The 57671-nt window shown below is 28.4% G+C and carries 43 protein-coding genes, 3 tRNA genes and 1 pseudogene (2 of these 47 cut by a window edge); 33 read left to right on the forward strand and 14 right to left on the reverse strand.

Going from position 1 to position 57671, the window contains the following annotated elements; genetic code table 11:
• The 6 genes from Bsayi582_RS02190 to Bsayi582_RS02215 form a co-directional block, all read left to right on the forward strand.
• On the forward strand, positions 1-496 hold the 3' portion of the coding sequence (locus Bsayi582_RS02190) for an aminodeoxychorismate/anthranilate synthase component II (protein WP_500815600.1). 104 nt of this gene lie to the left of the window's left edge; 496 of the gene's 600 nt are visible here — the last part of the coding sequence; its start codon lies off the left edge, out of view; the stop codon is at positions 494-496.
• Between the two features lies 1 nt (position 497).
• Positions 498-1505 carry an anthranilate phosphoribosyltransferase gene (gene trpD, locus Bsayi582_RS02195; protein WP_500815601.1) on the forward strand — a complete coding sequence of 336 codons (1008 nt, stop codon included), beginning with the start codon at positions 498-500 and terminating at the stop codon, positions 1503-1505.
• Positions 1505-2878, forward strand: coding sequence for a bifunctional indole-3-glycerol-phosphate synthase TrpC/phosphoribosylanthranilate isomerase TrpF (gene trpCF / locus Bsayi582_RS02200; protein WP_500815602.1), 1374 nt, complete (start codon positions 1505-1507; stop codon positions 2876-2878). The genes trpD and trpCF overlap by 1 nt, the downstream gene beginning before the upstream one ends.
• 47 nt (positions 2879-2925) lie before the next feature.
• Positions 2926-4116 carry a tryptophan synthase subunit beta gene (trpB, locus tag Bsayi582_RS02205; protein WP_500815603.1) on the forward strand — a complete coding sequence of 397 codons (1191 nt, stop codon included), beginning with the start codon at positions 2926-2928 and terminating at the stop codon, positions 4114-4116.
• A 1-nt stretch (position 4117) separates the two neighbouring features.
• On the forward strand, positions 4118-4948 hold the full coding sequence (gene trpA / locus Bsayi582_RS02210; RefSeq protein WP_500815604.1) for a tryptophan synthase subunit alpha: 831 nt from the start codon (positions 4118-4120) through the stop codon (positions 4946-4948).
• A 304-nt stretch (positions 4949-5252) separates the two neighbouring features.
• The gene (locus tag Bsayi582_RS02215; protein WP_500815605.1) at positions 5253-5999 is read left to right on the forward strand and encodes a YciC family protein; all 747 of its coding nucleotides are present in this window, start codon (positions 5253-5255) and stop codon (positions 5997-5999) included.
• Between the two features lie 214 nt (positions 6000-6213).
• On the opposite strand, the gene Bsayi582_RS02220 is transcribed toward Bsayi582_RS02215, so the two are convergent.
• Entirely contained in the window at positions 6214-6813 is a 600-nt protein-coding gene (locus Bsayi582_RS02220) for a TonB family protein (protein ID WP_500815606.1), read from the reverse strand.
• 833 nt (positions 6814-7646) lie between these two features.
• On the opposite strand from Bsayi582_RS02220, the gene cls reads away from it, so the two are divergent.
• Positions 7647-9113: a cardiolipin synthase gene (gene cls / locus Bsayi582_RS02225; protein ID WP_500815607.1), complete on the forward strand. Its 1467-nt coding sequence runs from the start codon at positions 7647-7649 to the stop codon at positions 9111-9113.
• 445 nt (positions 9114-9558) lie between these two features.
• Here cls and Bsayi582_RS02230 read toward each other — a convergent pair whose 3' ends face one another.
• Positions 9559-10176 carry a thymidine kinase gene (locus Bsayi582_RS02230; RefSeq protein ID WP_500815608.1) on the reverse strand — a complete coding sequence of 206 codons (618 nt, stop codon included), beginning with the start codon at positions 10174-10176 and terminating at the stop codon, positions 9559-9561.
• 602 nt (positions 10177-10778) lie between these two features.
• On the opposite strand from Bsayi582_RS02230, the gene hns reads away from it, so the two are divergent.
• From hns to minE, 8 genes are all read left to right on the forward strand, one after another.
• Positions 10779-11198, forward strand: coding sequence for a histone-like nucleoid-structuring protein H-NS (gene hns / locus Bsayi582_RS02235; protein WP_500815609.1), 420 nt, complete (start codon positions 10779-10781; stop codon positions 11196-11198).
• A gap of 1915 nt (positions 11199-13113) precedes the next feature.
• Entirely contained in the window at positions 13114-13920 is an 807-nt protein-coding gene (gene xthA, locus Bsayi582_RS02240; protein ID WP_500816099.1) for an exodeoxyribonuclease III, read from the forward strand.
• 231 nt (positions 13921-14151) lie between these two features.
• Positions 14152-15996: a signal peptide peptidase SppA gene (sppA, locus tag Bsayi582_RS02245; protein WP_500816100.1), complete on the forward strand. Its 1845-nt coding sequence runs from the start codon at positions 14152-14154 to the stop codon at positions 15994-15996.
• Between the two features lie 224 nt (positions 15997-16220).
• Positions 16221-17216, forward strand: coding sequence for a type I glyceraldehyde-3-phosphate dehydrogenase (gene gap, locus Bsayi582_RS02250; RefSeq protein ID WP_500815610.1), 996 nt, complete (start codon positions 16221-16223; stop codon positions 17214-17216).
• Positions 17217-17782: 566 nt separating this feature from the next.
• Entirely contained in the window at positions 17783-18298 is a 516-nt protein-coding gene (gene dsbB / locus Bsayi582_RS02255) for a disulfide bond formation protein DsbB (protein WP_500815611.1), read from the forward strand.
• Between the two features lie 701 nt (positions 18299-18999).
• On the forward strand, positions 19000-19692 hold the full coding sequence (gene minC, locus Bsayi582_RS02260; protein WP_500815612.1) for a septum site-determining protein MinC: 693 nt from the start codon (positions 19000-19002) through the stop codon (positions 19690-19692).
• A 27-nt stretch (positions 19693-19719) separates the two neighbouring features.
• Positions 19720-20532, forward strand: coding sequence for a septum site-determining protein MinD (gene minD / locus Bsayi582_RS02265; RefSeq protein WP_500815613.1), 813 nt, complete (start codon positions 19720-19722; stop codon positions 20530-20532).
• Positions 20533-20538: 6 nt separating this feature from the next.
• Positions 20539-20802, forward strand: coding sequence for a cell division topological specificity factor MinE (minE, locus tag Bsayi582_RS02270; protein ID WP_500815614.1), 264 nt, complete (start codon positions 20539-20541; stop codon positions 20800-20802).
• A 425-nt stretch (positions 20803-21227) separates the two neighbouring features.
• Here the strand turns inward: minE and tsaB are convergent, their stop codons facing one another.
• Positions 21228-21926, reverse strand: coding sequence for a tRNA (adenosine(37)-N6)-threonylcarbamoyltransferase complex dimerization subunit type 1 TsaB (gene tsaB, locus Bsayi582_RS02275; RefSeq protein WP_500815615.1), 699 nt, complete (start codon positions 21924-21926; stop codon positions 21228-21230).
• Positions 21927-22379: 453 nt separating this feature from the next.
• On the opposite strand from tsaB, the gene pabB reads away from it, so the two are divergent.
• Positions 22380-23765 (forward strand): aminodeoxychorismate synthase component I, encoded by a 1386-nt coding sequence (gene pabB / locus Bsayi582_RS02280; RefSeq protein ID WP_500815616.1) that lies wholly within the window; start codon positions 22380-22382, stop codon positions 23763-23765.
• A gap of 58 nt (positions 23766-23823) precedes the next feature.
• Here pabB and Bsayi582_RS02285 read toward each other — a convergent pair whose 3' ends face one another.
• The gene (locus Bsayi582_RS02285) at positions 23824-25410 is read right to left on the reverse strand and encodes a TerC family protein (RefSeq protein WP_500815617.1); all 1587 of its coding nucleotides are present in this window, start codon (positions 25408-25410) and stop codon (positions 23824-23826) included.
• A gap of 531 nt (positions 25411-25941) precedes the next feature.
• On the opposite strand from Bsayi582_RS02285, the gene manX reads away from it, so the two are divergent.
• The 3 genes from manX (at position 25942) to Bsayi582_RS02300 (ending at position 28720) form a co-directional block, all read left to right on the forward strand.
• The gene (manX, locus tag Bsayi582_RS02290) at positions 25942-26916 is read left to right on the forward strand and encodes a PTS mannose transporter subunit IIAB (RefSeq protein ID WP_500815618.1); all 975 of its coding nucleotides are present in this window, start codon (positions 25942-25944) and stop codon (positions 26914-26916) included.
• A 94-nt stretch (positions 26917-27010) separates the two neighbouring features.
• Positions 27011-27832 (forward strand): PTS mannose/fructose/sorbose transporter subunit IIC, encoded by an 822-nt coding sequence (locus Bsayi582_RS02295; RefSeq protein ID WP_500815619.1) that lies wholly within the window; start codon positions 27011-27013, stop codon positions 27830-27832.
• A 21-nt stretch (positions 27833-27853) separates the two neighbouring features.
• On the forward strand, positions 27854-28720 hold the full coding sequence (locus Bsayi582_RS02300; RefSeq protein WP_500815620.1) for a PTS mannose transporter subunit IID: 867 nt from the start codon (positions 27854-27856) through the stop codon (positions 28718-28720).
• A 420-nt stretch (positions 28721-29140) separates the two neighbouring features.
• Here the strand turns inward: Bsayi582_RS02300 and cspE are convergent, their stop codons facing one another.
• The 3 genes from cspE to zwf form a co-directional block, all read right to left on the reverse strand.
• A complete protein-coding gene (gene cspE / locus Bsayi582_RS02305; protein ID WP_500815621.1) occupies positions 29141-29350 on the reverse strand; it encodes a transcription antiterminator/RNA stability regulator CspE in 210 nt (69 codons plus the stop codon).
• Positions 29351-30069: 719 nt separating this feature from the next.
• Positions 30070-31011 carry a protease HtpX gene (htpX, locus tag Bsayi582_RS02310; protein WP_500815622.1) on the reverse strand — a complete coding sequence of 314 codons (942 nt, stop codon included), beginning with the start codon at positions 31009-31011 and terminating at the stop codon, positions 30070-30072.
• A 248-nt stretch (positions 31012-31259) separates the two neighbouring features.
• Positions 31260-32744, reverse strand: a complete 1485-nt coding sequence (zwf, locus tag Bsayi582_RS02315; RefSeq protein ID WP_500815623.1) for a glucose-6-phosphate dehydrogenase — start codon at positions 32742-32744, stop codon at positions 31260-31262.
• A gap of 630 nt (positions 32745-33374) precedes the next feature.
• On the opposite strand from zwf, the gene pyk reads away from it, so the two are divergent.
• A complete protein-coding gene (gene pyk, locus Bsayi582_RS02320; RefSeq protein ID WP_500815624.1) occupies positions 33375-34820 on the forward strand; it encodes a pyruvate kinase in 1446 nt (481 codons plus the stop codon).
• A gap of 181 nt (positions 34821-35001) precedes the next feature.
• Here the strand turns inward: pyk and mepM are convergent, their stop codons facing one another.
• On the reverse strand, positions 35002-36351 hold the full coding sequence (mepM, locus tag Bsayi582_RS02325; protein WP_500815625.1) for a murein DD-endopeptidase MepM: 1350 nt from the start codon (positions 36349-36351) through the stop codon (positions 35002-35004).
• A gap of 291 nt (positions 36352-36642) precedes the next feature.
• The gene (gene aspS, locus Bsayi582_RS02330) at positions 36643-38364 is read right to left on the reverse strand and encodes an aspartate--tRNA ligase (RefSeq protein WP_500815626.1); all 1722 of its coding nucleotides are present in this window, start codon (positions 38362-38364) and stop codon (positions 36643-36645) included.
• 685 nt (positions 38365-39049) lie between these two features.
• On the opposite strand from aspS, the gene argS reads away from it, so the two are divergent.
• Positions 39050-40795, forward strand: coding sequence for an arginine--tRNA ligase (gene argS / locus Bsayi582_RS02335; RefSeq protein WP_500815627.1), 1746 nt, complete (start codon positions 39050-39052; stop codon positions 40793-40795).
• Between the two features lie 32 nt (positions 40796-40827).
• Here the strand turns inward: argS and murJ are convergent, their stop codons facing one another.
• A complete protein-coding gene (gene murJ / locus Bsayi582_RS02340; protein WP_500816101.1) occupies positions 40828-42378 on the reverse strand; it encodes a murein biosynthesis integral membrane protein MurJ in 1551 nt (516 codons plus the stop codon).
• Between the two features lie 611 nt (positions 42379-42989).
• Between murJ and mdtH the strand changes: the two genes are divergently transcribed.
• Together mdtH and Bsayi582_RS02350 are read left to right on the forward strand one after the other, a co-directional pair.
• On the forward strand, positions 42990-44207 hold the full coding sequence (gene mdtH / locus Bsayi582_RS02345) for a multidrug efflux MFS transporter MdtH (RefSeq protein WP_500815628.1): 1218 nt from the start codon (positions 42990-42992) through the stop codon (positions 44205-44207).
• A gap of 227 nt (positions 44208-44434) precedes the next feature.
• Positions 44435-44527 (forward strand) — tRNA-Ser (locus Bsayi582_RS02350).
• A 673-nt stretch (positions 44528-45200) separates the two neighbouring features.
• Here the strand turns inward: Bsayi582_RS02350 and Bsayi582_RS02355 are convergent.
• Positions 45201-45289 (reverse strand) — tRNA-Ser (locus Bsayi582_RS02355).
• Positions 45290-45488: 199 nt separating this feature from the next.
• On the opposite strand from Bsayi582_RS02355, the gene Bsayi582_RS02360 reads away from it, so the two are divergent.
• Positions 45489-45564 (forward strand) — tRNA-Asn (locus tag Bsayi582_RS02360).
• A gap of 96 nt (positions 45565-45660) precedes the next feature.
• On the opposite strand, the gene gutQ is transcribed toward Bsayi582_RS02360, so the two are convergent.
• Both gutQ and tmaR read right to left on the reverse strand, forming a co-directional pair.
• Positions 45661-46632 carry an arabinose-5-phosphate isomerase GutQ gene (gutQ, locus tag Bsayi582_RS02365; RefSeq protein ID WP_500815629.1) on the reverse strand — a complete coding sequence of 324 codons (972 nt, stop codon included), beginning with the start codon at positions 46630-46632 and terminating at the stop codon, positions 45661-45663.
• Between the two features lie 551 nt (positions 46633-47183).
• Positions 47184-47504, reverse strand: a complete 321-nt coding sequence (tmaR, locus tag Bsayi582_RS02370) for a PTS system regulator TmaR (RefSeq protein ID WP_500815630.1) — start codon at positions 47502-47504, stop codon at positions 47184-47186.
• Between the two features lie 344 nt (positions 47505-47848).
• Here tmaR and sbcB point away from each other — a divergent pair, with 344 nt between their 5' ends.
• The 9 genes and pseudogenes from sbcB (at position 47849) to hisIE (ending at position 57024) form a co-directional block, all read left to right on the forward strand.
• Positions 47849-49333 carry an exodeoxyribonuclease I gene (gene sbcB / locus Bsayi582_RS02375; protein WP_500815631.1) on the forward strand — a complete coding sequence of 495 codons (1485 nt, stop codon included), beginning with the start codon at positions 47849-47851 and terminating at the stop codon, positions 49331-49333.
• A 540-nt stretch (positions 49334-49873) separates the two neighbouring features.
• Positions 49874-50773, forward strand: coding sequence for an ATP phosphoribosyltransferase (hisG, locus tag Bsayi582_RS02380; RefSeq protein WP_500815632.1), 900 nt, complete (start codon positions 49874-49876; stop codon positions 50771-50773).
• Positions 50774-50777: 4 nt separating this feature from the next.
• The gene (gene hisD, locus Bsayi582_RS02385; protein ID WP_500815633.1) at positions 50778-52115 is read left to right on the forward strand and encodes a histidinol dehydrogenase; all 1338 of its coding nucleotides are present in this window, start codon (positions 50778-50780) and stop codon (positions 52113-52115) included.
• Positions 52087-53148, forward strand: coding sequence for a histidinol-phosphate transaminase (gene hisC, locus Bsayi582_RS02390; protein ID WP_500815634.1), 1062 nt, complete (start codon positions 52087-52089; stop codon positions 53146-53148). The genes hisD and hisC overlap by 29 nt, the downstream gene beginning before the upstream one ends.
• 33 nt (positions 53149-53181) lie before the next feature.
• On the forward strand, positions 53182-54258 hold the full coding sequence (hisB, locus tag Bsayi582_RS02395) for a bifunctional histidinol-phosphatase/imidazoleglycerol-phosphate dehydratase HisB (protein WP_500815635.1): 1077 nt from the start codon (positions 53182-53184) through the stop codon (positions 54256-54258).
• Positions 54255-54844, forward strand: a pseudogene (gene hisH, locus Bsayi582_RS02400) (imidazole glycerol phosphate synthase subunit HisH). The gene hisB and the pseudogene hisH overlap by 4 nt, the downstream one beginning before the upstream one ends.
• A gap of 4 nt (positions 54845-54848) precedes the next feature.
• Positions 54849-55589: a 1-(5-phosphoribosyl)-5-[(5-phosphoribosylamino)methylideneamino]imidazole-4-carboxamide isomerase gene (gene hisA / locus Bsayi582_RS02405; protein ID WP_500815636.1), complete on the forward strand. Its 741-nt coding sequence runs from the start codon at positions 54849-54851 to the stop codon at positions 55587-55589.
• Entirely contained in the window at positions 55571-56347 is a 777-nt protein-coding gene (hisF, locus tag Bsayi582_RS02410; RefSeq protein ID WP_500815637.1) for an imidazole glycerol phosphate synthase subunit HisF, read from the forward strand. Before hisA ends, hisF begins: the two co-directional genes overlap by 19 nt.
• Complete coding sequence (hisIE, locus tag Bsayi582_RS02415; protein WP_500815638.1) at positions 56341-57024, forward strand: bifunctional phosphoribosyl-AMP cyclohydrolase/phosphoribosyl-ATP diphosphatase HisIE; 684 nt, start codon at positions 56341-56343, stop codon at positions 57022-57024. Before hisF ends, hisIE begins: the two co-directional genes overlap by 7 nt.
• 306 nt (positions 57025-57330) lie before the next feature.
• Here the strand turns inward: hisIE and gnd are convergent, their stop codons facing one another.
• Positions 57331-57671 carry the end of an NADP-dependent phosphogluconate dehydrogenase gene (gene gnd, locus Bsayi582_RS02420; RefSeq protein WP_500815639.1) on the reverse strand. Its footprint extends 1069 nt past the window's final position, so the window shows 341 of its 1410 coding nt (coding positions 1070-1410); its start codon lies beyond the right edge, outside the window; it ends in the stop codon at positions 57331-57333.

Below are 57671 nucleotides of genomic sequence, written 5' to 3' on the forward strand. Positions count from 1 at the left end.
ACCAACATCAATAATCATAAATACATTGTCCAAAATGAAAAATCCAATTTTAATGTTATCACCAGGCCCTGGATCCCCCAATCAAGCCGGGTGTATGACACAACTAATAAAACAACTCAACAGACAAATTCCAATTATTGGAATTTGTCTAGGGTATCAAGCCATAATAGAATTCTACGGAGGGAGTATATCACAATCAGAAGAAATTTTTCATGGAAAATCTTCTTTAATACATCACGACAATTTAGCTATGTTTTCTAATATACCAAATCCTCTATTAGCAGGACGATATCATTCATTAATAAGTAATTACATACCAAATAATTTGAAAATTAATGCTTATTATAATAAACACATTGCAATGGCAGTACGCAATGATTCTGATCGAATTTGCGGATTTCAATTTCATCCTGAATCCATCTTAACCGCTCATGGAACACAACTGATTAGACAAACCATCACGTGGGCAATGCAATTACATAAAGGAAAAAAATAACATGCAAGACATTTTCAAAATTTTATATCAAGGTAAATCTCTTGACCAAAAACAAAGCGAAACACTACTATACAATATTATAAAAAAAAAATTATCTAAAACACAAATCACATCTGCGCTAATCAGTATGAAAATGCGCGGAGAAACTTTTGAAGAGATAGTAGGAGCCGCAAATGTTTTATTAGCTCATTCCAAATCTTTTCCACGTCCAAACGTTTTATTTTCAGATATAACAGGAACTGGGGGCGATAATAGCCGTACTATCAACATTTCTACAGCAAGTGCCATTGTTGCTTCTACTTGTGGCGCAAAAATCATTAAACATGGTAATCTTAGTATCTCTAGTATGATAGGATCAATGGATTTATTAAAGCAATATAATCTATATATAGAAAACGATGCATATCAAGCACGTAAAATTTTTGACAAACTAGGCATATGTTTTTTATATGCTCCTCAATACCACGAAGTATTAAAAAATGTAATGACTATACGCAAACAACTAAAAACTTCCACATTATTTAATATAGTAGGTCCATTAATTAATCCATCAAAACCTTCATTAATACTTATTGGTGTATATAAAAAAGAATTATTATTACCTATAATCCAAACGTTACAACTATTCAAATATCATCACGCAATAGTAGTACATTGTGGAGGTATAGATGAAGTAGGATTACATGCTCCTACTCAAGTATCAGAATTATACAATAATATCATAAATCATTACACTTTAACATCATCAGATTTTGGGCTAAACTCTTATCCAATAGAAACTCTATGTTGTTATTCCAAAAAACAGGCTTACAAATACACGATCGATCTATTAAAAGGAAAAGGAAAACCTGCACATTCAGCTGTAATAGCAGCCAACGTAGCTCTATTATTAAAATTATTTGGATACAATAACCTGCGCGCCAATACACAATTAGCTTTAGATAAAATATATAATGGAACGCCATACACTCGTTTGCTATCTTTGTCAAAAATAGGGATTCAAAAATAATGCAACACACAACAATACTTGACGAAATTTTATTACACAAAAAAAACTGGATCATTAAACAAAAAAAACAAAATCCATTGCATATGTTAAAAACTATGATACAACCAAGCAAACGAAATTTTTATCATGCTGTATCCAACAAAAAACACCAAACAATATTCATATTAGAATGCAAAAAAGCATCTCCTTCCAAAGGCATTATCTGTAATAATTTTGATCCTATAAAAATAGCCCAAACCTATAAACATTATTCTTCTGTTATTTCAGTATTAACTGATGATAAGTACTTTCATGGGAATTTTGATATTTTATGCCAAGTAAGTAATACCGTAAAACAACCAATACTATGTAAAGATTTTTTTATTTCAGAATGGCAAATTTATTTCGCGCGACTACATCAAGCCGATGCCATTTTACTAATGTTATCAATTTTAGATGATATAACTTATCAAAAATTAGTTAACACAGCCCATGCATTAGGTATGGGAATATTAACAGAAATAATAAATGAAAATGAATTAAAACGCGCTAAATACCTAGGAGCTAAAGTTATTGGTATAAATAATCGTAATTTACATGATCTTTCAGTTGATTTAAACCGAACCATTTCACTAAGTAAACATATACCAAACTCAATTACTATAATTAGCGAATCGGGCATTACTAATTATTGTCATATAAGAAAACTTAGACATTATGTTAATGGATTTTTGATTGGAACAGCATTAATGTCTCAACCACAACTTAATACAGCAATAAAAAAATTAATTTTAGGAGAAAATAAAATATGCGGACTAACTAGAGCCAAAGATGCATATATCGCTTACACATTAGGAGCAATATATGGAGGTTTAATTTTTGTCCCTAATTCACCCCGATGCATAAACATCATAACTGCACAACACATTATTTCTTGTGTAAAACATTTATATTATGTTGGTGTATTCTTCAATGCAGCCATTTCTTATATTGTCAATATAGCCAACACATTGAATCTATCAGCGATACAACTTCACGGCACAGAAGATCAAGACTACATTAATACTTTACGAACACAATTGCCGATTACATGCTGTATATGGAAAAGTATTAATATGAATCATAAACCATTACCAAAATATAATATTCCAAATATAAACCGCTATTTAGTAGATAACGGAGGAGGCAGTGGAAAAACTTTTGATTGGTCGCTTCTTTCGAATATGCAATTAGATAAAATAATTTTAGCAGGAGGATTAACAACAAGTAATTGCGCGAAAGCAGCACGTATAGGTTGTTTGGGATTAGATTTTAACTCTGGAGTTGAAATTACACCAGGTATTAAAAACCATCAAAAACTTATTAAGATATTTCAAATACTAAGGTCTTATTAGTAGAATAATAATATACTTAAAATAATTAAAGGAATAAAATAATTAATATGATAAAACTACGATCTTATTTTGGAGAATTTGGAGGGATGTACGTACCACAAATTCTAATACCAGTACTAAATCAATTAGAAGAAACATTCATATCAGCACAAAATGATCCTATTTTTAAAAAAGAACTCAAATATCTTTTGAATAATTATGCTGGCCGTCCTACTCCATTAACATTATGCAAAAATTTAACAAAAGGAACTCGTACTAAACTATATTTAAAACGTGAAGATCTGTTGCATGGAGGATCTCATAAAACCAATCAAGTATTGGGACAAGCTCTACTAGCAAAGCGTATGTCCAAAAAAGAAATAATCGCTGAAACTGGCGCTGGTCAACATGGAGTTGCTGTATCTATTGCAGCATCCCTTTTAGGATTAAAATGTCGTATCTATATGGGATCTAAAGACATCAAACGTCAAGAAACTAACGTTTTGAGAATGCAACTAATGGGAGCAAAAATCATTCCTGTCAATCACGGATCCAAAACCTTAAAAGACGCTTGTAACGAAGCTATACGAGAATGGTCTAAAACCTATGAATATACTCATTATATGATTGGTACAGCTGCTGGACCTCATCCATTTCCTACAATTGTTAAAGAATTTCAACGAATCATTGGAAAAGAAACATACGAACAAATACAAATACACGAACAACGCTTACCAGATGCAATTATTGCTTGCGTAGGAGGAGGATCTAACTCTATTGGCATATTTTCTGAATTTCTTGATATACCATCAGTACAATTATTGGGAGTAGAAGCGGCTGGATTAGGCGTAAATACTGAATATCACGGGGCTGCTCTACAACATGGTAATATAGGTATTTATTTTGGTATGAAAACTTCAATACTACAATCTGAAGATGGACAAATAAAGAATTCTTATTCTGTATCCGCTGGTCTCGATTTTCCATCTGTAGGACCAGAACATGTTTACCTTAAAAATACTGGTAGAGTGCAATATGTCTCTATTAATGATACAGAAGCAATCAGAGCATTTAAGCAATTATCTATTCATGAAGGAATCATTCCGGCTCTAGAATCTTCCCATGCTTTAGCGTATGCACTTAAAATCATTCAAGAAAAACCAAATAAAACGCAAATTTTAATAGTCAATTTATCTGGACGCGGAGATAAAGATATTCTTACAGTCCATCATGTATCACAAAAACAAAGAGATACGTAAAATGAATCGTTATAAAAAATTATTTACACATTTAACTCGAAATAAATTAGGAGCATTTGTACCTTTTATTACTTTAGGAGATCCAAATCCCACCTCTTTTATGAATATTATAGATACATTAGTTTCGTCGGGTTCTGATGCGTTAGAGCTAGGAATGCCATTTTCTGATCCTGTATCAGATGGTCCTGCAATACAAAAAAGCATGGAACGCGCCTTAAAATCAGGTGTAAATTTTTCACATTGCTTAACAATGTTACGTGACATTCGTAATAAATATCCAGATTTACCTATTGGATTATTAATATATGCAAATTTAATCTTCAAAAACGGAGTCAACAATTTCTATTCATATTGCTCAAAAATAGATATAGACTCCGTGTTAATTCCCGATCTTCCTATTGAAGAAAGCCAATCATTTTATAACGCTTCAACGCGCTATAAAATAGCACACATCTTCATTTGCCCGCCTAACGCTACAAAAGAATTAATCAACAAAATTACCACTCAAGGCACCGGATATATCTATTTACTATCTCGCCCCGGAGTCACTGGTATCGATATCAATAAAATCACAATTAATACTTCTGTATTAAATAACTTAATTCAATGCATCCAAGAACAACAAAAAACACTACCTATACTGCAAGGTTTTGGCATACATACACCACTACAAGCCCATGAGTCATTGTTATTAGGAACTACTGGGGTCGTTGTCGGTTCTATAATTGCAAATATTATTGAAGAAAACATTTGCAATATAGAAGTAACGTTAAAGAAATTAAAAACACTAACACATTTAATGAAAAAATCTATGCATTTTGATATAAATTAAACCATATAATATATATACTATATCAACAATAACACATAATCTCAATAAAATTTAATCAAGTTATCTATTTATATATCATATCTCTATACACATAAGATATCTAAATTTATTGTAAATAATATTTTTATAAAAATATCAAATATAAATGTAATTACATAATAAAAACCGATAAAAATTAACTATTATTACAAATCACGAACATTTTGTTAAAATTAAATACAATAATTATATATTATCAATAATACTTTAAATCATTAATTTTTTTGCTGTAAAAATATTTTTTGGAAAAATTATGAAAACTATAATGACAAAATTGTATCAAGATATATTATATTTTGTTAAGAATTATCGCTCTGATATCATAATATTAATATTGATTACAACATTAATGCAAATCGGCTTAGATTATATTTTAATACCAAAAAAATCAAATCTTACGTTTATAAACAATTTTTCTGACATGAATTTGCAAAACACAATTAAAGAATTATCAATAGATCAACAGTATATTTTGTTCAAATTATCTATTGCTAATGGTGTCTCTAAACTATTAAGTAACACCTTTTTATTTGGAAGTATTTTAACTATGTTACATCTATTCCCTATTTCCACTCAAAATAGCCGATATTTTAATGTAAAAAAAATTATTCAACTAACAACACCAAAATTTCCAAAATTATTATTATTAATTTTTTATATGACATTATTTACACAACTGGGACTCATGATGGCGATCATCCCAGGCATTCTATTGGCCATCATAACAAGTCTGGCCCCAATTATAATGATTATTGATAACCCATCGATTATAGAATCGATATGCATTAGTATAAAAATAAGTTACCGCAACATGCATTTAGTTACACTACCGATATTATTATGGTTCCTAATCAAAACTATATTAATGTTAATATTAATTCAGAACCTTCACTCTTGGGTATTTATTACTAAAATTTTAATAAATAGTCTTAATAACATGTTGTCTGTAGTAATTTTAATATATTTATATTATATATATATCATTATTAAAACAACATTAAAAAATTATTAATTTTTTTTGAAATCATCTTTATCTATTTTTTTCAAAAAAAAATCATATAAAAATACTTTACATTACATTGATAAAATCATAATTACTTAATTTTATTAAAATTTTAATCTCTACACTAATCTTCTAAAAATATTTTTTATTACTTCATTTGACTTAAATAAATTTATTATAATATACACACAAATCAGTTTCACAAAAAAAAATTACAATAATTTTAATTAATAAATGCTTTATCACTATTCAAACAAAATTTAAAAGTAACAACTAAATTTCTTTCTGGCTTATTGCTTGAATATCTCCAGCGACACATAGCTGATTTAACACTTTCTTCAAATACACCAACAGGATTAGCCGATAGTACACGTATTGTATCAATTTTTCCTTTAGTATTAACATTATATTGAACAATAATTTTTCCTTCTATACCTAATATTTTAGCCTTATTAGGATATTCAGGATATATACGATTAATTATACAAGAATGTACACAAGGATTCTCACCCCGTATTACAGAAGAAGAATCAGAGGATATTGTAGATTCCGAAATATCAATATCATTTTGTTTAACTACAGAAAAATCTTTATCTACATCCAACACATTTTTAGAACGATCTAACACCTTCTTTTTAGAACACACTAAAGACTTTGGATTGTGTTGTTTCTGAGATGTTTTCAATGTTTTTGACGATTGTTTTTTCTCCAATATTTCATATCCAATTCGATTAGACTGTAACAACGACAATTCAATTACTGTAGGTTTTGCTGTACGAACAGGCTTATTAATAAAATGACGAAAATAATACAACAATACCATTGTTACAAATATATGAATAATACACGATAAAAAAAAACAAAAATAGACTGACACATATAATTCACGACAAATACTCTGGTAATTATTTATAATTCAGTCTCCTTTTAAACATATTATATTTCATCATAATCTTTCATATTTATGATCTTTGTTTAAAACACTTACTTTTCATATAAACATTATTTAATAAACACATATATACATTATATTTTATGCGTACAACATAAAATATATGTTATATGCTTTTTAATTAAAAATCTAAACAATATAACTTTCAAACACAACATATTCATATATTATTTAATATACATTAAGAATATTAAAAATATATACTTATATAATAATAAAACACTTAAAAACCTTTTAAAATTAAATAAATAGATAAATAAATTTTATTTTTTAAAAAATACCAACAATATAATACGATCAAAAATTGAATTGAATCATATATATCAATGTTTCAATTTTTACTAAACTTTAACCTAATATTAAAAAAAAATAAAAGAAATGCATATTATTTATACACATAATGAATACTAATTCTTCAAAAATACATAAAATTTATTCACTTAATATATACAACATTTCACACTAATATCATAATGCCATTTATGATTTATAAATGTATAATATAATTAAATTGTTTATTAAATAAATATTAATATTAGCTATACGTTTTCCCAATCAGTATTCGATCGCTTATAAATATCTATTTATGCCTTTATGCGCTTATAAAATTTGTCATACAATGTAAATATTCAATAATAATAATCCATATAGTCTTTTATTTGAAAAATGTCACCTCAACGTTATAAATAGGATTTATTGTAATTATGATTACAGTTTGTACAATATTTAATTGTATTTTGTTGTGCAGCTATTGGCTATTAATCGTACTAGTTACATTTCGTATTTTAATAAAACGCCGAACAGTACCATCCTCCATGGCATGGTTGTTAGTAATTTATGTTTTACCTTTAATAGGTATAATTACATATCTGTTATTTGGTGAGTCTAATCTCGGTAAACAACGATCTACCAGAAGTAAAATAGCATGGTCATCTACCATGCGCTGTATAAAAATACTAAAATCTTACAAACATATATTTTCAACTGAACACAGCGCGATTGCTTCTTCATTATTTAAGCTATGCGAACATCGCCAAGGAATAGGCGCTCTAAAAGGTAATAAAATACAATTATTAAAAAAAACTCACGATACCATAATATCCTTAATTAAAGATATTGAATTAGCTCAACACAGTATTGACATGATATTTTACATTTGGGAATCTGGAGGATTAGTAGATCACGTTACAAAAAAATTAATCATAGCAGCAGAAAGAGGTGTTCGTTGCCGAATTATATTAGACTCAGCTGGATGTTCTAGTTTTTTTAATAGTGCATATCCTGATATAATGCGACAAGCTGGAGTTAATATTGTAGAAGCACTACATGTAAATATATTACGTATTTTCTTACGTCGTATGGATTTGCGACAACACCGCAAAATGATACTAATTGATAATAATATCGCTTATACTGGTAGTATGAATATGGTAGATCCACAATTATTTAAAAAAAACATGGGAGTTGGACAATGGATTGATATCATGGTACGCATAGAAGGACCAGCAACTTCTGCCATGAGTATGATTTTTTCTTCTGATTGGGAAATTGAAACAGGAGAACATGCATTATTTCCATTATTGTTGGATACTCACACCATTACAACCCGCGAACTCATGTCAGGACATACCATTCAAATTATTCCTTCTGGACCAGGATGCCCAGAAGGAATAATTCATCAAGTATTACTAATGTCATTATACGAAGCACGTAAAAAACTCATCATTACTACTCCGTATTTAGTGCCCAGTGATGACTTACTATACGCTATTTGTACAGCAGCACAACGTGGAGTAGAAGTTCATATAATTATCCCACAGAATAACGATTCTATATTAGTAAACTGGGCCAGCAGAGCATTCTTTAGTGAACTATTAAAAGCTGGAGTACTAATACATCAATTTCAACATGGACTATTACACGCAAAAAGCGTGCTAATAGACCAACAATTAAGTCTAATAGGAACCGTAAATTTAGATATACGTAGCTTATGGTTAAATTTTGAAATCACTTTAGTAATTGATAGCAAAGATTTTAACAATGAACTAGAAAAAACACAACAAAACTATATTGATCACTCCAAAGCAATCGATCCAAAAAAATGGGCTAAACGTCCTTACTGGGAACGTATTGTTGAACGTTTGTTTTATTTACTCAGCCCCTTATTATAAAAGGGTTATATACCTTTAATTTAAAACAAAATAATCAAACTGATATTCAAGTAAATATATAAACAATACTTCTAATACTCTGCACTAAATCATAAACAATACGCACAGTGTATAATTGATTAAAAATCAATAATAAAAAAATTATATTCACATTCCAAAAAACTATTTTTTAATAGAAATAACCACCATACCTAAATTTTATAAATTAAATCATTTAAGATTTCTTATTGCTAATAAGCAATACCAAATTTTAAAATATTAAATATGCATAATTTCTATATGCATTCAAAAAAAATATTGTTTTCATAAAATAAAAATTATTAGTATAAAATTCATAATTCATAATAAATATCTATTTTCACGCACACTCTAACAACAATAGCTTAATAAATAAATGCAGGATAAAACATATTTTTTTGCAAATGCATATGCATGTATAAACTTTTTATTCGTCGAAATAAAAACGTTTTACTGGAGATAATGGGGATTTTAGTTGTTTTGTAAAATGTTTACGGCATACCGAAACATAACGATTATTATCACCAAATAACACTTGATCACCATCTCGCATTACTAGACCTTGATCATCAATTCTAAGAACCCTATTTGCTTTTCGTCCACAATGACAAATAGTTTTTAATTCAATTAATTTATCTGCCCAAGCTAACAACCATAAACTTCCTGAAAATAATTCCGCCCTAAAATCAGTACGCAATCCATAACACAGTACTGGAACACTTAATACATCCACTATCTTAGTTAAATCTACCACTTGATCGCGAGTAAGAAAATGACATTCATCTATTAATACACAGTGTATTGTATTGTTTTGATATATAGCTGCTATTTGATCAAAAAAAATAGTTTTATTATCAAATACTCTAGCAGAAGTAGTCAATCCAACACGAGATGTTATTTTTTTATAATTATTCCCTCGAGAATTTATTCCAGCTGTATATAATAATGTACGCATTCCTCGTTCTCTATAATTATAAGAAGACTGTAATAATGCGGTAGTTTTACCTGCATTCATTGCGGAATAATAAAAATATAATTGCGCCATATAATCATCACTCTGTCTAAACCACAGTATTAAAATATCATTTTTCTATAATATCTATTTAATCAATAAGCCCATTATATACAATATGACATTCATCATATACAAATAAAATTAAAAATAAATTCATATCCCATCTACAATAAATATTTTACAATACCATATATATTTAAATATCATCTGTCGTTTTATATTAAAATCAATATTTAAACAAACAAAATATTTTATATTTTAAAAAATACCTTATGTAAGTATACGAGAACTAAAAATCAATAAATAGATATTATTCACATTTTAAAATTCAATAATTAAATAATTAATTCTTAATTTCAATTAATAAAACAATTAAACAATTACAATAATTTAAAAATATATATATAATAAATATAAAATCAATTAAATAAAATTAATGAAATATCTTTCACAAAATCAAACATAAATAATATCTAAATATATTTATGACGCTATATAAATTGAAATTATTTATCGATACAAAAATATCATGGATTATTTACAAATTAAAATATCCCTAAGTATTGCAGAAAATAAATTCGCGCTCTATCCTTATCAGGAGATTTATTATTTATAATATTTGGATTAAATCAATGAACGAATTATTAAAAATGCTTAATAATATACGTACTTTACGAGCACAAACTAAAGAATGTACCCTTAAAACTTTAGAAGAAATATTAGAAAAATTAGAAACAGTGGTTAATGAGCGACGCATAGAAAATAATCAAGCAAAGGCTGAAATAGAAGAACATGCTCGAAAATTACAACAATACCGTGATATGCTCATAGCTGATGGGATAGATCCTAATGAATTACTACAACACACAAATCCCATTACTAACAAATCACTTCATAAAAACAAACGCGCAGCTCGACCAGCAAAGTATCAATATATAAACAAATATGGTGAAATTAAAACCTGGACCGGACAAGGACGAACACCCTCAATTATTAAAAAAGCCATCGATGAAAATAATAAAAAACTAGAAGATTTTTTACTATCATCATAATATACTTTGCTTACTCATACAACAATACGAACCAAAGAGCCTCTGATCTTACTATCAAGCTCTTTGGATTTTATATATAAACTAATAATAGTTAAATATATATTAAATATTTCTATTTTATATGTAAATTAATATTAATTAAAATTTATTATTTTTATATTACAAATACTCCTAAAAGAACTCAACAAATACACCGTTATATATATTACATTGTTATATAATAATCAAAACTTACAAAAATATTTATAAAACACACATTCCCTGTCAGCAATAGAATAAACTATCAATCATCAAGATTTACATCTATTAAACATATTAGCTTCTAATGAAAATTGGAACACTATTTAATAAATTGATCATCATTTTAAATTTAAAATAACATTAACTTCTCATATAAATAAACTAAATTTAATTCCACGATAGACATACATCTTATTTATTTATATGAGTAAATAATATATTAAACTAATTATATGGTCCGCATCATGGTGTATTTTATACTTCTGTATAAAACCAACACCTCAAATAAATTCATAAAAAAGTTAACTATATTTACAATATTAATTATAGAATAATTAATAAAATTATTTTAGATAAATATAAACATTTTTATAGAAAAAATTTATCAACACATAAATTTTTTATTTTTATTATTTCTTTTGATGTTGTATATCATCATATTAAATGATCAACAAAATAATAATTCAATAAAATTTATTAAAAATTTTTATCAACTAAAAACTATATTTTTTAAAAAAACACCCAAATAAATACATCATACACTACATAATTTATAATATTCAGAATTTTAAAAAAGTTAAAAGCATACATGTATTCTATCTTTCAATATAGCATCACCACAACGTCATATCATAAACTCATACAAACATTATTACAAACCTGTCTTCTCATATGAATACATTTAAAACTTTAAAATTAAAATTTAGATTTAAAATATCTAATACATCTTACAAATTATATTTGTAATAATAAATCAGAATATTTTCACAATATTTCCACAAAAATTTCAACTAAAATACTATTTTAATCATCAAAATTATAAATACCAACAAATAAACACCTCCAAAATTAAAGTAATCAATCATTGATATAATCAATTAATAAATTCGAAAGTATTAACACCGAAAATTCTATTAATACCCCGTTCCTATATATATAAACAACATGAAACCTTAAATCTCATCACTCATCAATATTCAAAACAAATACATTTGTAAAAAAATTAAAAATATCCAGACCCATACATATAAATATATATGTCATAGTCATACACTTCGGCTATTTTCTTAAAATAATTAATTATTTAAAAAATCTAATTTAGACAAAATATCATCGTATATATAACACCCTAATTAATATATTAGGTCTATATAAAAATCTCTTCACTATCTACAGAATACAAATTTATTCAAAAACTGTAACCCTATTCTAGATTAAATACCATCTAATACACAAATTTAAACTATTATTCTATTTTATAAAAACATTACAATATAAATGAATTAATTCTAAATAAATATTAATTTCTTTAAATTAAATAATTAATCATAATACTTTCACTTACATGTACTAACAACAAAATTATATCGTTCAAATGCATTTGAAACTCTAATTCATTTAAAAATACAACAAATATTTTCAAGATATTCTCATTACATCATGTCTAAACACTTAAATAATAATAAATATAATTTTAAATATTAATTTAAATTTAGAAATTACACATAATCAATCAATTAACCCTGACTCATCAAAATAAATATACTTTGTTTGCATGTCTATAAAAACAACGATTAATTGATTATAATTTATTAAACTATTTTATTTAATCAATACATAAAACTTATATTTCTAATCAAAATAAAAAACAACTTTATAGGCCAATACTATCATGATGAGATTTGTTTCTTTTAATATAAATGGATTACGTGCCCGTATGCATCAACTGCATGCTATTATACTTCAATTACAACCGGATGTAATTGGTTTACAGGAAACCAAAGTACATGACGATTCTTTTCCCATAAAAGAAATATTACAATATGGATATCACGTATATTTTTATGGTCAAAAAAAATATCATGGCGTCGCATTATTTTTTCGCCAAATTCCCTTAACTGTTAATCGTGGTTTTATCGATGACAATAAACTATCTCAAAAACGAATAATTATTGCTGATATTATGACATCAATAGGCATATTAACTATTATTAATGGTTATTTTCCTCAAGGAGAAAATAAAAATCATCCAGAAAAATTCATATACAAAAAAAACTTTTATAAAAATCTACAAAATCACATAGAACATAATTATCACAATAACTCATTGTTATTAGTCATGGGTGATATGAATATTAGTCCAACAGATTTTGATATTGGTATTGGTGAAAAAAACAAAAAACGTTGGCTTACATTAGGACGATGTTCTTTTCTCCCAGAAGAAAGAAAGTGGATAAATAACTTAATTAACTGGGGATTAATAGATATTTATCGTAAAATACACCCTGAAAATAATAAACGTTATTCTTGGTTTAGTTATAGATCACGTGGATTTGATAAAAACTGTGGTTTGCGTATTGATTTAATATTTGTGACAAATCCATTAGCAAAACGTTGTAAAAATAGTGGAATCAGTTACGATATTCGTAACATGCATAAACCCTCTGACCATGCTCCAGTATGGGTAGATTTTGATATTTAACATATTCATGCATCATGAAAATGATATATTCTTTAGTATTAACTACCGAAAATAGGCATAAACCAATTAAAAATTTTAGATGTATACACAAACACTCCAAAATCACAACACCTTAAACTATTTTAATTAAATTTGCACATACTATACAATACCTGATATAGTTTAGGTATAATAGCATATAGTTATTCGCTGGATTATCATATAATGCCTCTAATACTTAAAACATCATTTATACATAAAATATGGAAAATTATTTTTAGAATACTTAAATATAGTATGCACATACTATATTTTACAAAACAAACAATAATAAATATATTTTTTATAATTCTTATAATTTTAGGAATAATAGTATGTTTACATTTATGGAGTTCTAACGCACCATTATCAAATAACACTGCGTTAATCCTAGATCTTTCTGGAACGATTATTGATAAGCCTATCACATACAGTAAATTTCAAAAATTCGGTCAGCACCTATTAAATACAAATAGGTCAAACACCAAAGAAAATTCTCTATTCGATGTGATTAATATATTACGTCAAGCTAAAAATGATCCGAACATCACTGGATTAATACTATCATTAAAAAATTTTTCAGGAAGTAATCAAGCTTCATTAGAATATATTGGCAAAGCTTTGAGTGAATTTAAAGACTCTGGTAAAATGATTTATGCTATCTCTGATTACTACAATCAATCACAGTATTTTCTAGCTAGTTATGCAAATAAAATTTATCTCACACCACAAGGTTTTGTAGATTTACGAGGCATCTCTACCAACAAATTATATTATAAATCGCTATTAGATAACTTAAAAATTAATACTCATATTTTTAGAGTTGGTGCATATAAATCTGCTGTGGAACCATTCATTAAGAATAAAATGTCTGACCATGTACGTCATGAAGAAAGCCAATGGGTAAATCATCTATGGAATCAATATTTACAAACCATATCTATTAACCGAAATATAACAACACAAGAAATTTTTCCGGATATTAATAAAGTACTGAATGAACTACATCACATGCAAGGTGACACTGCAGCTTATGCGCTTAAAAACAAATGGATAGATGAAGTTGAATCTTATTTCACCATAGAAAATACAATGAAAAAAATCTTCGGACCCAACAAACAAGGCACGTCGTTTAATGCAATCAGTATGTATGATTATAACCTAGTAACACCTGTAGAACAAAACAATCAAATAGCAATAATCTGTATTAATGGGCCTATTATAGATGGATCTAATATATCAGGTTCGATGGGTGGTGATGCCATAGCTCATAAAATTCGTAATGCTCGGTTTAATCCTAAAGTAAAAGCAATTATACTTCGTGTCAATAGTCCCGGAGGAAGCGTAAATGCTTCCGAATTAATCAGATTAGAACTAAAAGCTACTAGAGATTCTGGTAAGCCAGTAGTTGTATCTATGGGTGGAATAGCGGCATCTGGAGGATACTGGATATCCACCCCGGCCAACGCTATTATTGCAAGTAACAGTACTCTTACAGGTTCTATAGGCATATTTGGGATAATTAATACATTTGAAAAATCTCTTGATGCTATCGGTATCCATGACGATGGGGTTAGTACGTCTCCTATAGCAAATATTTCAATAACCGCATCACTACCTACTGAATATACGAATATGATGCAACTTTATGTGGATACCAGCTATCGTTATTTTATTAATACAGTAGCCGAATCTCGTTGCAAAACTATAGAATATATAAATAAAATTGCTCAAGGACATATATGGCTTGGTAATGATGCTATGAAAAATGGATTAATTGATGATATAGGAGATTTAGACGATGCAATAAACAAAGCATCCGAATTATCACAATTAACAGAATACCAATTAAATTGGTATGAAGATAAAATAAACTGGTCAGATATCATATTACAAAACGCTAACAAACTGATTTATACTGTAATTATGAATTTATTTAATAATTATATTTCATTTGTCAACTTCCACGATAATTTCAAGATTAATAATCATAATATTTTCCAATTTTTATGGAACGATCCAAAACATTGTTATGCACTTTGCTTAAATTATATATAATATAGCCAACAAAATAAACATAATTAATTAAATATATATTGTAGCTATTTTTTTTTAAAACCAAAAAAATGTATAATATATTTGCACATATTAAGTACTATGCTAATATTTAATTGACAATATTTATACTGTTAAATTTTAATTATACAAACACATTGATTAAATTTTCTAACGATCAACATAATCACACACAACATAACGATTATAACAGGAGCATATAATATATGGCTATTAAAATCGGTATTAATGGATTTGGTCGAATCGGTCGTATTATCTTCAGAATTGCACAAGAACGAAAAGACGCTAAGGTTGTTGCTATTAATGATTTACTCGAGATTGAGCATATCGCATATATGTTGAAATATGATTCAACTCATGGACGATTTAAAGGATCAATTAGCACGCACGGAGATCATTTAATTGTTAACAACTCAATCGTTCACTATACTTCTAAGAAAGATCCAAAAGATTTATATTGGAGAGATTTTGATGTAGATGTTGTAACTGAATCTACAGGGATCTTCTTGACTCAAGAAAAAGCTCAAGGACATATACTTGCCGGAGCGCGTAAAGTGATATTAACTGCTCCAGCAAAAGATCATACCCCAATGTTTGTTATGGGTGTTAATCACCATCTCTATAACGGCGAAAAAATAATATCTAACGCATCTTGCACCACCAATTGTTTAGCTCCTTTAGCTAAAATTATCAACGACAATTTCGGAATAGTTGAAGGTATAATGACTACTGTACATGCTACAACTTCTACTCAAAAAACTGTAGATGCTCCAGTACATAAAGATTGGAGAAGTGGACGAGGTGCTTATCAAAATATTATTCCATCTTCCACTGGAGCGGCGCGAGCATTAGGTAAAGTTATAAAAGAACTAGATGGAAAATTAACTGGAATATCATTCCGAGTCCCTATTCCAAACGTTTCTGTAATCGATTTTACCGTTCGTTTAATAAAACCTACTTCTTATGAAAGTATCTGTAATACTATCAAGCAATCTACTTGCAGAGAACTCAAGGGAATTATGGGATATACTGACGAAAAAGTAGTATCCAGCGATTTTAACGGAGAAAAACTAATTTCTATATTTGACGCTCAAGCTAGCGTCTTGTTAAATGATCATTTTGTCAAATTAGTATCTTGGTACGATAATGAAACAGGTTATTCCGATAAAGTAATCGATTTAAGCGTATATATTTCAAAATAAAAAACAATATAAAACCAATAAATTTAAAACATTTTTAAATTTAAATTAACCAACAACTTGTTGTACATATATACAAAATATACATAATCATTTAAATAATATAGGAATATATAAACATCAAAATTTTATCTATCGATGAAAAAATTTTTTAATATTACATTTTATCAAAAAAACATTTAATAATTAAAAATTTTTATTAATTCAAATTGTTCATATATATACCAAATACACTACAACTTAATACGCTTATACGCTTATACGCTTATTATAACAACCGAATGTTGTCAAAAATTAAAAATGTTTAATACTTATACATCATTACTAACAGATTTAATTTTAATTTTAAAGTTAAAATTAAATCTTATTAATTGTAGCACCATATTTTAATTCAATAATTTCAAATAAGTTTAAGCACATTATCATACAATACTATTTACGCATTATAACGACATGACAGCGACCTATATCTAACAAAATTAGAAATTATATTAAAATTATTTAATTTTATTTTCAAAAATAATTGTTTTGAACTAAAATTAAATGTCATAATTTTTAGGTAATTATCTATGCTACGTCTATTTAATACTTACTCTAAAAGCAGAAAATATTGGATTTTTCTAGTTTTAACCGTTGTCAGTTTAGAATTAATGAGTTTATGTTTACAACATGTTTTTTTATTAAAACCTTGTGTATTGTGTATTTATCAAAGATGCGCCTTATACGGCATCGGCATTGCAGGATTAATTGCTACCATTGCCCCGCTTATCACTCACTTAAGATTATTCGCTATTTCCATTTGGATATACAGCGCTTGGAAAGGATTTCTATTAGCTAAAGAACATATTGATATTCAACTACATCCTTCTCCATTTTTTACGTGTGATCTATTCGTCAACTTTCCTCATTGGTTCCCTCTAAACAAATGGTGGCCTTCCATATTTGAAGCTTACGGAGGCTGTACTGAATATAACTGGAATTTTTTGTCACTAAATATATCCCAATGGATGTTTGCGATTTTTTCTATTTATTTAACAACAGCGCTACTTGTATGTTTATCTCAAATCGTTAACATTCATAAATAATATTATGATTAAACTTTATCCAAACACACTAATTACTCAACACGAATTGATTAATTACAATTATATATTTTTATCATTCAATATATTCTACTCTAGAATACATATAAAAAACTGTAATAAATAATAAAACATATATTATTTAAACCAACATGATATGTATTTATATAAAATCATTTGTCGTAAAAGAACACACAAATACTAATAAAAAATATAAGCACATACTTCCACACCAAATACTAATTTATCAGAATCTTTTATAACACTACATATTACAATCTCTAGAGAAACACAGATAAATATAATATCCTCTAATTTTTTTTGAAACATCAAACTTAAAAAACTAAATTAATGATTGTTAAATAACATATATCGAATCCTTATTAATTTAATTCCATAAAAAATTTTTATAATTATAAATATTATATAACTAATACAATGTTTTATTAAACAACACAATTTTATATATTAACTCTACTAAAAAACTAAAAATTCAAATAAAAACATCTGTTTATATAAAAATAATTAATGATTTAATTTTGTTGATTTATTATAATTTTTATATAAAATGTAATCCATTATAATATTTTTTACTTAACGAAATTTATATGCTATCTTAAAAATGAATAATATTAATAATTATATAAAATGCACATTTGTATAAATAAACAAAACTATATAAATAATACATGTATATTTAAATCGTGAAGACATCAGTTTCCATTAGTATAACAGTTAACAACTTTACATTATTAGTAGTACATGTATATGGTGCATGTCTAAAAATGATCCGTCAATCATTAGAAGAAAAAATTAAAAAAGCTCCTCTTTTTTTATTAAAAAGAACTCCAATTATTGTAAATGTTGGAAATATTGATTACCGTGTTAATTGGAATGCATTATACGAAACAATATCGAATACTGGGTTATTCATTATTGGAGTATGTTGTTGCTATGATCATAAACTAAAAAAAACAATCATTAAAAGTGGACTACCTATCCTAACGACAGATAATACCATACAACACAAAAATATTTCCACATGTTTATGCAAAAAACAACCAACCATCTCTAAAACACAATTAATCAATACACCAATACGTTCTGGTCAAAAAATTTATGCTCGTAATAGAGATTTGATTATCACTGCTAATGTCAGTGTTGGAGCAGAAATTATAGCCGATGGAAACATCCATATTTACGGTACCATGCGAGGACGTGTGTTAGCCGGCGCATCTGGAAATGAAGAATCTCAAATTTTTTGTACTCATTTATCTCCTGAATTGGTATCTATTGGGGGGCATTATTGGCTAAGCGATCAAATTCCAAAAGAATTTTCAGGTAAAGCAGTAAGACTAAGTCTAAAAAACGATACACTTATTATTCAACATTTATAATATGTATCCTGCAATAAGGAATTTATCATGACACGCATAATAGTTATTACTTCAGGAAAAGGGGGAGTAGGAAAAACAACATCAAGTGCAGCTCTTGCTACTGGATTAGCGCTAAAAGGCAAAAAAACAGCCGTAATTGATTTTGATATTGGTTTACGCAATCTTGATTTAGTTATGGGGTGTGAACGTAGAGTAGTGTACGATTTTATTAATGTCATCCAAGGCGAAGCCACATTAAATCAAGCATTGATTAAAGATAAACACACCGAACATTTATATATTCTACCTGCCTCTCAAACACGTGACAAAAATTCTTTAACTCTTATTGGAGTGGAAGAAATACTAAATAATCTTAACAAAATGAATTTCGAGTTTATAATATGCGATTCTCCTGCAGGTATCGATAGTGGAGCATTAACAGCTCTATATTTTGCAGATGAAGCTATTATTACTACCAATCCAGAAGTTTCTTCAGTACACGATTCAGATCGTGTTTTAGGCATCTTAGCATCTAAATCCAAACGTTCTGAAAATGGCATGGAAACTATAAAAGAACATCTATTATTAACTAGATATAACCCTAATCGTGTCAAACAAGGAGATATGTTAAGTTTAGACGATGTATTAGAAGTACTAAGAATTCCTCTATTAGGTGTTATCCCAGAAGATAAATCAGTACTAAGAGCATCTAACCAAGGGGAACCAGTCATCTTAGATATAACATCTTATGCAGGGCAAGCCTACTCAGATACAGTAAATCGTTTATTAGGAAAACCATGTCCTTTTCGTTTTACCAAAGTGAATAAACCAAACTTTTTTAAACGATTTTTTAAGAGATAATACTATATGGTATTAGTAAATTTCCTTTTTTCACGAAAAAAAACACCGGCCGATATTGCCAAAAAAAGACTACAAAAAATTATTTCCGATCGTAGAATTGTTAAAAAAAACTTTACCCCCTATTACCTACCTCAATTAAAAAAAGATATACTCCAAGTTATAAGTAAATACACACACGATCCACATATGCTTTCAATACAACTAGAAAACAAAGAACGCGACCAATCTATTTTAAAATGCAAAATAATTTTTTTTAATGAAAAAACATAAAAATATCACAAAACTAATATCATTAAAAATTTACCCATCACAAAAACAACGTTTTAATCCTTAAAAGTGATATGATATAAATCTGTCATATCCCTCTTTCATCAAACTACTGAAATCAGAACGTATATACTCGCCCACCCACCAACAATTTAATCGAATATTTATCATCGTATATATAATTCCAAAATACAGTAAAGCATACAGCATATATAACGAGATATTACTTCATATCATTAAACAAATTTCTCAATATATTAACTACTAAATATATTTTAAAACTATAATAACAACACACTTGCAACGCTTTTCGTAAAGTAAATACACGCGCTCTTAAAAATACACAGATCTCCCTGCCTCAAATAAAGTATGTTATATATATACAATTTTCAAATTAATTACATGTAGCATCCGAATATACAATACAACTACTTCATACGTAAATAAACAGGTTGCACCTGATTTGGCTTAAGAAATATTTTATTTATCCAATTATACATCCCCAATGACAACATATCTTGTGCCTCAGGAAACATAATACTTTTTTTTAAAATGATAGAACCACTCGTTTCAACCTGCTGATTCAATACCGAATAATTATTCCAACCCGTTCCTACAAGCGCCCAATCACCTTGCAATGCTATTGCACTACAACGCATTAATTTTTTAGTAACCATCTTAGCTGTGACAAGTGATTCATCACCATCACATATCCAACAACTATTTTCACTCATTCTGTAATAGCAAGCCCAATATAACTCACCCATACGTGCATCAAGAGTAGATATCACCTGTTTAACAGAAAAAACACGCCAAGCTCCTTGTGCCAACACTGCTAAAGAAGATACTTCTATTAATGGCAAATCAACCCCCAAAGCTAATCCTTGAGCGACACTTACTCCAATACGTACCCCTACGAAACTACCCGGCCCTCTATTAAAAACAATACAATCAATAGATTGTAAAGTAATTCCTACTTCTACCAATAACTGATTGATCATGAACAATATTTTTTCTGAATGACGTCTTGGTGCCATAATTTTACAATCATAAATATCACGATCAACCATTAAAGCAACTGAACATAATTCAGTAGTAGTATCAAAAGCCAACATTCGAATAGGCATATTCTATAAAAACAAAATCAAGATTTCATATATTAAATTATATACAATTTATATTGTATCGTATATCTGTCTGTGTTTATAGTTAAATCATCAAACGCTATTAAAATCAATTGAAATTCATCAAAAACATAAACCCACATCAGCACTTCTATCGTTCGTATATAATATCCATCCATCATACTATGTTATGAATTATTTAAAAAAAATAACACATACCATAATATAGTAATATATCAACTATTATAATTTTGTAATTATTTTAAAAAATATAACTGAACATCACTACATTATATATTATATAAGAAAAATATTATTAAAAAATCTTTTAATATTTTTCAGAATAAATATCATCTAAATAGATGCGCTTATACATTTTCACATATAATATATGTATCATACATTATACATGTATATAAATATATCTTAATAAAAAATGAAGGATATTTTGTTCTTATGGGAATACATCTTATAGAGTTATCATATCATCCTTATCTTACATTAAATCTTTTTGAATCTTTATCTAATACCGAATGGTCTATGCTATTATATTCTGGTCATGATAATACTCACTCAGATAGCCGCTTCGATATACTAGTTACTGATCCAGTACTAACATTAGTGACCAAAAACAATATCACTACAATTTCTGACAATCAAAATTACCAAATTAGCAATACAGACCCATTTATTTTATTAAAAAAATATATTCGTAACACCAATATGGAATCGTATAATAACAATCATGAATTACCATTTCAAGGAGGATTTGTAGGTGCATTCGGATACGATCTCGTAAGATATATAGAATCATTACCAAAATTAGCAAATCAAGATCTCCTAATACCAGATATGGCTATAGGTTTATATCGTTGGACGATTATTTCAGACCACAAACTTTGTAAAAGTTATCTTATTACTCACAATGACCCAGATCAAATACTAAATTGGATACATACACAACAGTACATATATCATAATCATATTCCTAATACATCATTTCGTCTCATACAACCATGGAAAAGTAACATCAATCGATTCGAATATTCACAAAAATTTCATACTATAAAAAAACATATAATTGCCGGAAATTGTTATCAAGTTTGTCTTGCTCAACGGTTTTCTGCTCCTTATTTAGGAAATGAATGGTTAGCGTTTCGTTATTTATTACGTTATAATCACGCACCTTTTTCTGCCTTTATTCGATTACCAAATAAATTTAGTATACTTAGCTTATCTCCGGAACGTTTTTTGCAATTACACAACTCAAAAATTAAAACCCAACCTATTAAAGGAACTTTATCTAGACTAAAAAACGCACAAGATGATTATCATCAAATAATTAAATTATCTGAATCTAAAAAAAATAAATCAGAAAATTTAATGATCGTTGATTTATTAAGAAACGATATAGGAAAAGTAGCTGTTCCAGGTAGTATTCATGTACCTAAATTATTTGACATACAATCATTTCCAGGAGTACATCATATGATCAGCACAATTGTAGGAACACTGTCTAATCAATTTTCTGCTTGTGATTTACTGCGCGCATGTTTTCCAGGAGGCTCCATAACCGGTGCTCCAAAAATACAAGCAATGAAACTACTTGAACAACTTGAACCACAACGTCGAAATATTTGGTCGGGTAGTATCGGATATTTAAGTTGCTGTGGAAATATGGACACTAATATTGCTATTAGAACATTATTAGCTGAAAGACAACACCTCTTTTGTTCAGTAGGGAGTGGAATTGTTTTTGACAGCGATGAAGATGTAGAATACCAAGAAATGAAAGACAAAATACATACTTTATTAACACCATTATTGAAAAAATTTTTTTAGTATAATTATTTTACATTACTAAACAACAACAATATACATACATACACATAGATGCGCATCATAATTGCTGTAGATGCGTTTCGCTAGACAAATCAAGACGTTCTATCTCCACTAACTCAATACGATATTCTATCATTTTTCTAATTATAAAACGCCACCTATTAATTATCAATATATCGCCCTCCTTAGGTATATGATCACAATGAAATAATAACAATCCTGCTAAAGAAGCAATATGATCACATTCTTGTACTAAGTCATGCGCTTGTAATGCTTGTTGTAACGCATGTAAATCCATATTGCCTTTTGCTAACCAACCTGTACCATTATTAATTATTTCAATTTCTGGTGTTTCATCTTCGTCAGGAAATTCACCAGCTATAGCTTCTAACACATCCAATGGAGTTATTAATCCTTGAATAATACCAAATTCATTGGATACAATAACCATACTGCCTTTTGCGCGTCGTAATTCCCTTAATAAATTTAAAACATCTAAAGTTTCTGGAACCACAATAGGTAGATTCTCTGAAGCATGAGTTTCTACCTGTTCCCCATTAGCAATAGCCGCCATTAAATCTTTAGCACGTACAACCCCTATTAATTGATCCAACTCACCATTACATACAGGAAACATATTATGAGGAGTATTCATTAATGTAGAGTATAATTCTTGTACTGATTTTTGGGAATCTAACCATGAAATCTCATTTCTAGGTGTCATGATACTTCGTAAAGTACGTGAAGCTAACGATAATACTCCAGTAATCATATGTCGCTCTTCTTCAGCAAAATGTGTTTCTGATAACGAAACTGAAGAGCTCTCTACAGTATCAGAATCCCATTGTACTTTCGTCGTTGCATTACCACCACCCATTAATTTCATAATAGCTTCTGCAGTACGTTCACGCATTGATTTAGTCGATTGGCCTTTCATGGAATTACAATATGCAATCTGATTAAAGAGTTCTATTAATACCGAAAATCCAATAGCAACATATAAATAACCTTTTGGTATGTAAAACCCAATTCCTTCTGCAATTAAACTTAAACCAATAATTAACAGAAAACTTAAACATAGAACTACTACGGTTTTGTGATGATTAATAAAATTAATTAAAAAACGAGATGACAACAACATCAGAGCTACGGCTATAATAACTGATACTATCATTGTTGTTAAATGCTCTACTGTACCTACAGCTGTTATTACTGCATCAAGAGAAAAAATAGCATCGAAAACCACAATTTGTATCACTACTACCCAAAAACTGGCGTATCCACGACTAGCACTGGTATGACTATGTGTTTTATGCTCTAACTGTTGATGTAATTCAGTAGTCGCTTTAAATAAAAGAAAAATACCACCAAACAACAAAATTAAATCTCTACTAGAAAATGAAAAATCAACTATTTTACATAACGGCTTTGTAAGAGTAGCAAACCATGAAATTAAAGATAACAACATTATACGCATGATTAATGCCAACATTAAGCCAATGATACATGCACGTTCACGTTGTTTCTTTGGAAGTTTATCTGCTAGAATAGCTATAAAAACTAAATTATCAACACCAAGCACAATCTCCAAAATAACTAAAGTAAGTAATCCCATCCACATTGATATATCTGTTAAAAATTCCATGACAATCTCCATCAAATGTTAAATAACAAATCATCTCATGGCATATTTATATATACAAAATATACACATCAAAATAGCTGATTACATAATCAAATCATATGAAATAATAAACATATACTTTTAATTACAATCTTATGTAGAGGAGGGGTTAATCAAAAATCAACATATATTTTTATAAATTGTATGAATGATATTCAAACGCAAATACCATAACTATATGATATAAAACATGCTTCGTAGATTATTACAAAATAAACACATTAACATTAAAGATAATCTACCATGATGACAGAATAAATAGTATAATCTAACTAATTATATTTTTAATTATTTTAATGATTGTTTAATATCTTTAATCAAAATTAAATACAAAAAATGAATAAAAATATTAAACTTATATATCGAGCATAACATAAAATAAATCACCAAATGATACAGTTATATAAATCAATATATAATTAAAGTTTTTATAAGATAAAGAATACGAAAAATAAAAAATTATAAAAATAATATATACAAGAGGAAATAATAATGACCGCTGCTATTATATTAGGTGCTCATGGAGCTGTATCTGAAGAATTACTTAAAACTGCCGAAATGATCATAGGACATCAAAAAAATGTCGCGTGGGTTAATTTGCTTCCTGAAGAAAATACTGAAATATTAATTGAAAAATATAATATGCACTTATCAAATCTGGATATTAACACAGGAGTACTATTCTTAGTAGATACTTGGGGAGGTAGTCCATTCAATGCTGCTTATAACATAGCTTTAAATAAAGAAAAATACGACATTGTTACAGGCGTAAACGTTCCTATGTTAATTGAAGTATTTATGGCTCGTGATGATGATAAACATTCTTTGAAAGAATTAGTACAAATTGCATTAAAGTCTGGTCATGAAAGTATAAAATCTATGAAACATGATTCAAATCATAACAATACAGTATACAATGAAAAACATACTGATAAAAAATCCATTATCTCTTCAATATCAAACAAAGATATCAAAAACCATATGACCATTTGTTTAGCTCGTATTGATGATAGATTAATTCATGGGCAAGTAGTGACCCGTTGGGCCAAAATATACAACATTACGCGTATTATAGTAATAAATGACGAAATATCTAAAGACACAATTCGAAAAACACTACTCACCCAAGTAACCCCTCCTGGAATAACCGCTCATGTTCTAAATATCGACAAAGCTATACGTGTATATAACAATCCCAAGTATTCTGCAGATAAAGTGATCATGTTGTTCACTAATCCTACAGATATTCTACGTCTCGTTCAAGGAGGGATTCCGATAAGTTCAGTAAATGTAGGAGGAATGGCCTTTTATAAAGGCAAAAAACAAATAAACAATGCTATATCAGTAAATGAAATAGATATTGAAGCTTTTAGAAAACTTGATCAGTATGGTATTGAATTAGAAGTACGCAAAGTACCATCAGATCCATCATTAAAAATGATGCAATTAATAAAAAATAACAAATAATAATCTTACTAATGTATATATATTATGTATCTAATTCATATAATTAATACAACTAATATAATAGTTTTATTTTCATATCACTCAGGAAAATGAAATGGCAATTAACACACTTCAAATTACTCTATTGTTTATCACATCTTGTATCATTGGAATGGGTTCGATACTTGATGAATTTCAATGTCATAGACCACTAATAGCATGTACCTTAATAGGCTTAATTTTAGGAGATATAAAAACTGGAATAATCATTGGTGGAACATTAGAAATGATAGCTTTAGGCTGGATGAACATAGGCGCTGCTGTAGCACCTGATACTGCTTTAGCTTCAATTATCTCTACTATTTTAGTAATTATAGGACAACAACCTATCGGAGCCGGAATAGCCTTAGCCATTCCATTAGCAGCAGCCGGACAAGTACTAACCATTATTGTACGCACTATTACTGTAGGATTTCAACATGCTGCCGATACAGCTGCAGAACGTTGCAATATAACCATTTTAAGTTGGATACACATCACAGCGCTTATGTTACAAGCTATGCGTGTTGCCATTCCAGCAACCATTGTTGGTATTTCTGTGGGAACTGATACCATACACCGTATACTCCACGCTATTCCAGAAGTAATAACCAACGGTCTAAATATTGCTGGAGGTATTATTGTGGTAGTAGGTTATGCTATGGTCATAAATATGATGCGCGCTGGATATTTAATGCCATTTTTTTACTTAGGATTTGTCATTACAGCATTCACCAATTTCAACTTAGTTGCACTAGGTATTATTGGTATAGTTATGGCTATGTTATATATCCAACTGTCTCCACGTTACAATCAAATTAAAACGCAAGATCCATCATCATCATCCGATACAACTACCATGCAATCCACAAATAAACCTGATAATGAATTAGATTAATAAATAAAATAGGTAATGATAATGATTAATAATCTTGAAACAACTTATAACAAAACAAAAAAAATAAAATTAAAAAAAAATGACATATATGCAGTTTTTATTCGTTCTAATCTATTTCAAGGATCCTGGAATTTTGAACGCATGCAAGCATTAGGATTTTGCTTTTCTATGATTCCAGTAATTAAGCGTTTGTATTCTAAAAATAGTGAAGATCAAAAAGAAGCAATCAAAAGACATTTAGAATTTTTTAATACACATCCTTATGTTGCCGCTCCTATATTGGGAGTTACTATGGCCATGGAGGAACAAAAAGCTAATGGCTCTGCCATCATTAACAATGCTTCGATAAATGGTTTAAAAGTGGGATTAATGGGGCCTCTTGCAGGAATCGGAGATCCAATATTTTGGGGAACTGCTCGACCAGTATTTGCAGCTTTAGGAGCAGGAATAGCTCTTAGTGGAAATTTATTAGGTCCATGCTTATTTTTTATTTTATTTAATACAACTAGACTAACTACTCGTTATTACGGCATTTTATATGGTTATAAAAAAGGAGTCAGTATTGTTAATGACGTGCAAGGAGGAATTTTACAAAAAATAACAGAAGGTTCTTCAATTTTAGGTTTATTTGTAATGGGAGCATTAGTTAATAAATGGACGCATGTAAACGTTCCATGCGTTCTTTCTAAAGTTACCGATAGTGATGGACATATAGTAATAACAACTATACAAAATATTTTAGATCAGCTTATGCCTGGATTTATTCCGTTATTATTAACATTCGCTTGTATGTGGTTATTAAATAATAAAATAAACGCATTATGGATTATCATAGGATTTTTTGGAATAGGAATTTTTGGATATTGGACAGGACTATTGGGACTTTAGTTTCTAAAAGACAAACCCGACACATAACAACTACTACAAAAAATAAGAGAACCTTATCCCTCATTTAACATATTACAAATATTTACTGCTCTTCTCATAAGGTTCTCTTATTTTGCAGCAATAGCACAAGTACAAAAATTAATAATTAATTATCATCACTATATTTAGAGCTTATCAAAATTACTAAATTAACACACTAACACAGCACCATCCGATATATATATGTAATATATTTTTAAATTTTTAAAGAAGCACTATGATATCTCATATCAACAGTAAATTTGCACTATGATACTCGCTGTTTACTTTTCACAACATTCTTACTTCTTATTCCTTATTTCGTTAAAACAACCTCATTATCTATCCAGCATACAGCATACTCAATAATCTTTTATATATATATATTTTATTATATAAAAATTACAAAGCCGTTACATTGACAGCAGATGGGCCCTTATGTCCGTCTTGAATTTCAAATTCCACGCTTTGCCCTTCAGACAAAGTTTTAAATCCGTTGCCTTGAATAGCAGAAAAATGTACAAAAACATCCTTACTACCATCTGACGGTGTAATAAAACCAAAACCTTTAGATTCATTAAACCATTTTACTTGACCTTTGATTTTTGTCATCTTACGTATTTCCTTTAGAGTGTTTACATTTGCCATAACAGCGATTAAAAGACAAACCAGAGTTATTATTCTCGTGAAACATTCAAATAAGAGGAAATTATATTATTTATACATAATACTTCTTTACTGAATTTATCAAAATACCACTTATATACGAAAGCATATCTCGGTTTACCTGATTCTTTAACACATACATTATATCTTGTTCAGATATAATATAACACATACTTTTATAATCATCATTAATCATAGAATTGTGCGCTTTTAAACAACAACAAAAAACTTTTTATTTTTCACACATCTATTTTCACATAAAATTTAACATAAAAATCCATCATACACAACATATATGTAACGTATATATCATATAAAAATTTATTTAATTTGCAAAAATATACAAACTAAATATAAATAATTTTTTAGTACTCACCTTTTTATTATATAAATAACCCAAAATTAAAAATTAATTCTTTCCATGCATGATAGTAATTCAATTACATTAAAAATAATAATTCTTACAAAACATTTAAATTACACTAAATTCCATTATAGTATAACGCTTATTTTTTATTTTGTAAATCATATGATATAATCATTTGTATAAACCTTATAAAATAATAAATTCTATGTTTTAACTAACTAAAATATAATACTATATACAGATAACTCTCTTAAAATTTAACTCAATTATACTTTACTTAGCATCCCGTTCCTTTACTTTAAAAAAAATAAGACGATTTATTTAAATAAACACCATGCCGTAATGCTTCTATTCGTTTCTCCAAAGAAGGATGAGATGAAAATAACTCACTAAACATATTCTTTTTTACATTATTAATATATAAAGTAACAATAGTACTATCAGATGATGTTTGAGGTTCATGACTATATTTTAATTCTTGCAAAGCAGCAATCATATTTTTACATCCCACCAACTTAGCTGCTCCAGCATCTGCATAAAATTCACGATGGCGTGAAAACCAAAATACAATTATACTTGCAAACATACTAAATAACATCTCTAACATTACCGATACAATAATATATACTACAGAACTATTTACATGATTATAACTATTATTGTCGTAAAAATCTGATTGCTCATTCTCTTGATCATGTATATATGCATCCCAACAACCAACCAATTTAGCAAGGCTACGTGATATAAAAATCACAAAAGTATTAATTACTCCCTGAATAAGAGTCATAGTAACCATATCTCCAGAAACAATATGACTCATTTCATGAGCAACAACAGCTTCAATTGATTCCTTACTCATATTTTCTAAAAGACCGGTACTAACAGCTATTAATGCCGAATTTTTTCTTGCTCCTGTAGCAAAAGCATTCATATCTACAGCATCATAAATAACCAACTGTGGAGCAACGATATCCAATTTTTTAGCTTGATTATGTATTATTTTTAATAACCTATTTTCTATATCATTAGATGCTTTACTAATTATTACACCATTAACTGCAGACAAAGCTATAGATTTAGACAAAAACAAAGAAATTAAAGCCCCTCCCAAACCAAATATCCCAGCTATCCTAATTAATTCAAGCGTAGTAGCAGACCAACACCCCAATAAACTCAACACACTCCCAAATAATATCATGACTGATAAATTAATAATTACAAATAATATTATACGTGCCATAAAACATTCATTCCATACTTAACAATATATATAAATTCAATACTTATAGTATTTGACTATCAAACATATTATGTAAACTTTTAAAATATTTAATATAAACTAAGAACTACATATTAATACTTTAAAAAAATAAAATATTACATTCAATCCAATATACATCTCTTATAAAAAAAGAATAACTTCTAAAATTTTATAAACTAACAATAGTAAATTAAATCATCACACCGCTATCCATTTGAATAAAATTACTACATACGCAATTTACATTCGTTCCAAGCACGACCATCTTTCGTTATCATTACTGTAGAATCTATAGGCCCCCAAGTACCAGCTCTATAAAGTTTTGGCGAATTACTCTCTAACTTCCAAGCCTGCACAATAGAATCGATCCATTTCCAAGCACCTTCTATTTCATCACGACGCACAAACAATGCTTGAATCCCGCACATTATTTCTAACAACAAACGCTCATACGCATCAACCATATGTTCTTGAAAAAAAGTCTTATTAAAATTTAAATTTAACTTAGTAGCTTGTAATCGATGTTTATAACCTAATCCAGGAACTTTGTTCAAAATTTGAACATCTATCCCTTCATCTGGTTGCAATCGAATTATTAACTTATTATTAGGCAAATCTTTATACGAATCAGCAAATAAATTAAGTATCGGTTTTTTAAAAAAAATTACAATTTCAGAACACTTCATAGGTAATCTCTTCCCAGTACGCAGGTAAAATGGAACGCCGGCCCAACGCCAATCGTCTATATTAACTCGAATAGCAACAAATGTCTCAGTATTACTATCCTTGTTAGCTCCTTTTTCTTCCAAATAGCCCGGTACTGGTTTTCCTTGAATAAAACCAGACGTATACTGCCCACGAACTGTGACATCATGTATATTATTACTATCAATCCTTCGTAACGATCGAAGTACTTTCACTTTTTCATCTCGAATACAATCCGCACTTAAATCAGACGGAGGTGACATAGCAATAATAGTCAAAATTTGTAACAAATGACTCTGTATCATATCTCGCATTTGTCCTACCGCATCAAAATATCCCCAACGACCTTCAATTCCTACTTCTTCCGCTACAGTAATTTGCACATGATCAATAGTATTATTATCCCAATTTTCAGAAAATAAATAATTTGCAAAACGTAGTGCTAATAAATTTAACACTGTTTCTTTTCCTAAATAATGATCAATACGATAAATCTGTCTTTCTCCAAAATACTCTGCTACCTGTGAATTAATGATTCGCGCAGAAGCCAAATCAGTACCCAATGGCTTTTCCATGACTACACGGCTTAATTTTTTATTTAATCCAATAGTACTTAATCCTTTACATATAACACCAAAAGTATCAGGAGGCATAGCAAGATAATTTATCGTCACCATATTTGTATTCTTTAATTTGTCTAATAAACAAACAAATCGTTCAGTTTGATATACATCCAAATTACAAAAATCAAGCCGTGCTTTAAAAACACTCCACAACGACTCATTAATAGAGTCCTTCATGAACGTTTTTAATGAAGCATATACCACTTCAATATACATAATAAGATTCCATTCTGCACGACCTACTCCTATAATACGTGTGTCAGGATGAATAGCTCCTATTTTTTCTAACTGATATAAAGACGGAAATAATTTCCTACGTGTTAAATCACCTTTAGCTCCAAAAATAATTAAATTACATGCTTGAGTTATAGATGTTATTCGCATATCTATCTCTAATATATTAATTATATAAATAAAAATTTTATTTTTTAACGTTCACTACATACAAGTAAATATACAACAAAATTATACCCATAAAACATTTTGTTAAAATACAAACCGCTCAACAAATACAAAATTTACAAAAAAAATAAAACACGCAATTAAATATCATAAATTATATTTAATATAAATCATTTGTTACATTTCCACAGAATCCCTCTAAAATATTTCGTATAACTTCTATAAATACATAATCTACACCATATACCAAAACTAGTTTATATAAATATATATAGAATATATACAATAAATAATCTACAATAACCTAAATTAACGTATCATAAGTTTATCTATAATTAAAGAATTTTGTTAACATTAAAAAATAATATTTAGATAAAACTAAAATATTTGTATTTTATCTAAATTGTAGATTTTAAAAACATATTGGTAATTTCAAATTAAATAAAAATTAACACTATTAATATTTCAAACAAACAAATTAAATCAATTTGCTTAAAATATATAAAATATTAATTACATATCACGCGTATATTATGCGTACACATTACGTATCAATACAAACTAAATGGAATTTATTAAATATTTATTGTTTAAGTTATTTAAGGAGTTATTATGTTACAACAACTAAGAAGAACTAAAATTATTGCTACTTTAGGTCCTGCTACAGATAAGGAAAATAATCTTGAAAAAATAATTATTTCAGGAACAAACGTAGTACGACTAAATTTTTCTCATGGAGAAACAACGGATCATTTTATTCGAGCACAAAAAGTACGCGAGATCTCTTCTAAACTCAGTAAATATGTTGCTATCTTAGGAGACTTACAGGGTCCTAAAATTCGTATCTCAACTTTTCAAGAAAATAAGATATATTTAAAATCTGGAGACAATTTTTTACTTGACACTATGATCACACACGATAAAGGCAATCATGACTGGGTAGGCGTTAATTATAAAGAACTTGCCGAAGACGTACATCCAGGAGATTTACTTATGTTGGATGATGGTAGAATTCGATTAAAAGTTATAACGATTCATGATACTAAAATTTATACTAAAGTAATCGTTGGAGGGATGTTATCTAATAACAAAGGTCTAAATAAACTAGGCGGAGGGCTCTCAGCAAAAGTGTTAACAGATAAAGATAAAATTGATATCATCACTGCAGCTCAAATTGGAGTAGACTATCTAGCAATATCATTTCCACGCAGCAGTATAGATTTAAACCACGCACGAAAATTAATAGTTAATGCTGGCAGTAACGCAAAAATTGTTTCAAAAATAGAACGCGCAGAAGTAGTTGCATCAGATGAAACTATAGATGATATCATTTATGCATCAGATGCAGTCATGGTAGCCCGAGGAGACTTAGGAGTAGAAATTGGAGAACCAGAACTAGTAGGTATACAAAAAAAGATAATACAAAGAGCTCGGATTCTTAATCGCGCAGTCATTACTGCAACTCAAATGATGGAATCTATGGTTAATAATTCTATGCCTACCCGTGCAGAAGTAATGGATGTAGCTAATGCAGTATTAGATGGAACTGATGCTGTTATGTTATCCGCTGAAACTGCTACAGGTCAATACCCATCTGAAAGTGTAACTACAATGGCCAATGTATGCCTAGGCGCTGAAAAAATTTCAAACATAAATTCTTCAACACATATTAATCAAAAAAAAAAATTCAACAACATTGAAGAAGCCATTGCTACATCAACAATGTACACTGCCAATCATTTGACTGGAGTGAGCGCTGTTATCGCCTTAACTGAATGTGAAAACACTACATTATTAATGTCTCGCATAAATTCAAAATTACCCATTTTTGCGCTATCTCAACACAAACAAATTTTAAACATAGTCACCTTGTACAGAGGGGTTATACCTATTTATTTCAATAAAACAGGTGAAAACATAACAGATGCTAGATATGCTAGTGATTTATTACGCGATAAAGGGTTTGTAAAATCCGGAGAACTGGTAATTGTCATACAACATGATGCATGTAATAAATATAATATAACCAACATCAACTATATTATACAAGTAAAATAATTGTTATTGTAACATCCCTCTTACAATTAAAAAATTAATGATATATATCACTACCGCATATAACTCAAAATACTACTAAAATAAAAACATAACTCGTTGTTTTATAAAATAATCAGAAAAAATACTGACTGAATCAGTTTAATTCAATAAAAATCAAAAATTTATAAAAATTATAACATATTTAATCAAAACGCAATTTCGGAAGAATTTCATTTACCTGACCTAGATATATTGAACGTTCGCTTCCTAACAACTTTTCGATGTTTAAAACTTTAGCAGTCAATGGATTCACAGGGCGATGATTGATCCATATCTCAAAATGCAAATGTGGACCTGTCGATCGACCTGTATTACCAGACAATGCTATACTATCACCCCTTTTTACTGTTTGCCCAGGTTTAACCAATAACTTTTTCAAATGCATATATTTAGTTATACAATGACAATTGTGTTTAATCGCTACATAATTACCAGCAATTTTGCTGTATGCACTTACAACAACTTCTCCGTCTCCTACAGAAAAAACTGGTGTTCCAATAGGAACAGCAAAATCTACTCCAACATGTGGAGATATTTGTCCAGTCACAGGATTTAATCTATTTAAATTAAAATTAGAAGATATACGAAATGGTTTTAATGTAGGAAACTGCATAGCATTATCTCCCAATCTTATAGCTTCGCTATCATAAAACTTACCATTATTTGCGCGAAACAAATAATAATTCTTACCAGAAGTGTACAATCTTGCTCCAAGTAATTTACTTTTAACATTCTTATTATCGTTAAGAATTATCGATACTAATACTGCAAATCTATCACCCTGATGTAGTTTTTTAAAATCTAATCGATATTGTAGTGCATTCATTATATCTATAATATAATTTTCTTCTATACCTAAAGAACGAGCACTATCAATAAATGTTCCACTTAGTTCACCTATAAATAAAACAGCAGGAGATAATTCATTATTGAATTGATTTTTTAAGACTTTGATAATACCTTCTGTAAAACTAGCATGTATACGATTATAAATTCTAATCTCCTGAGGAAAAATATCCCAAACCAAGCATTGTAACTTTTTTTTTGTAATCGTTACCCAAGACAACGTTTGACCCGTCTTTAACTGTCTCAATATCGGATACTGTTGTAATAAAAGAGTAACTCCAGAAGAATCAATACCATTACTACTATAACCTATTAAAATTTTGTCTAATACATCATCTTGAAATACTGTATAATTGTACGTATTTATTTCTTGTGATGATTTATTGAAAGACAAGTTCCTTTTTAAAATGTAGGAATGTATCATAATATTATTAAAAATTTTTTTATTCCATATAATTTCAGATTGATGCGATTCACGTTTATTAATAAAAAAATCACTATTAAAATTTTGTTTATTTTTATTCCATGTACACTGAATAAAACATTCCCAAATAATTACAATTATAATCATCAATAAAAACAAATAAGACATCACAAAATAAATCTTATGTAAACAACTAAATAACAACTTAATGACACGAAACATACTTATACTATGCGTTAATCATCAATTCTATTTTTATATATCTACATTATAATTCATAATTATTCTCAACAAAAAAATTAGAAGAAAATATAAAAAAATAATGAAGACTATAATATGAATAACTATTTCATAAAAAACATCATTTATGCAATCTTTTTTAAAACACATAAAATTTATATATTTTATAATACTTTAAAATAAACTTCTTAATACTCCATAAACACAAACTCATGCATTATATTTATTGTATGAATAAATATAAATATTAAACATTTAGATTATTTATATACATCAATCGGGCGTATTCATCATTATATCTGCTGCCGCTGTAGTTTTAGGAAACGCAATAACCTCTCTAATATTTTTAGCTCCAGTTAATAACATAGCCAAACGATCCAAACCAAACGCTAAACCAGCATGTGGAGGAGCTCCATATTTTAATGCATCTACTAAATATCCAAATTTTTCTCGTTGTTCATTTTTAGTGATACCTAAAATATTAAATACTACTTGTTGCATCTCATATGAATGAATACGGACCGATCCACTACCTACTTCATAACCATTTATCACCATATCATAAGCTTCTGAATGCACTAATAACGGATCCTTTACTAAAGTTTGAATATCGCAATTTTTTGGAGAAGTAAACATATGATGCATAGATATAAGTTTACCATCATCACTTTTTTTAAACATTGGAAAATCTATCACCCACAATGGAGCCCAAGAATTTTTTTCAATTAAGCAAAGATCATTACCTAATTGATTTCGTAAAGAACCTAATATTTTTGTAGCAAATTTACTTTGATTATTACTGAATCCAAAAAATAAAATATCATTATTCTTTGCACTAATTTTCTTCAAAAGAAGATTTAATATAAATTTATCTAAAAAATCAACCGCCGATCCTTTAACTTCTTTTATAACATTATTTTTATAAAACTGAATATTAATCCACATTAATTCCTGTAAACCACATTTTTTAGAATAACAAATATATTCTTCAATCTGTTTACACGTCAACCGTCTACCATTAGGTACTTTCATAACTATTACTTGCATGCCAGTATTATTTATTTTACTAAATGGTAATTTAATACCTAAAGATCTAAATAAATCTGATACGTCAATCATTTCTATTGGATTTCTCAAATCCGGAACATCAGAACCAAAACGTTGTATTACTTCAGAATACGTAAGCTGTGGAAATATTCCTAATTCTATATCTAAAATTTCACGCCAAAGAATACGAACAAAAATTTCCATAATTTCCCGCACTTTTTGTGCTGTCATAAAAGAAGTTTCAATATCTATTTGAGTAAACTCTGGTTGACGATCCGAACGTAAATCTTCATCTCGAAAACATTTGGTGATTTGATAATACCTGTCAAAACCAGAAATCATTAATAACTGCTTAAATACTTGAGGAGATTGAGGTAAAGCATAGTTTTTACCTGCGTGTAATCTACTAGGCACCACATAATTACGTGAACCTTCCGGAGTAACCTTAGCTAACATCGGAGTTTCAATATTTAAAAACCCTTCTAATTCCATAAAACGATGAGTAATAGATGTAATACGTGATCTAGTTTTTATCTGACTTAACATAATCGAGCGTCTTAAATCAAGATAACGATATTTTAATCTATTTTCCTCGATATTATTTTTACTAATATCTAATGGTAACGAATCAGAAGTATTAAGAATAGTAAAAGATTTCGCTATAATTTCAATTGAACCAGTAGATATATTATTATTAATTTGATTTGCAGGTCGTGCACGAACTATACCTATTAATTGAATACAAAATTCTTGTTTTAACACAGAAGCAGATACACATATTTCTTTATTTTGATTAACATCAAAACATACCTGTATACATCCTTCTCTGTCACGTAAATCTATAAAAATTAACCTACCAAGATTACGATATTTATTTACCCAACCACATAACGTTACTTCCAAACCTACATGGGATAAATTCAACTGCCCACAATACGCAGTACGCATTACTAATACCCTCTAATCATACATCTCTCATAATACAATCATTGACTAATCATCTGCATTATACTCCATATTCAATAAACATATAATAATTACCACCACACTATCAATCATACCAATTATAGTTGTATTGCATAAAATACATATACGCTATTTATAAACATTAAAATCATTTACACATATACTTTATATGCAAATTCATTTAAATTACTATAACTTAAATTTAATAGAAATTAATAAAATATCACCTTAATATTTAATGATAAAAATTAAATAGTTTTAATATCAATCAAATATAATTGTATGGTTATACATGCAAAACAATTATTTAAACAAAAAATTAACCATATATACTTAAATTGTATCAAATGAAAACCCAAACAAATCCTACAAAAAAATTTTAATAATTTTGCTCTTATAAAGAAGAAAATTATAATGATAACAAAAATCAAATTATTCAATTATATAAAAACAAATATATCTATCTATGATAAAATTGTAGCAATTAATTGCTCTTATAAAATAAATTTATATATAACGAAACAAACACTATTAATATATAATATATATATATCTAGTTTAACTGCAAATATTTATATAATTACAATATATCATATCCATTATTTTGATAGAAAACAACACTCTCATACTAAATAGAACCAAATCAGGTATCTTTAAAAAAATTAATATGAACATTCAAATATTTTTATTAAAAAAAATTCATCAGGCTTTACTTTCAATATCAAATAAATCTATTTTACCTCTAATAAAAGTAAAACAATCAACACAAAAAAAATTTGGACATTATCAAGTTAATGGATTAATAACCATATCTAAAGAACTAAATATCCCTATTAAAGAGCTTGCTCAAAAAATTATAAAATTTACCAACTTAAACGATATAACACATAAAATAAAGATAGAACAACCAGGATTTATCAATATATTTTTAAATCAAAAATGGATAGCAAACAAAATTAACAACATTTTTTCTGCACCTCATTTAAATATGGATCCAATTACACCAAAAACAATTATCATTGACTATTCTAGCCCAAATATTGCTAAAGAAATGCATGTTGGACATTTACGTTCAACTGTTATTGGAGACAGCGTCGCTCGTATTTTATCTTTTTTAGGGCACAATGTTATTAGGGCTAATCACATAGGAGATTGGGGCACTCAATTCGGTATGCTTGTTGCGTATGTAGAAAAATATACACAATATGAATTTTTATTAAAAAACACTATACAATTATCTACATTAGAATTTTTTTACCAAAAAGCTAAAAAAATTTACGATACTAATCCTGATTTTGCCAAATTATCTCGAAATTGTATCTTAAAATTACAACAAGGCGACAAACATTACCACCAAATATGGCAGCGTTTAGTAGATATTTCTATACTAAATAATCAAAGCATATACACGCGATTAAATATTTCTTTAAAAAAAAGCGATACTATAGGAGAAAGTTTTTATAATAATATGTTACCCAACATTATATTAGATTTAAAAAATAAAGGCTTAGCAGTTACAAGTAATGGAGCTACAGTAGTATTTATCAAAAATCATCATAACAAACATGATAATCCATTCGGAGTAATTATTCAAAAAAAAGATGGAGCTTACCTATATAGCACTACTGATATTGCTTGTATAAAATACCGTTGTGAAAAATTACACGCCGACAGAATTATTTATTATACTGATTCTCGACAAAAACAACACCTAATACAAGCATGGGAAATTGCTAATAAAGCAGGTTATATAAAAAAATCAGTATTACTAGAACATCACATATGCGGCATGATGCTAGGAAAAGATAAAAAACCATTCACAACACGATCTGGAAATGCATTAAAACTAAGAATATTATTAGATGAAGCTCTAGAACGTGCTCGTTGTCTAATATTAAACAAACATCCTAAACTAGGACATGATCAAACAAATAAATTAGCACATATTATTAGTATTGGTGCCATTAAATATTCTGAACTATCAAAAAACCGTATCACAGATTATATATTCGATTGGAATACCATGTTAAATTTCGAAGGAAACACAGCGCCTTATATACAATATGCATATACCAGAATTTTTTCCATTTTTAAACGGTTCAAAACACCTAGTTATCAACTAAAACAAAATAACATTCAATTAGAAACCACAGAAGAAACATCATTAGCAATATGCTTACTACAGTTTGAAGAAACAATCATTACAGTAGCAAACAACGGAACCCCTCATACTTTATGTTCTTATTTATATAAATTGTCTGTATTATTTTCTTTGTTCTACGAAAACTGTCCTATACTTAAAATAAATAACACACATGTGCAATATAGTAGACTAAAATTAGCATTAATTACTGCTCGTATTTTAAAACAAGGTTTAAATTTATTAGGAATTAAAACAATCAGATATATGTAATGTAATACATCAGTACCTTATCTTGTCCTAAATCAATACAAATCTTTTTTACTAATAAAAATGAAATCTCTTAAACGAATACCTACACACCACAAAGTTATACAATAACTACTACAAGCCAACATTAAAATTCCTACCATTTTAGCTAATCTATATAAAAAATTATCCTGATCCCAATCAGATACACACATCAGTGATCCTAAACATACTATATACATTATAAAAAGCGCCACAATCAACTGACAAGCAAAAAATAACCATCCAGATTGAAATTGGAATAAATATTTTTTTCTCAATTTCCAATATAACAATCCTGCGTTCAACCAAGCACCCAAACTAACAGAAAAAGAAAAAACAATATGTTTCAATGAACTAATACAGATCATATTTATAAACTGAGTAAAAAAAATGGTGATCACAACTATACGTACTGGAGTTTTAATATCACGACGTGCATAAAAATCAGATGTTAATACTTTTATTAAAATTAATCCTGGCAATCCTATTGCATAAGCAATTACAGAATACTGTGTCATCAATACATCAAATTCAGAAAATTTTCCATACTTAAATAATGTTATTATTAATGGCTTAGATAAAACCCCCAAAATTACAGCACTAGGAAAACCTAATATACAACACAATTTTACGCCCCAATCCATCAAATAAAAATAATCTCTATAATTGTGATCAGAAACAAATCGAGATAAATACGGCAATAAAATAGTAGTTAATGTAACACCAAACACTCCAATAGGTAATTCTACCAGCCTATCAGCATAATACATCCACGAAATAGAACCATCTTTTAAAAAAGAAGCAAAAATAGTATTGATAACTAATGAAATCTGACTACTCGAAACAGCAATTAAAGCAGGAAGCATTGATCTGCATACTCTACAAATCCTACTATCATAAAATTCCATCCTTGGAATTACTAACATATCAATTTTTCTTAAAAAAAACGAACAATAAATGCATTGTAGCAACCCTCCTACAATAACTGACCAAGCCAATCCCATAATGGAAATATTGAAATACATATACTCTGAAAATAACATGAAACTTATCATACTAATGTTCAAAAAAACCGGAACAAACGCTGGTACTAAAAAAAAATTACAAGTATTCAAAATAACGCCCATTAATGAAGTCAATGATATTAATAAAATATAAGGCAGCATTACTCTCAACATATCAATAGTCATTGTAAATTTTTCTACAGAACTATCAAAACCTGGAGCAATAATCATAACAATCCAAGGCGCTATTAACAACCCGATACAAACTACAAAAGCTATAATAACTATTAATAAACCAGAAACTCTAGAAATAAATACTCGCACCTCGTCTTTGCTCGAAGTATTTTGATATTCCGACAATATAGGTAAAAAGACTTGACAAAATGCTCCTTCAGCAAAAATACGCCTTAACGAATTAGGTAACTTAAAAGCAACAAAAAAAGCATCTGCTACTATGCTAGCCCCAAATATTCGCGCTATTATAATGTCTCTAATAAAACCCAAAACACGCGACAACATAGTAACACAACTAATCGTAGTCAACGATCTTAATAAATTTATCATATTAAAAATTTTTAAAAACCCAGCGTAAATATAACAACATATAAATACTATTTATATTAAAACATACAAAAATTTTCCACTAATTTTCTAAACTTATACAATCAACCTTATGCGCAATAATTATAAACAAACATTTACTCTTTGGATAACTATATTTTCAAAAAAAAACTAATGCAACATATATATATAAAATTACAACTTGTTACATATCTCTGATATAATCAAATATATATAATGTAACATTTGTCAAAACAACCAATAGCGAAAATAATATTATTTATTTTACATATTTCTATAAAATGACCGCTTAGATGATCTCTTAAACTTTACCAACAACTAATAATATAATTATTACTAAAATGGATCTATCTTGTATAAGATTACAATTATTAATCAACACAATCATTTCTATTTTAGAATCACGCTTAAAATAAGATATAAAAAAATAAGCACACAAAATATATCAATATAATCATCATTAAATATTTCATAAAAATAGAAAATATATATATATACTATATTAAAAAATAAAATATATTACTGTTGTAAAATCACTGATACATACATTAAATAATAACGCATATAAAAAATTAAGAAAATGAGGACTCATGTATACAATATCTAAAGCTAGAAAATTAGGTAAATATTTTTTAATTATAGATAATATGTTTGTCGTTATAGGTTTTTATATCGTTTTTCCACTTATATCAATATATTTCGTTGAACAATTAGGATGGGGTGCTTTTTTAGTAGGATTTGCTTTAGGACTAAGACAATTTATTCAACAAGGACTAGGTATTTTTAGTGGCGCCTTCGCTGATAAATTAGGTGCCAAACCTATGATTGTATCCGGATTATTCATGCGTACTTTAGGATTCATTACAATGAGTCTCGCAAATACCCCTATGTTATTATGTATATCATGCGTGCTATCTGCGTTAGGTGGAACATTATTTGATCCACCACGCACTGCTTTAGTGATTAAATTAGTTCGTCCATGGGAATTAGGAAGATTTTATTCTATCTTAATGTTAGAAGACAGTATGTGTGCTATAATAGGAATAGCATTAGGTACTTGGTTATTACAATATAATTTTAAATTAGTATGTTTTACTGGAGCAACATTATTCTTTATTGCTGGAGTTTTTAACGCCTGGCAACTACCTGCATATAAAATTTCTAGTTCTCATTCTTCATTACTAGAAGGTATAAAAAAAGTACTCAATAATCAACGATTTGTAACTTACGTTTTCACTTTAACTGGATATTATATTTTATCAGCTCAAGTCATGTTAATGCTACCCATTCGCATTCATGAAGTATCTGGACAATTATCTTATATAAAATGGATGTACATCATAGAAGCGATTTTATCTGTATTATTAATTGTTCCAATTACTTGGTGGAGCGAAAAATATTTCAAACTAGAAACACGCTTAATGATAGGACTAATAACTATGATAATTAGCCTATTTCCCATTGGATTAGTTAAAAACTTAAATACATTGCTAATTTTAATTAGTTTATTCTACATAGGGTCTATTATTGCTGAACCTGCAAGAGAAACTTTAGTAGCGTTACTAACAGACTACAAAGCAAGAAGCAGCTATATCGGTTTTAACAAATTAAGTTTAGCTTTAGGAGGTACTGTGGGATATAGTGGTAGCGGATGGTTGTATGATATCGGTAAAGAACAAAATTTTTTACAATTACCTTGGATTATTCTTAGTATAATAGGATTAATCACTGTAATAGGCTTATATTATCAATTTAAATATTATTCATTTCAATCTTTACTTCGTGATAACCATCATAAAAAAATTTAAACATATGTAATCAAAAATTTTTAAAAATTTATATTTAAAATAATCTCATTTAATCATTTAAACTTATGATACAATCACGATCAGTTTTCATACATATATACATAACTATAAAATATAATGTTTAATAAAATCACTAACCCTAATAAAATAAACCAAACTTTGTATTATTGTTATGTTATATATATTATTAATAACTCTAACCATATCATCATTTAAATTATTATTGTGGTGAGGTGTCCGAGTGGTTTAAGGAGCATGCCTGGAAAGTATGTATACATGAAACCCATGTATCAAGGGTTCAAATCCCTTCCTCACCGCCATAATTCATTGTACCAACTAAAAATCTATGGATTATCGCGTTACACATTCCATAAGCACTAAATTCATATATCAATTTATTAAGTTGATAAAAACTCATTGCTTAAAAAGCATGACTAACAAACAATAATTTATAATAAATTATTTCAATCATTATGTGAAATCATAAATCTAAATAAATTCATACTATAATTATCGTAATACATATACAAATACACTACTATAAAAACTTTTTACCACATATCCATTAAATTAAACACAGGCCTATAACACTAATTGTATATTTGAATTTAGCTACAAACCAAAAACCAATACTTAATCCAAATAATCATTCAAACACTCATCAATCCAACATCAAAAATCATACAACTAACATATATATACTATGCCACCAAATTTAAATATATTAACAACGCCTCTTTAACCATTTTAAATAAAAATACAACAATACAGACATTTTTAATTTATTGTAATATAATAATAACTAAAATCAACAATTGCATATATATGTGTATCAACATAAACACAAAAAAATTAATATCAACGATATTAATTACAAAATTCCTGAGTCATTACTACTCAATGTACATTAACTAATAATATGATAATCATATTATTTTTTACAGTACATAAAATACAAGTATAATCTCAATAATTTTAAAATTTTAAAAATGACGGAGAGAAAGGGATTCGAACCCTTGAAAGATATTTTTCTTTAAAACGGTTTTCGAAACCGCTCCGTTCAACCACTCCGGCATCTCTCCTATTAAAAATAAAAACACAATATTCTTTAACGTAAGTAAATAGTATTAATATAACATCTTGAAAACAATTATTAACTCTGCTATAATAACCAAAAATTGATATTTCATATTACAAATATATTTAAACTATACATAACAGAAATATAAATGCGATAGCTGTATCCATTCAACTGACGCATCATCAACCAAATCTACTAGTTCCTCTGTAGTTCAGTTGGTAGAACGGCGGACTGTTAATCCGTATGTCACTGGTTCGAATCCAGTCAGAGGAGCCAAATAATAAAAATTAAAGTAATAATACTTTTATTTTATATACAGTCTTTAAATAAAATATTTGTTGTACGCCATATACCAAACTAAATTTTGAACAGTTACTCTATTCTAGCTTGATGCAAATCATGCATGTTAATTGAACCTACCAATACTCCAAATTTATCCACTACTGGTGCTGCGGTAATTCTTCGTTGATACAAAGCTTTCAATGCTACACTAGCACGCCATTCTTGCGGAATATAGTAACCAGGTTCAGTCATGGCAACATTAATAGGGTCATCAAGAGATTTTCCCTGAACCATCCAACGTCTCAAATCTCCATCAGTGAATACTCCTACAACATGAGAACGCTTATCACATACAGCAATCAATCCAAGTCCAGTACGACTTAACTCAAACATCGCATCCATCACTGTAACTTCCCAACAAACTTTTGAAATATGTTCTCCAGTACGCATCAAATGATACACACAATTTAGTAACTGAGCACCTAATCTACCTCCTGGATGAGATCGAGCAAATTGCTCTAAACTAAATCCTTTATATCTCATGATAGCCATTGTCAATGCATCACCCATCATCAAAGTATTAACTGCGCTGGAAGTAGGAGCAAGCTCCATAGGGCAAGCTTCTCTTTGTATCTTTATATCAAGAACACATGTAGCCCTTTTAGCTAAAGGAGAACTAATATCACCAGTCAAAGCGATAACAGGAATACCACTGTCTATTAATAATGGTATTAAAGTAATTATTTCATAGGCACGACCTGAATAAGAAATAAACATCACTACATCTTTTGTTCCAATCATACCTAAATCACCATGCAGAGCTTCTGCAGGATGAACAAAAAATGCAGGAGTACCCGTACTAGCTAAAGAAGCAGCAATTTTCCTTCCAATATGCCCTGATTTACCTATTCCAGAAACTACAACTTTTCCAGTACAATCTAATAATATGCCACAAGCAAACACAATACTCTTATCTAATCGATCTAACATTCTTTGAGCTTCGTTAATTTCGATCTTTAAAGTTTCTCTAGCATATTCCAACAACAATACATCATCAATCATTAATTACCACATAATCATTGAAAATGACATATATCAAACTGCAACATTAAACAAAATATATTTACATGAACAAAAATCTATAATCTTCTGCCTCTTTTTTAGTATTAAAAATATATACTATGATAACTTATAATATATAATAATCAAACTTTAAATATCCATTTCCACATATAATCAATATAATGTCCAATCAAAAAACACAAAAATTATTTAATCAACAATTAAAATACTATGAGTACCATATACATATCAAAACATCTATAATATATCATGGTTAAATTTCATGTACCAAGTCTTTATTAATAATGATTTAATAATCTCATATGAATCATTTAACAACATCATATTACAATATATAATATTTTTCGTATTACTTATTATAAAATTTAAAATAACAACACCACTCTATATACTTATTATACTTAACACTTCTCGTATGCGCACAAACATCCTATTTCCATATACTTAAACATTTAAATAATAAATCACAGACGTACTAAACAATAAATTTAAATAAATCTAATATAAATATTAGAACTCATTATATTTAATCAAACTACAGATTCTTTAAAACTTTTTATTTTTTTTGATAATTCACGACGCTCTTTTGATAATTCAGCATTTTTTATTATATACTCATCCACTCTATCTTCGTAATCACTACGCATATTAGAAATAATAACTTGTATTCCTTCTACGGACGTTTCAGATTTAATATAATCACTTAAATTACCCAACAATAATACTCGTTTCTGATTATCACGAATTTTTTTTTCATTATCAACAATTTCTCGTTGTAATTTATTTTTACGACGGAACATTCGCACAAATTCCAATACATCATAAAACGATTGATTCACATCAGCGCTCATAATAATATCCTATTGATACTCATTTTCAAAAAATTTCCAAAATTATAAGATTCTATATACCCAAAATCATCAAATAAACATTAATATAAAAATATAATAAGTATCATACAACACTAATCTTCACTGCATAAATAATAATAATCTAATTATACTGCTCGCTAATATCGCTAATATTTATTACAATATTACTATATTTCATAAATATATTAATACTAATGTTAATAAATATTTTGTATATCAGTACATATATAACTATTAAATAAATATAAAACATACTATTCATAATAATAAATGAATAATTCAATATCATTTAATTTGATTTAACTTAAAATTGAAATACATATATGCCATTAGATTCTAATATTAAACAACCCAGTTTTTTCTTCTATGATTATGAAACTTTTGGCATAAATCCAGCTCTAGACAGACCCGCTCAATTTGCTGGAATCCGTGTCAATAGTAAGTTACAACCTATAGGAAAAAAAGAGGTCTTATTCTGCCGTTTATCACCAGACTATCTTCCTGATCCAAAATCCGTGCTTATTACAGGAATCACTCCACAAGACACTTTACGCAATGGATTAATTGAACCTAAATTCGCCCATCGCATCTATCAATTATTCTCTACACCTTATACCTGTATCCTTGGTTATAATAATATTCATTTTGACGATGAATTTAGTAGAAACATTTTTTACAGAAATTTTTATGATCCATATACATGGGCCTATGCACAAGGAAATTCACGTTGGGATCTATTACATGTATTACGTGCCTATTATACACTATATCCACATGGTATTACATGGCCATTAAATGCTTATAAAAAACCTAGTTTTCGTTTAGAAGATTTAACACGTGCAAATTCTATACAACACTTAAATAAACATGATGCTACTTCAGATATATTTGCTACTTTAGAATTAACAAAATTAATAAAAAAAACACACCCACAGTTATTCCAATTTTTGTTCAACCATCGCACTAAGTATCAACTACAAAAAATTATAGACTTAGATATCATAAATCCTTTGATATTCATAACCAATAAAATTAATAACAAGTACAATAACTTTATAAATTATATAGCTCCTATTGCTCGACATCCCATTAATCCCAACATTTTAGTAGTATGTGACCTAAGTAGAAATATAGATACTTTATTTCACTTAAACTCAAATACTATATATTGCAAATTATTCTCTAATCAAATAACAATACATGAAATCATACAAAAAATACCACTGCATTTAATTCGATTGAACGCATGCCCTATATTAATACCAATAAACTTTTTTAATGAAATAAACCCCAATATTATAAAAAATACCATTAATTATCAATGTTGTTTAAGAAACTTAAATTTAATTAGAATTCATAAAAATAGTATACATCTAAGAACAAAAATAAGCACACTATACACAATGCTTGACTCTTATATGAGTAAGCAATATTCCCACTACAATACCCACGTAGATAATCAACTGTATCGTCGATTTTTTAATAACACTGATCGTAAAATAATTGAAAACATTCAAAAAACTAATCCAAAAGCATTAACAAAAATATGTACCAAAAACGCTGATACTCGTTTAACAGAATTATTATTCTACTATAAAGCTCGTAATTTTCCTAATACTTTAAACATACAAGAACAAAAAAAATGGTTAAACTATCGAAAAAACAAATTATTTAACGAAAATCAAACCAAATCTTATAATAACGAATTAAACAAACTTTTATCTATGTACAAACATAATACATTAAAAACAAAACTCATATATCTATTACGACAATACTATCAATACCTATATGATGCTATGTTTTAATCTTTCGTTCACATCCACAATTTTCATTGTTTCATATATAAAAATCAATATTTATAATATAAGTTAAATAAATTAATCAAAAATACAACAATTACTCAAAACAATATCATTTTATAAAAACACATATGTATTAAGAGATACTATGAATGCATATATACAATCATAGTTGTAATTTAATATTTTATATGTTTATTTTTAATGTACTTGATACATACAAATACTTTAAAGCATTATACAATTTAAATTAAAATAATTAATTATATGTGTATAATACAAAACATATTTATAACATTTAACCCTATACAAACATAATTATATTCGATAAAATATTAGAGTAATAAAAATTGTTTTTAGTGAAACTATGTATTTTCGTATATTAATTTATCAGTCATATTTCTAATGAAATCCTCTAAATAAATTAACAATAAGGATAATTTTAAATATTTTATTCATTAAAAATTCCAAAATACTTTTATCACAAAAATTTTTATTAAAATACTTAATTATAGTAATAAATTATTTACAGAAGGTAACAATATCATGCTGGATAGATCACGATTACGAATAGCGATGCAAAAATCAGGTAGATTAAGCAAAGAATCTCAACAACTTCTTGAACAATGTGGAATTAAAATCAATTTACAACAACAACGTCTACTAGCATTTGCAGAGAACATGGCTATAGATATTATGAGAGTTCGAGATGATGATATCCCCGGTTTAGTTATGGATGGTATAGTAGATCTAGGCATTATAGGTGAAAATGTATTAGAAGAAGCATTACTAACAAGGCGATCACAAGGAGATGACCCCTATTATATTATGTTACGTCGATTAGATTTTGGAGATTGTCGATTATCTATGGCCTTACCAATAGATGAGCCGTGGGACGGACCAAAATGTTTGCAAAACAAACGAATTGCTACTTCGTATCCACATTTATTAAAACAATACTTAGACAAATTAGGTATTAATTTTAAATCCTGTTTACTAAATGGATCAGTAGAAGTAGCACCACGCGCCGGATTGGCAGACGCAATTTGTGATCTTGTATCTACCGGAGCTACATTAGAAGCTAATGGATTACATGAAGTAGAAGTAATTTATCGATCTAAAGCATGTCTCATTCAACGATCTGGAAAACTATCAAATATAAAACAATCTTTAATAAATAAATTAATGATCCGTATTCAAGGAGTTATACAAGCTAGAGGATCTAAATATATCATGCTACACGCTCCTGCCGAACAACTAGAAGAAATTATTAATTTACTACCTGGAGCTGAAAGCCCGACAGTATTACCATTAGCAGGTAATCAACATCGTGTCGCAATATATATGGTAAGTAATGAAACATTATTTTGGGAAACCATGGAAAACCTAAAAAATCTTGGAGCCAGCTCTATTTTAGTATTGCCAATAGAAAAAATGATGGAATAACATTATGATCTCACATGAATATCCCATATCTGTTTATTGGAATAATTGTTCTGAATCTGAACAAAAAACAATACTTGTCCGTCCAATAAATAATAACTTAAAAAATATTTATATAAACGTTAAAAATATACTCAAACAAGTTTATAAAAAAAGAGATCGTGCTTTATTTAAGTTTAATATTGATTATGATCACGTACAAACTCAACAATTAAAAATTTCTCCTGAAACTATCAGGAAATCAGGTCATTCTTTATCTGACACAATAAAACAAGCAATACACGTAGCAATAAACAACATAACACGATTTCATAAAGAACAATATTACTCGGAAATAAATTTAGAAACTTTTCCTGGAGTATATTGCCGACAAATCACTCGCCCATTAAATGTAATTGGATTATATGTACCAGGAGGCACTGCTCCATTACCTTCAACAGTTATGATGTTAGGTATTCCAGCTCGTATCGCTCAATGTAAACGCGTGATATTATGTTCCCCTCCGCCAATTTCCAATATAATTATATATACTGCACAACTTTGCGGAATCAAGGAAATTTATCAAGTAGGTGGTAGTCAAGCTATTGCTGCTATGGGGTTTGGCACTGAATCTATCCCAAAAGTGGATAAAATATTCGGACCAGGCAATGCCTGGGTTACTGAAGCAAAACGTCAAGTCAATCTTATGCCAAATGGAGTAGCTATCGATATGTTAGCAGGTCCTTCCGAAGTATTAATCATAGCAGATAACACAGCTAATCCTACTTTTATTGCGGCAGATCTTTTATCACAAGCAGAACACGGACCTGACTCACATGTCATCCTAATAACACATGATGCACACATTGCAAAACAAACAAAACAAGAACTCCATAATCAATTACAAATACTACCACGTAAAAATATAATTAATAATGCATTAATAAATAGTCGTATTATTATTACTGACAATTTAATGGAATGTTTTGCTATAAGCAATACCTATGCCCCAGAACACTTAATACTTCAAATTAAAAATGCTTCAGATTACTTAGATCATATTATTAATGCTGGATCAATATTTTTGGGAAATTGGTCCCCGGAATCTGCTGGGGATTATGCAAGCGGACCCAACCATGTATTACCTACATATGGTCATGCGACTGCTACATCAGGACTAGGAGTCATAGACTTTCAAAAAAGAATATCAGTACAACAATTAACCAAAAATGGGTTATTAACACTATCATCAACTATTATAACGTTAACACAAATTGAGCAACTAAAAGCCCATGAATATGCTGTAACACATCGTATAAAACATATCAAGGAACAAAATGAACATTCATTATCTGGTCAGAAATAATGTATTAACTCTCAAACCTTATCAATCTGCCAGGAAATTAGCAAATTCGGGCAACACGTGGCTAAACGCCAACGAATTTCCAATCGCTCCTAACTACCGACTTCGTTGCAAAAAAATTCACAGATATCCTATGTGTCAACCACAAGAAGTGATCAATAACTACGCTTGTTATGCTGGAGTACAATCTAATCAAATTCTAGTATCCAGAGGAGCCGATGAAAGTATCGAGCTATTAATGAAAGTTTTTTGTAACCCTGGAAAAGACGTCATTATATTTTGCCCTCCAACATATGGAATGTACAAAACAACCGCAGAAATTTTAGGAATTAGTTACAGAATGATACAAAAAAAAAAGAACTGGCAACTTAATTTAATGGCCATTAGATCACAATTAGACAATGTTAAACTAATTTATATTTGCCATCCGAATAATCCTACTGGAAATCTTATTCACCTAAACAGGTTAAAAAAATTATTAGAAATCATTCAAGATCGAGCATTATTGGTAATTGACGAGGCATATATCGATTTTTGTCCCAGTGCAAGTTTAGTACGCTGGTTATCTATATACCCACATCTAATCATTTTGAGAACTTTGTCTAAAGGATTTGCACTTGCAGGATTGCGTTGTGGTTTTACTTTAGCTAATCCGAAAATTATTAATTTATTAAAAAAAGTAATCACACCTTACCCACTAGCCGTTCCAGTAATCGATATTGCAGAACAAGCTTTAAATCCTAAAAATATACAATATACTCAAAATAGAATAGCTACGATTAATAACAATCGAAATATACTAATTTCAGAATTAAAACAACGCTCTTGCGTTCAAAAAGTATTTAATAGTAACGCTAATTACATATTAGTTAAATTTTATCCAAAATATAAAGTCTTTAATACATTGTTACGTCAAGGTATAGTTGTAAGAGATCAAAGTAATCAACCAGGACTCACTAATTGCTTACGTATCACTGTCGGCACATATAATGAATGCAAACACGTAATTTCTATTTTAAAAAAACTACATATTTAGCAATCATCTACATAAATAGATATGGGAGTGCGCATGAGTAATAAAATTTTATTTATAGATCGTGATGGAACTCTAATTAATGAACCAGAAGACAATTTTCAAATTGATTCTTTAGAAAAATTATCATTAGAACCACACGTCATTTCTGCTCTTATAACGCTAAAAAATATAGGTTTTAAGTTTGTTATGATTACTAACCAAAATGGACTAGGAAGCACTACATTTCCCAAAGAAAAATTTGATAAACCACATAATCTCATGATTCAAATATTTAAATCTCAAGATATTCAATTCGATCAAATACTAATTTGTCCTCATTTACCCGAAGAACAATGTAATTGTCGCAAACCAAAAACCGCATTAGTAACTTCTTGGTTAAATAACAATCAACTAAATAAATTCAATAGCTATGTCATTGGAGATCGGGATACCGATATGCTGTTAGCAAAAAATATGGATATTCAAGGCATCAAATATCATCGCACCAATTTTAATTGGGAAAAAATCACAGACTATTTAATACAACATCATAGATCAGCACATATTCATCGCGTTACTAAAGAAACTAATATAGACATAAAAATATGGCTTGATCAAAACGATAAAAGCTATATTGATACTGGAATTAATTTTTTTAATCATATGTTACAGCAAATAGCTATTCACGCTGGATTTCGTATGAACATTATAACAAAAGGTGATTTGTATATAGATGACCATCATACTGTTGAAGATACTGCTTTAGTATTGGGAGAAGCTCTAAGTACAGCATTAAAAGATAAATACGGTATTAGAAGATTTGGATTTGTTCTGCCAATGGACGAAAGCATTGCACAATGCATATTAGATCTTTCTGGAAGAGCATATTTTTGTTACAAAGCTAAATATAATTTTCAAAAAATAGGAGACCTTAGCACTGAAATGATAGAACATTTTTTTCGATCATTATCCACAAAAATGGGTTGTACATTACATTTAAAAGCAACTGGTAAAAATGATCATCATAAAGCAGAAAGTTTATTTAAATCTTTTGGACAAGCATTACGTCAAGCCATTTATATAAATAAAAATAATAATAATATACCGAGTTCTAAAGGAACATTGCTATGAATATAGTCATTATAAATACTAATTGCTCTAATTTATTTTCTGTAAAAACTATGTTACATAGATTAGGATATAATCCAACAATAAGTGACAAAGCTGATATTATATCACAAGCAGATAAACTATTTTTACCCGGAGTAGGCAGTGCTTTATCTGCAATGAAACAATTAAAAAAAAAAATCTAGTCGAATTGATACAAAATTGCACCAAACCAATATTAGGAATCTGCTTGGGCATGCAGTTATTCGGTACTATGAGTGAAGAAAATAATGGCATAAAAACTTTAGAAATTATTAACATACCAGTTAAACACATAAAATACTACGGTTTTCCAATACCACATATGGGATGGAATACTATTACTATTCCGAAAAAACACTGTTTATTTTATGGCATCAAAAAAAATAATTATTTTTACTTCGCACATAGTTATGTTATAGAAATATGTCATGTAACAATTTCCCAAACAAATTATGGACAATCATTTAGTTCAGTTATAGAATATAAAAATTTTTTTGGTGTTCAATTTCATCCTGAAAAATCAGGATTTCCCGGACAACAGTTAGTAAAAAATTTTTTGGAGATGTAAACTCGTGATTATTCCTGCATTAGATATTATTAACGGTAATATAGTAAGATTGTATCAGGGATCTTACCATATGAAAACTCATTACGGAAATCCTGTATCACTATTAAAAGAGTACATACAACAAGGAGCAAAAACAATACATTTAGTCGATTTAACTGGAGCTCAAAATCCAATAAAAAGACAAATTTTATTGGTTAATCAATTAATAAAAGAAGCTAATCCTCTAGCACAAATACAAATAGGCGGAGGTATACGCAGCGCTAAAGATATAGAAATTCTTCTAAAATCAGGAGCAACGCGTGTAGTATTAGGTTCTATGGCAGTCACGCAACCAAAAATAGTAAAAAAATGGTTTGAATATTTTGATCCAAACACATTAGTTTTAGCAATAGATATACGTATTTATTCTACAAAAAATCATAAAGTTGCTATTTATGGCTGGCAAAAAGAAACTAACTTACAGTTAGAACAAATAATAGAAGAATATTACACCATAGGATTAAAACACGTTATTTGTACAGACATCTCTAAAGATGGAACTTTATTGGGTAGTAATATATCATTATATCAATCAATATGTAGTACTTGGCCAAAAATATTATTTCAATCATCTGGCGGTGTTCATAAATTAACAGAAATATCTAAATTACGTCGTTCTGGAATAAAATCAATTATTATTGGTCGTGCTTTCCTAGAAAATAAATTTACTATTGCTGAGGCGATATCATGTTGGCAAAACGGATAATTCCCTGTCTCGATGTAGCTAACGATAAAGTAATAAAAGGAATACAATTTAAACATCACAAAATTGTAGGAGACATCCTAGATTTAGCTCATCGTTACGCTCAAGAAGGAGCCGATGAACTAGTATTTTATGATATTGCAGCATCACCTAATAATCAAACAGTAAACAAAAAATGGATTTCTCAAATTGCCGAAATAATAAATATACCATTTTGTGTTGCCGGAGGGATCAATACATTAAAACAAGCTAAACAAATTCTTGCAGCTGGAGCAGATAAAATTTCAATTAATTCTCCTGCTTTAAGAAATCCAATATTAATACGAGAATTAGCTGATCATTTAGGTAAACAATGTATTGTAGTCAGTATTGATACTTGGTATAACTCTGAAAAAAATATTTACCAAGTAAAATGCTATACTGGAGACAGTTCTCGTACGCAAATTACAACATGGCAAACATTGGATTGGGTAAAAACAGTGCAAAAATATGGAGCAGGAGAAATAGTATTAAATATGATGAATAAAGACGGCACAAAAGATGGTTATGATTTAGACCAATTACGACATATTAAAAAACATTGTAAAGTGCCACTTATAGCTTCTGGCGGTGCTGGCACTTTGAAACATTTCTTGGAAGCTTTTCGCGACGCTGGTGTTGATGGAACATTAGCAGCTTCAGTGTTTCATAAAAACATCATTAATATTAACGAATTAAAACATTTCTTAATTCAAAAAGGAATAAATATTAGATTATGCTAATTACAAATAAATATCAACAATTAAATTGGACTAAAAATCAAGGCTTAATACCTGCTATTATACAACACGCCAAATCAGGAGAAGTGTTAATGCTAGGACACATGAGCAAAGAATCAATGCTAAAAACAGAAAAAACTGGACATGTCACGTTTTTTTCACGCAGTAAACACAGATTATGGACTAAAGGAGAAAAATCTGGAAATATATTAAAATTGGTGAACTGGTATTCAGATTGCGATCATGATACTTTATTAATTTTTGTTTTACCGAATGGACCTACTTGTCATAACAATACCAATAGCTGTTTCTATCCGGCTAAAATAGACATAAGTTTTATCTATCAATTAGAAAAAATTATTTCTGCAAAAAAAAAGATACCATTACATCCTGAGAATAATACATCCTACACATCTCGTTTATACGCCAGTGGTATCAAACGAATTGCTCAAAAAGTTGGAGAAGAAGGATTAGAAACTGCTCTTGCAGCAATTTCTTGTAATAATACGAAAGAACTTATTAACGAAGCATCAGACTTGGTCTATCACCTTTTAGTTTTATTACAACACAAATCATTAACTTTTAACACAATTATACAAGAATTAAAAATTAGAAACCACAACAACACACGAACAAATCATAAAATACAACAAAATAAACCAAATAGCAATAATAAATAAAATAATATCTTATCTAATATTACATTAAAATAATTCAAACATAATCAAACTAAATAATAAATTTATAATTAAATTTTACTTAATGTATGATCAAAAATCACTAAATTTTTATTAATAGAAAAACCAAATCCAAAAAATATTATTTTTTTAAAATAATAAATAAATTACACCCTTAATATAAAATACTACGTATCAAGAAATATAATTAATAATACTCAAATAAATTACAACACAAATATCAAAACCCACCATTAATATGACGTATAATACAATATTTTATTATTATTATTATTATATTACTATTATTCATTTTAACCAATCAGTATGAAACACACCTTCTTTATCGACACACATATAAGTATGAGCTCCAAAGCAATCTCGTTGTGCTTGAATAAGATTTGCAGGAAGTACATCACTACGATAACTATCATAATACGCTATAGCAGCAGATAATGTAGGCATAGGAACACCGTGCTGAATTCCACAAACTATCACATCTCTTAACATTTGTTGATAATTATTTGCTATAGTCATACAATATGGAGACAATATTAAATTAGAAATTTCTGGAGTTTGGGAATAAATATAAATAATTTTTTGTAAAAACTCAGCCCTAATAATACATCCTGCACAAAATATTTGAGCAA

The sequence above is a fragment of the Candidatus Blochmannia sayi (nom. nud.) genome (assembly GCF_059935855.1).

Excerpts from the sequence above, each read along its gene's own strand:
- cls (WP_500815607.1), top strand. The coding sequence starts at position 7,647 with ATGATTACAGTTTGTACAATATTTAATTGTATTTTGTTGTGCAGCTAT.
- cspE (WP_500815621.1), bottom strand. The coding sequence starts at position 29,350 with ATGACAAAAATCAAAGGTCAAGTAAAATGGTTTAATGAATCTAAAGGT.
- xthA (WP_500816099.1), top strand. The coding sequence starts at position 13,114 with ATGAGATTTGTTTCTTTTAATATAAATGGATTACGTGCCCGTATGCAT.
- Bsayi582_RS02295 (WP_500815619.1), top strand. The coding sequence starts at position 27,011 with ATGGCAATTAACACACTTCAAATTACTCTATTGTTTATCACATCTTGT.
- gutQ (WP_500815629.1), bottom strand. The coding sequence starts at position 46,632 with ATGATTGATGATGTATTGTTGTTGGAATATGCTAGAGAAACTTTAAAG.
- dsbB (WP_500815611.1), top strand. The coding sequence starts at position 17,783 with ATGCTACGTCTATTTAATACTTACTCTAAAAGCAGAAAATATTGGATT.
- minE (WP_500815614.1), top strand. The coding sequence starts at position 20,539 with ATGGTATTAGTAAATTTCCTTTTTTCACGAAAAAAAACACCGGCCGAT.
- gap (WP_500815610.1), top strand. The coding sequence starts at position 16,221 with ATGGCTATTAAAATCGGTATTAATGGATTTGGTCGAATCGGTCGTATT.
- minD (WP_500815613.1), top strand. The coding sequence starts at position 19,720 with ATGACACGCATAATAGTTATTACTTCAGGAAAAGGGGGAGTAGGAAAA.
- argS (WP_500815627.1), top strand. The coding sequence starts at position 39,050 with ATGAACATTCAAATATTTTTATTAAAAAAAATTCATCAGGCTTTACTT.
- hisD (WP_500815633.1), top strand. The coding sequence starts at position 50,778 with ATGATCTCACATGAATATCCCATATCTGTTTATTGGAATAATTGTTCT.
- Bsayi582_RS02285 (WP_500815617.1), bottom strand. The coding sequence starts at position 25,410 with ATGGAATTTTTAACAGATATATCAATGTGGATGGGATTACTTACTTTA.
- zwf (WP_500815623.1), bottom strand. The coding sequence starts at position 32,744 with ATGCGAATAACATCTATAACTCAAGCATGTAATTTAATTATTTTTGGA.
- Bsayi582_RS02300 (WP_500815620.1), top strand. The coding sequence starts at position 27,854 with ATGATTAATAATCTTGAAACAACTTATAACAAAACAAAAAAAATAAAA.
- htpX (WP_500815622.1), bottom strand. The coding sequence starts at position 31,011 with ATGGCACGTATAATATTATTTGTAATTATTAATTTATCAGTCATGATA.
- hisF (WP_500815637.1), top strand. The coding sequence starts at position 55,571 with ATGTTGGCAAAACGGATAATTCCCTGTCTCGATGTAGCTAACGATAAA.
- sbcB (WP_500815631.1), top strand. The coding sequence starts at position 47,849 with ATGCCATTAGATTCTAATATTAAACAACCCAGTTTTTTCTTCTATGAT.
- aspS (WP_500815626.1), bottom strand. The coding sequence starts at position 38,364 with ATGCGTACTGCGTATTGTGGGCAGTTGAATTTATCCCATGTAGGTTTG.
- hisG (WP_500815632.1), top strand. The coding sequence starts at position 49,874 with ATGCTGGATAGATCACGATTACGAATAGCGATGCAAAAATCAGGTAGA.
- mepM (WP_500815625.1), bottom strand. The coding sequence starts at position 36,351 with ATGTTTCGTGTCATTAAGTTGTTATTTAGTTGTTTACATAAGATTTAT.
- pyk (WP_500815624.1), top strand. The coding sequence starts at position 33,375 with ATGTTACAACAACTAAGAAGAACTAAAATTATTGCTACTTTAGGTCCT.
- trpCF (WP_500815602.1), top strand. The coding sequence starts at position 1,505 with ATGCAACACACAACAATACTTGACGAAATTTTATTACACAAAAAAAAC.
- Bsayi582_RS02230 (WP_500815608.1), bottom strand. The coding sequence starts at position 10,176 with ATGGCGCAATTATATTTTTATTATTCCGCAATGAATGCAGGTAAAACT.
- trpB (WP_500815603.1), top strand. The coding sequence starts at position 2,926 with ATGATAAAACTACGATCTTATTTTGGAGAATTTGGAGGGATGTACGTA.
- Bsayi582_RS02220 (WP_500815606.1), bottom strand. The coding sequence starts at position 6,813 with ATGGTATTGTTGTATTATTTTCGTCATTTTATTAATAAGCCTGTTCGT.
- trpD (WP_500815601.1), top strand. The coding sequence starts at position 498 with ATGCAAGACATTTTCAAAATTTTATATCAAGGTAAATCTCTTGACCAA.
- hns (WP_500815609.1), top strand. The coding sequence starts at position 10,779 with ATGAACGAATTATTAAAAATGCTTAATAATATACGTACTTTACGAGCA.
- hisIE (WP_500815638.1), top strand. The coding sequence starts at position 56,341 with ATGCTAATTACAAATAAATATCAACAATTAAATTGGACTAAAAATCAA.
- pabB (WP_500815616.1), top strand. The coding sequence starts at position 22,380 with ATGGGAATACATCTTATAGAGTTATCATATCATCCTTATCTTACATTA.
- Bsayi582_RS02215 (WP_500815605.1), top strand. The coding sequence starts at position 5,253 with ATGACAAAATTGTATCAAGATATATTATATTTTGTTAAGAATTATCGC.
- tsaB (WP_500815615.1), bottom strand. The coding sequence starts at position 21,926 with ATGCCTATTCGAATGTTGGCTTTTGATACTACTACTGAATTATGTTCA.
- hisC (WP_500815634.1), top strand. The coding sequence starts at position 52,087 with ATGAACATTCATTATCTGGTCAGAAATAATGTATTAACTCTCAAACCT.
- hisB (WP_500815635.1), top strand. The coding sequence starts at position 53,182 with ATGAGTAATAAAATTTTATTTATAGATCGTGATGGAACTCTAATTAAT.
- trpA (WP_500815604.1), top strand. The coding sequence starts at position 4,118 with ATGAATCGTTATAAAAAATTATTTACACATTTAACTCGAAATAAATTA.
- manX (WP_500815618.1), top strand. The coding sequence starts at position 25,942 with ATGACCGCTGCTATTATATTAGGTGCTCATGGAGCTGTATCTGAAGAA.
- mdtH (WP_500815628.1), top strand. The coding sequence starts at position 42,990 with ATGTATACAATATCTAAAGCTAGAAAATTAGGTAAATATTTTTTAATT.
- tmaR (WP_500815630.1), bottom strand. The coding sequence starts at position 47,504 with ATGAGCGCTGATGTGAATCAATCGTTTTATGATGTATTGGAATTTGTG.